Below are 53,551 nucleotides of genomic sequence, written 5' to 3' on the forward strand. Positions count from 1 at the left end.
GACCCGCTACGACAAGACCGCCGAGTCCTACCAGGCAGCTGTCACGCTCGCCTCGCTCCTGATGTGGGCGTGACATTTGAAGACAACTCCTAGCGCGGCGTCGGTCGTCCACAGCACCGTCGGGGCCATCGCATCGCAAGACCTCGCGAAGGCGATCGCCCCCGGAACTCACGGTCACCGGCCCGTCGTCGGTCGATCTCGCACCCTTCACCTGTCGGCGGCACACCAGCCAGAACAGCACTCACCATCCGTCCGGCACTCACCGTTCCACCAGGTCCGTCATGCGCCGCGCAGCGCCCGGAGTCCTGGCGGTACGACCGCTCGCCGGATCAGTACTCATCACGAGGAGCCGAAGAACCGATGCACGATGGCGAACTTCTCCCCGGCCACATCTCCCTCGACGAGATCGGCAACGGAGGGCCTTACATCCTCAGAGCCGGCGAGGGCGACCACATCGCCGTCCGGAGCAGCCTGCGGTCTCTGCTGACCCGCGCGCAGGACACCGAGGGGCACATGGGTGTGACCTATTGCGAAGGCGACACCTCCGGCGCGACCCCGCCCCACTTCCACCACCACACCACCGAGGCGGTCTTCGTCCTCAGCGGTGTCCTGCGTGTGTGGCAGGACGACCGGAAGGGCACGCGGATCGAGAGCGAACTCCACGCCGGTGACTTCGGGTTGCTCCCGACCGGCTGGATGCACTCGTGGGCCTTCGGGGCCCCGGACACCCGCTTCCTCGCCGTCTACGCACCGGGCGGCTTCGAAGGAACCCTCCACTATCTCGACCCGCGCACGGCTCCCACTGCGGAGCAGCTGCGCAGGACGGAGGAGCTCTTCGACGTGGTCTGGCGACCCGACTACCCCATGTTCGACCACTCCGAAGAGCCCGGCGCGCAGCGGCACTGAAGCGTGTGCGCAGCCGCACGGGCCGCGCCGTTCACCGAGAGGCACGGCATCGGCGCGGGCAACCAGTCGTACATCACCCCCGGCGGTCCCGGGTGCGGCACCCATTTCATGTCGTCAGCTCGCCCCGGCAGGCCGTCGCTTCGCACCATCCGACCGGCCCCAGGAACCCGCCAGGGCGCAACGTCCCACAGCGAATCGCGATGACAGCCGCCGAATGCGCGGACTCACAACCCGGCGTCCGCTGCGAGCCGCCTGTACCAGGCCCGTTTGCGGCAGTTGGGAGAGCAGTACGTTGCCGAGACAGGATGTTCGACCCCGACTGTCCACGACGCGTCGCACTCCGGGCAACTGGCCGTCACACCGGCCTTCACCGCGTCGGTCCGAGCCCGCGCCCGGCGCATCCGCCGCCAATGCCTCGACCGACAGGAGGAGGAACAGAACACCGCCGTCGCCCTCACCGGTGGCATCAGCGGAGCACCGCACCCGCGGCACAGACGCGGCCCTGAGTCGTCGTCCGTGGCCGCGACCAGCCGCAGTCGAGGAACACCGTCCCTGCTCATACGGTCACTGTACGAAGCAGAAGCTGCTGCCGGGAGTTCCTCGGCCACTGGGCAACGTCCGATGCCGGGAGTTCCTCGGCCACTGGGCAACGTCCGATGCCGGGCGTGGAAAGTGCCCAAGTTCCGCCAGCGGTACGGTTCGTCGGCGCAAGGCCGCGAGGAGCTCTCAGCCGGCTTGACCGATGGTCACGGTGCGGGATCCGGGAGCGAAGCCGTCGAAGGACTGTTCCCAGGACTCGCCCGGCCAGTAGTAGGTCACACGGCCCTCGGACGGCCGGTAATGGGCGGTGTAGACCGTTCCCAATCCCTCGTCGTACGCGGATTGATACAGCGGCGGCTTCAGCATCGCCGCCACGTCCGTACCCGCTGCGCGAATGGCCCTCAGCCGCTCTTGGGTCCGGGAGGACTGCTCCTGCTCGTCAGGCACCGGCAAGTGCTGGTGGTTGGCAGCGCAGGCGTCCGCTGCCTCAGTCATGGAAATATCCGGTCCCACGAACACCGTCACTGCCTGCTGGGAGTCGACAAGGGTGACGTTCTGTGGGATCGCAATCGGTATGGACCGCAGCCTGCCGACTGCCTCGTCAACGGTGTTACACGTCTCCAGCAGGTAGCGCAGGACGATAAGAATGGCGAAGCCGGGGCCATGGACGAATCGGCCACCGAAGGTGAGTGACACCGCGAGCCCTGCGTCGTTCATCCCGTCCAGCAAACCCCAGGCGGCATCCTGCATTCCGATCACCGGTCGGAGAAAGTGGGAGGAGACAAGGGTGCCCTCACACTCGTCGGGGCTGAAGTCGTAGTTGCGCAGCAGGGTGCCACCGCCGCCGATCTGGGTACAGCCCGAGAAGAACGGTCGCAAGGCCGCGAGGGTGAGGAAGGTCTCCCCTTCCGGCCGGTCCAGCTGACCGGCGAGGCGGTCGAGAACTGGAACCAGCTCCGGCATGTGTGCCTCGAACAGCTTCCGAGCACGTAACGCGCCCTCTGAAGTCCGGCTCTCCTCAGTCATCCACCCCTCCGCGAGTGGCCACAGAGCCTGTGTGTGGGTGGCCCATCGCCCGTCGCTTCCGTCGCCAACCTCGATAGCACGGAAGGTCTTCTGCTGTTGACTCATGGCTGCCGCTCCCTTGTGGACGTCGGGTCAGGTGACGGCAACCTAGCTAATTCCACCGGCAATTCACCAGATCAGGCTTGGTCGCGGAAGGCGGCCGAGGCGCTCGGAGACCCTGTCGGACGCCGAGGCCGACCAGCACCGCCCCGTACACTGCGCCAATCGCGGACAGGCGACGGGGCGATCCGCGGAACCAGCCACGAGCCGTCCCGGCGAGGAGCCCCCAGGCCGAGTCGGAAAGCAGAGCGACAGCGGCGCAGACGATGCCGAGGATCAGGAGTTGCAGCGTCACGTGCCCCGCCGAGCGGTTGGTCCCTGTAGACGTATCTGGCCTAGGCCTGCTGGACGGCTTCGTACGGCAGTCCGGCGTCGTCCAGGTCCGCGCGGGCGGCGCGCTCGGCCATGACGGAACAGCTCTCGCCGGCTCCGGGTTTGCGGAACGGGATCATGCCGATCCCGACCCCGGCCACGCGCACCGTGGCAGCCATATCAGCCATATCAGCCATGTCGGTTCTGCGCGTTCCCGAGCAGGTGCGATCGCACTTCGTTCTTGAGGACCTTGCCCACCTTGGAGCGGGGGAGGTCGGGCCAGACTTCGACCTGCTTGGGGGCCTTGACGCTCCCGATCCGGGCCTTGACGAAGTCGCGTATGGCGGAGCCGGTGACGTTCGCCGTGCTCGCTCCGGCGTGGAGCTGGACGACAGCGGTCACACGTTCGCCCCACTTGTCGTCGGGCAGCCCGACGACCGCACAGTCCTGGACGGCGGGGTGCTCCATCACCGCCTGTTCGACTTCGGCGGAGTAGACGTTGAATCCACCGCTGATGATCATGTCCTTGGCGCGGTCCACGATGAACAGGTAGTTCTCTGCGTCGAGATAGCCGATGTCCCCGGTGTGGTGCCAGCCGTGCCGGGACGCTTCCTCGGTGGCGGAGGGGTTCTTGTAGTATCCCGCCATCACCAGCGAGCCGCGCACGACGATCTCGCCGCGCTCGCCGGGCGGCAGCAGTTTCCCTTCGGCGTCCATGATGGCGACGGTCACCAGCGGCGAGGGGCGGCCGGCGGAGGCGAAACGCTCGACGGCGAGTGAGCCGTCTGGGCGGAAGTGATCCTCCGGGGCCATCGTCGAGATCATCATGGGTGCCTCGGACTGACCGAAGAGCTGTGCCATGACCGGGCCGATCCGTTCGATGGCCTCCTCCAGCCGGGCCGCCGACATGGGGGCGGCGCCGTACCAGAGGCAGCGCAGCGATGTCAGGTCCGTGGCGGGTAGATCGGCGTGGGCCAGGACCATGTAGATGAGCGTCGGCGGCAGGAAGGTGTGGGTGACCCGGTGCCGTTCGACGAGCGCGAGGAACTCGGTGAGGTCCGGCGCCGGCATGATGACGATCTCGCCGCCCAGCGTCATGACGGGGAAGCACAGCACCCCGGCGGCGTGGGTCAGCGGGGCCAGCGCCAGGTAGACCGGGCGGGTGTCGAAGGGGTAACTCATCAGCGTCAGCGCTGACATGGTCTCGATGTTCCGGTCGGTCAGCATCACGCCCTTGGGCCGGCCCGTGGTGCCGCCCGTGCCGACGAGCATGACCGTGCTGTCGGCCGGTGCCGCTTCCCAGGGCTCGACGGGCAGGCCGTCCAGCCACGCATCGAGGGAGGCCGCGAACGACAGGGAGCCGTCGAGGCAGACCAGCGTGGTCAGCTTCGGCAGGTCGGGAAGAATCTTCGCGACCAGCGGGGCGTACGCCTCCTGGAAGATCAGGCATACGCAGTCGAAGAGATCCAGCAACTCCCTGTTCTCAACAGCCTCGTTGCGCGGGTTGACAGGGCACCACACAGCGCCCGCCCGGGAGATGCCGAAGACGCAGGAGAACGCGGTGGGGTCATTGGCGGACAGCACCGCCACCTTGTCCCCGGGGCGCACGCCTGACCGGTCCAATGCCCGGGCCACCCGCCAGGACAGGTCCTGCACCTCGCCATAGGTGCGGGTGTGTCCCCCCGTGGTGAGGCATGGGGCGTCGAGCCCCAGGGAGGCGCCCTTGTCGAGATAGTCGGTCAGACGCACGGCGTCATCCTCGTTTCTCCGGGTTCTCGGGGTTCTCGGGTTCTCGGGGTTTGTCCGGGACTCAGCTGTGGACGGTGAGGACCGGGTCGAGTACGAGTCCGAAGGCCTTGAGCACACCGAGCAGTTCGCGGTGGCCGAACGCCTGGCAGGCCGAGGCGAGGCCGACCCGCCGGGGAGGCTGCTGGATCAGGCTGTACGCGGCGTACGCCTGCAGCAGTCCGGTCTGCTTGTAGTTGCTGTTGCCGTGGATCACGCAGTGCGCACGCCCCAGCGGGCCCGAGGCGTGGACGGAGTCCACCGAGGTGTTGATGCGCGGGTTCTCCCGGGGCGGCATGCCGGCCTGCACCGAGGCGGCCACCTCGGCGAGGGCGGCGTCCTGCTGGTCGGCGGGGAGAGTCTTGATCTGCGACTCGACCATCTTGACCGTCTCCACCACGCCTTGCATGACGGCGCGGTCCGTGACCCCGCCGAGGACCTTGCAGGTCGCCACCCTGGGGTCGTTCTTGAACCACACGGGGTGGAGGGTGCCGCCCCACGGCAGGGCGAGAGCCGTCTCGTGCTGTCCGGGGACGGTGACCTCGACGGCGGTGAGCGGGTCCCACCTGCGGTACTGGTTCTCCTCCAGGTAGTGCCAGTCGGCCTTGAGGATGGTGAAGATCGTCTGGGTCGACGCGTAGGTGGGGAAGCCCTTCCACAGCACCAGGATGTCGAGGGTGTCCAGGCCGGGGGTCTCCAGGCAGATGTTGGCGGCGATCTCGCCGGTGGTGTACATCTGCGCGACGCCGGGGGAGAGGAGCAGCCCCTTCTCGGCGTAGGCGTCGCCCCAGCGGGCCTGGGCGTCCAGGACCCAGTCCTGCTCGCCGGTCGTGTCGAGATAGTGGCAGCCGGCGGCGAGGGCGGCCTCGGCGACCTCCGGCCCGTACTTGATGAACGGGCCGACCATGTTGCTCACCACCTTGGCGCCGCGGAAGAGCTCGGTCAGCGGTCCGACCGCGTGCTCTACCTCGACGACCTCGTGCTCCACGGTGTCGATCCCGGGGACCTTGTCGAGGACTTCCTGGATACGGGCCTTGTCGCGTCCGGCGGCGATGAAGGGGATGTTGTACTCGCGGAGGTATTCGCAGACGAGGCGGCCGGTGTAGCCGGAGGCCCCGTAGACGACGACGGGCTTGGCGTTGCTCATGATCGATCGGCCTTTCGTACGTGGAGGTGCTGGAGGAAGCCCGTCACATGCCCATGCCGCCGTCGACCGGCAGGCCGGCCCCGGTGATGAAGCGGGCGCCGTCGGAGGCGAGGAAGACCACGGCGTCGGCCATGTCGGCCACCTCTCCGAGCCGGCCGAGCGGGGTCTGACCGATCACTTCGCCGACCGCCGCCTCGGCGCTGGGGAAGAGCCCGAGGGTCTCCATGTCCGAGGCGAGTCGGGCGCCCATCTCGGTCGGTACCAGGCCGGGATAGACGCAGTTCACGCGCACGCCGTAGCCGAGCTTGCCCGACTCCAGCGCGGCGACCCGGGTCAGCCGGTCCACCGCAGACTTTGTGGCGGAGTAGCCCGAGATGCCGGGGAAGGCGATGGTCGCCGCGACCGACGAGATGTTGACGACCGCCCCGCCGCCGCCGGCCGGCCCACCGGGGCGCATCGCCCGGAACGCGTGCTTGATGCCGAGTGCCGTCCCGAGGACGTTCACCTCCAGCATGCGGCGGACATCGGCCGGGTCGAGATCCACGACCAGACCGGAGATCTCGATCCCGGCGTTGTTGACGACGATGTCCAGGCCGCCGAGTTCGTCGATCGTCTGTGATATCGCCGATTCCCAGCTCGCGTCCTCGGTCACGTCGAGGTGGACGAACCCGGCCGTGGCACCGGACGCGCGGAGGGAATCGGCCGTCGCCTTGCCCGTCTCCTCCTGGATGTCGCCGATGGCGACGGCGGCGCCGGCCCGGGCCAGCGCCTCAGCCATCCCCGCGCCCAGTCCTCGGGCTCCGCCCGTCACCAGCGCCTTGCGCCCGGTCAGGTCGTACACAGTCATGGAACATCTCCTCGTCGAGATGGCTGCGAGCCGGCTGTGCGCCGTGCAACGCCAGCGTAGGCAGTTCTTGACAGTCGTCAAGACTTTCCTGGACGACTGCCCAAACTTTCTTGGACGACTGTCAAGAAAAATGCTGGGTGCGGGCCGTGGGTCGCGATAGCCTGGGGCCGAGCCCGCGGGGTGCGGGCCACCGGAAAGGCGGATGGAAGGCTTGCCGTGACCCAGACCGTGGGCAAGAACCAGGACCGGATCTCCCGGCGGCAGGTCGACAAGTTCGCCGAGCGGCGGGCGCAGTTGGCGGCATCCGCGCTGCGGACCCTGTCAGAGCTCGGCTATTCCCGCACGAGCCTGCGCGAGATAGCGCAGAACTCCGAGTTTTCCCACGGCGTCCTGCACTACTACTTCCGCGACAAGGTGGAGCTGATCACCTACTGCGTGCGGCAGTACAAGGCCGAGTGCGTCACCCGCTACGACCAGATCGTCGTCACCGCCGGCTCGGCCGAGGAGGTCAGGGAGGGTTTCGCCGAGGCGATGGCCGGCACCCTGCGCGACGACGCGGCGATGCACAGGCTCTGGTATGACCTACGGAATCAGAGCCTGTTCGAGGAGGCGTTCCGGGGCGATGTCCTCGCCATCGATCAGAGCCTGGAGCGCATGATCTGGCGCATCGTCAGTCTTTTCGCGGAGCTCGCCGGCTCGCCGCCGGCGGTGTCATCTTCAATGGCGTACGCCCTCTTTGACGGACTGTTCCAACAGGCGCTGCTGAGGCATCTGAGCGGCCGAGAGAGCGCGGCGGCCGACCTGAAGACGAGCGTGGCACAGCTTATGGATCAGCTGGTGGCGGCGGTCTGAGTGTCGGTGTAGCCAGGCCGCACCACCCACCTGGCTCGCCACCACAGGTACCGACGAAACGGTGCGGATCTGGCCGCAATGTCGATGTGTCCGCGAGGACCCCCACATGGAGCCTCCCGGCCGGCGATGGTGCCGCGCCATGACCTGGAGCCGGGCGGAGGGTCCGGCCCGTGCCGGAGGGCAGCCCTCCGGCGTGATGGTTCAGTCGACGGTGGAGGGCTGCACTCGAACCACGCTCCAGTCGACTTCCGGTGCCCGCACCGCTGCTCGTTCCGCCTCTGCCCTCTCGCCACGGCTGCGCCGGCACGAGCGCGGTCAGCTACGGCCTGGCCTGCATGGAGTTGGAGGCCGCCGACTCCGGCTTCCGCAGCTTCGTGTCCGTGCAGGGCTCGCTGTCGATGTTCTCCATCTGGAAGTGGGGCTCGGAGGATCAGAAGCGGGAGTGGCTGCCCCGGCTGGCGGCGGGTGAGGCGATCGGCTGCTTCGGGCTGACCGAGCCGGACTTCGGCAGCAACCCCGCCGGGATGCGCACCCGCGCCGTCCGCGACGGCGACGACTGGATCCTCAACGGCTCCAAGATGTGGATCACCAACGGCGGCATCGCCGACGTGGCCACCGTCTGGGCGCAGACCGAGGACGGCGTCCGCGGCTTCCTCGTGCCGCGCGGCACACCGGGTTTCACCACGCAGGACATCAAGCAGAAGATGTCGCTGCGCGCCTCGATCACCTCGGAGCTGTACTTCGACAACGTGCGCCTGCCCGATGCGGCGCGGCTGCCGCACGCGGAGGGCCTGCGCGGACCGCTGTCCTGCCTGAACGAGGCCCGCTTCGGCATCCTGTTCGGCGCGGTCGGCGCGGGGCGCGATGCGCTCCAGGCGGCCATCGACTACGCCGATTCCCGGGTGCAGTTCGGCAGGCCCGATCAGCGGCTTCCAGCTCACCCAGAAAAAGCTCGCCGACATGGCGGTGGCCCTGGGCGGCTCCGCCCTGCTCGCCGTCCACCTGGGCCGCCTGAAAGACCAGGGCCGCATCCGTCCGGAGCAGGTCAGCGTCGGCAAGCTGAACAACGTCCGCGAGGCGCTCACCATCGCACGCGAGTGCCGCACCGTGCTCGGCGCCAACGGCATCTCCCTGGAGTACTCGCCGCTGCGCCACGCCAACAACCTGGAATCCGTCCTCACCTACGAGGGCACGAGCGAGATCCACACCCTGGTCGTCGGCCAGGCCCTGACCGGCCAGGCGGCCTACCGCTGACACCGCGAGCCGCCCCGAGGCGCGCGGGGTCCGGTGGGCCCTTTTCAGGGCCGGCAACGAGCGCTAGCCGGACCCGGTTCCGGTGCCGGGCTGTGGGGGCACATCCGTGTTCGTGGCTGACATGAAAGTGCCTTCTTTCGCCCTGCCCGACAGTGACTGATGATGTGGTTACGCACAAGACGTAACTATGGAAAGCGAGCCACGATCATGTCCGCTGAGAACAAGAAGATCGTCACCCGTTTCTACGACGAGCTGTTCAGCCACGGGAACAAGGAGGTGATCGACGAGCTCGTCGGCGCCACGTACAAGAACCACAACCCGCAGGGGGTCGACGGGCCCGAGGGGATCAAGAACTTCATCACCTTCTTCAGGAAGACCTTCCCGGAGCGGACGAAGACCACCCACCGGGTTCTGGCCGAAGGCGACCTGGTCCTGCTGCACAGCGAGTCCGCGCCGGCACCCGGCGCCACCCCCAGTGTGGTCGTCGACATCTACCGGGTCGAGGACGGCAAGATCGTCGAGCACTGGGACGTCATCCAGGAGGTCCCGGAGACCATCGTGGGCGGCCACGACCTGTTCACCACGATCAGCGAGCCGGCCGTCGCCCTGCCCGACCCGAACGCGGACACCGCGGGGAACAAGAAGCTCGTGACGGCGCTGTTCCACGAGCTCGCCGTCGAGAAGGACCCGACCGTGTTCGAGCGGTACGCCGTCGACGCCTTCTACGAGCACAACCCGCAGCACGCCGACGGCGCCGCCGCCGCCACGGAACTGTTCACCGGGCTGTTCGCCGGGAACCCGGAGGTGACCATCGACGTCAAGCGGGTCATCGCCGAGGGCGACTACGTCGCCGTCCACCACCACCTCAAGCTCAACCCGGCCGACCGCGGCTTTTCCTGCATCGAGTTCTTCCGTGTCCGCGACGGCAAGATCGTCGAGCACTGGGACGCCGTCCAGCCGGTCCCGGAGACCTCCCGCAACGACAACACCATGTTCTGACCGCACAACGGCGGTTCCCAGGCACGGGCGCTGTCCCCAGCCGCTTCGAGCGGGGACGGCGCCCGCCGCTGTGTGGACCGGCGCCCTCACCTGCCGTCGGTCATCCGCTCGCCAGTGAGTCCAGCAGCCGGTCACGCTGTACGCACTGCTCCAGCGCGAAGGAGTCGGCCAGGGCGATGACGTCGTCGTCGCCGAGACCGTGGAAGAGTCCGGCGTACTCCTGGACCAGGGGCTGGCTCAGCAGGATGTGCCGCAGGAGGACGTCGATCCACTGGCGCGTGTTGAACGGCCGGCCCGAGAAGCCCGGGAACTCGTCATTGACCAGTTGCTCAAGCGGCTTGGCCAGTTCGCGGATCACGCCCTCCGGGGAGCCCCACGCCTCCGCGCCCAGGCGGTGCTTCTTCGCCATGAACTCGGCGAAGTGCTGGTGGTAGGCGCTGTCCGGTGAGATGTGGACGAGTCCTTGCAGGCCGACGTCCTTGTAGGTCCACACGGACCAGCTGGCCTCGTGCCGCCGGTAGATGTCCAGCTGGTCGGCGAGCAGTTGGGCGCACTGCTCGTCGCGCGCCGGGTCGCCGGTGTAGACGGGGCCGAACTCGCCGACCCAGACGGGGGTGTTGGTCTTGCGCATGTAGGCGGTGCGGCGCAGGAAGGCCTCTTCGACCCAGTCCTTGTCTATCCGGACGCCGTCCACGTCGCCGGGGTAGCCGCCGCTGCGGGCGAAGCCGGCGCGTGCGTAGTCGTGGCAGGTGTAGACGGCGTTGTCGACGGGGTCGCCGAAGATGTCGAAGTCGGTGGAGTACTGGTTGCCGTCGAGGAAGAGGATGTGGTGCGGGTCGACCGCGCGGATCGCGCCTGCGAGGCGGTCGTAGAAGGCGGGCAACACCCGACCGGAGTCGTCGGCGGGCTCGTTGACCGGGTTGTAGCCCGCCACCCAGGGGTTGTCCTTGTAGCGTTCCGCGATGACCTCCCACAGCCGTACCACCCGGTCCTGGAAGTGCGGGTGGTCCCAGAAGAACGGGAGATGGGTGGGGTTGTCGGAGTGCCATTGGTGGTTCTGGCCGCCGGGCAGGGAGTGCAGGTCGATGACGGTGTAGATGCCGTGCCGCGCGCACAGGTCCACCACGCGGTCGAGGTGGGCGAAGCCCTCCTCGCGGATCTCGAAGGGGCGGGCATCGTCCTCGAAGTGCCGGTAGTTCACCGGAAGACGCAGACAGTTGACGCCCTTGGCGGCGAGCAGCGCGGCGTCGGCCTCGTCGAAGAAGGCCGTCAGGAACCGGTCGAAGAACAGCTCGTAGCGGCGCTCACCGAGCACCTCCCGAACCGCGGAGCGCATCGCGGCCTCGTTGCCCGGATAGCCGGTGATGAAGTTCTCCATGTTCATCCAGCCGCCGAGACCGGCGCCCCGGAGCCGGACGGGCGTGCCGTCGGACGTCTCCAGCCGGGTGCCGGACACCCTCAGCAGTGGGTTCGGGGGAGTGGCGGGCCGGGAGGGGGCGGAGGACGGTGTCGTGGCCAAGGCAGGCGGTTCCTTCGTGGTGGGGTGACGGATGGTGTTCGGTACTGCCCCGCCCTCAGGGGCGGGTGGATTCGTCCGCGGTGACGAGGACCCGTACGTCCCAGGGCCCCAGGCGCAGTTCTGTGCCGGCGGGCACGGCGGTGCCGTCGAGTACGTCGGTGAGCGCCGTCGGCGCGGTGACGTGCGCGGGGTCCCAGTTCCAGTTGTGGACGACGTGGACGCGGCGTCCGTCGGGGGAGGTGCCGGTGGCGGCCGTGACCGACGGCGGCAGGTCCCGCCAGCCGCCGCGCGGGACGGGCGCGAGCCAGTCGGCCAGCGACCTGGCCAGCTCGCGGCCCGGGACCGTGCCGACACAGGTGACGCGGCCCGCGCCGTGGCGCCGCGTGGTGACGGCGGACCAGCGGCCGAAGTGCGGGTGGTCGTAGGTGGCGAGGACCTCCGCATCGAGGGCGGTCAGACCCTCGATCCAGCGCGTGGCCGCGGCCTGTTCCGGTAGTTCCAGCGGACTGCCGGGGGCCGCGCGCAGCGGGATGTCGGCCGTCAGGTTGCTGAACTCCTCGTAACTGGCGCCGGCGGCCTCGACGAGCCGCCCCGGTGCCGGTTCCTGACGGGCCCGGGCCTCGTGGTCGGCGTAACCGGTCCGCGGACCGAGCACCAGGTGGCCACCCGCCTCCGCGTAGGCGGCGAACCAGTCCAGCGTCGTGTCCGCGGCCAGGTACAGGGCCGGGACGACGAGGACGGGGTGGCGGTGTGCCGCCTCCTCGGGGCTCGGGCCGGGGCGTTCGCCGCTGGGGTCGTGCAGTTGGCGGGCGTGCACGATGCGGACCTGGCGGCCCGCCTCGAAGGCGCCCCGGTAGAAGGGGTCGAAGATCCCGTCGTACGCGTTCGGGTCGGGGCCGCCGCCGGGGCCGGCCAGGGGCGGGTACTTCTGCATCAGCCACTTGCTCGGCGTCGAGTAGACCAGCGTGAGGTCCGCGTCCGGTTCGAGGCCGGCGACCAAGGGGCTAGCGGTGTCGAACTCGGCGCCGAGCCGGGCCAGTTCGTCGTAGGCGCGGCCCGGCCTGCCGCTGTGCGGGAGGATGCCGCCCACGTAGGTCTCGGCCCCGAAGTGCAGGGTGTGCCAGTGCCAGTACTCGATCATGCGCGCCCCGCGCGAGACCAGTGCCCAGGCGGCCTGTCGCCACTGGCCGTCGTAGGCGGGGCGGTTGTCCCAGGGCGGGCCGATGGTGCCGGCGTTGGTCTCGGTGACCAGGAACGGGGCCTGCCGGGAGGAGTACATCCGGTCCCCGATCAGGGAGACGGCCCAGGCGCGTTCACTGTGCAGCAAAGTGTCCTGCATGCCGTAATAGGGATTGCCCGCGGCGATGTCCAGGGCCTCGTTCAGCTCGTGGTCCTCGATACCCGGGCGGGGATAGGACACGCACGTGGTGACGAACTGCTCGGGGCGGGCGAACTCGCGCACGATCTCCGCCTGCCAGGCGACGAAGTCGGTGGTCAGTTTGGCCTGGAACTCCCGCCAGGCGACGTCGTACTGCGGCTGGGTGTTGCCGTCCGGCTTCCACAGGTCGGCCCAGGTCGTCAGCCGGTGCGACCAGTAGACCAGGCCCCACTCGCGGTTGAGGGTCTCCACATCGCCGTACTTGTGCCGGAGGTGGTCGGTGAAGCGCTGGAAGACGCCGTGGTTGTGGAAGAGCTCCAGGCCGGGCTCGTTGTCCACCTGGAAACCGATCACCGCCGGATGACGGGCGTAGCGGTCGAGGATGCGGCGAATGACCCGCTCGGCGTGGAAGAGGAAGGCGGGGTGGGTGTAGTCGACCTCCTGGCGGGCGCCCCATGCGATGCGCTCGCCGGTGCGCCGTTCGCCCGCGATCTCCGGGTACTGGCGTGCCAGCCAGGGCGGGACCGCGTAGGTCGGGGTACCGAGGATGACGGTGATGCCGCGTTCGTGGGCGCCGTCGAGGACCGGCTGGAGCCAGTCGAGGTCGAAGACGTCGTTCTCCGGCTCCCAGGTCGACCAGACCGACTCGCCGACCCGGATGACGGTGAAGTGCGCCTCGACCATCAGGTCGAGGTCGGTCTTGAGCTGGTCCTCGGCGCGTTCCGTGCCGTAGGGGGGCCGGTACTCGTGGTAGTACGCGGCGCCGAACAGGACGTGGGCGGGCAGGTCCGCCATGAAGTGGGCCTCCTGAAGGCAGAGTTGGTGGAGAGGGGGGGGCGGCGGCGGGGAGGACGCCGCCCCCCTGGATCAGGTGCCGTTGACCGGCTGGGTGTAGGTGGTTCCGTCGATGGTCGTGGTGAGCGTGCCGACGGCCTGGAAGTTGTTCCCGAGCATCACGGACGGGCCGAGGGTGAAGCCGCCGGGGCCGGTCAGCTTGGTGCCGGTGTGCCGGCCGGACAGCGTCAGGTCCTCGGTCCAGGTGACGCAGGCGAGGGCCGAAGCGGTGCCCGGCGTGCAGCCGAGCGCCGTGCTGGAGACGCGCTCCACCTTCTCGGTGCCATTGATGACGTTCGTGCCGTCGTCGCTGTAGTTGTGGTAATCGACGCCGATGCTGAGAGTCTGGGTACCGGTGCTGGTGATCCGTACGGTGGCCGAGCCGCTGTCCGTGCCTCGCAGGGTGTACGTGCCGGTCGGCACCGGTGCGGCGTGCGGCGGGTTCTCGCCCTGCTTGTACGGGACGCCCCAGGTCTTGTCGGAAACCGGCGCGGGAGCCACCGGTGCACTGGGCTTGAGGTCCGGGAAACGGGCGATCATCAGGCGGCTGTTACGGCCTCCGGGTTCTGCCGAGTCGGCGCAGCGGTGTGGTGTGGGGTTGGCGCCGCAGGCCAGGTTCTCGGTGTAGACGACAGCGGTGCTGTCGGCGAGCCACGCCGGGTCGGCGGCGATGTTCCAGTTCGGGTCGGATCCGGCGTTGATCTGGAAGCCGCGGCCGGTCCTTGAGTCGACGAGCCAGGGGGAGAAGTAGCGGCGGTTGCCGTTGTTGCGGATCCCCGAGATGTACGGGGCGGTGGACAGCTGGGCGGTGAGCGGAGGCACACCGGGCAGGCCGGAGATGAAGTCGAGGCGTCCGGAGCCGTTGACCTCCTCGGCGAGCAACCACCTGCCGTCGGGGGACATCGCCATCGGGTCGGTGTAGTGGGCCTGCCGGGTCAGCGGCCGGGAGCTGCCGGTGGCCAGGTCGGTGGCCCAGGCGTCCATGCTGTCGGAGTTGAGGCTCTGGATGCCGAGGGTGGCCCGTCCATCGGCGGTGAAGCCGCGCGGTTCGCCGACCATGCCGGCGTGGTTGAACCGCAGCTGGTTGCCCTCCTCGACGACCATCGGCTGGTAGGCGGGCAAGGAGTTGCCCAGGACGGAGACGTCGGTGAGGTGGTAGCGCCGGTTCTGCTTGTCGTAGGCGAGGCGGTCGACGTACGGGATTTCCGTGAGGGCCCGGAAGTCGACGACGTTGAACACCATGTGCACCCCGTCGGGGCTCAGCCGCCACTCCCGGCCGTTGTTGGCGCCGTTCGCGTCACGGGTGAACAGCGGCTTGTCGTTCCAGTAGATGGGGGTGATACGGGTGCGGGCGGGGGTGCAGCGCGGGTCGGTGACCGCGTAGTCGGCTCCGTCGGGGCCGCATTCCAGGATGCCGTTGCTCACCAGGACGCGCCTGCGGTCGGGCAGTTCGTTCGCGGGCGGGTAGATCAGCTGGCTGGTGTCGATGTCCGATCCGTACGACACCCCGCAGGTGATGCACTTCCACGCCTCGCCGTTCGGGAAGGTGGCGCCGTCGGTGCGGACGACCAGGACCTGATTGCCGGTGTAGACGCTCGCGGGCCCGGTCGCCGGTGCTCCGGCGTAGGCGATCCCGAGGAACACGTACCTCGGGTTCCTGGCGGGGCCGGGTGTTCCGATGCCGCTCCAGTCGGCCGAGACGCAGCCGGTGGGGTGGGTGCACACCCCGTCCGCCGGGACGGTCGGCGGCACCGGCAGTTCCCTGATGGCGACCCGCGGCGGGTTCGTCGCGGGCGACGCGTCGGCGGCCTGGACCTGGGTGCTGGACATGGTGGCGGCCAGCAGCAACGCCGCTGCGGCCGCGGCTGCTCTCGCGAGGGTGGAACGAATTCTCCGTACTCGCATGATCATTTGCAGCTCCCTCACGGGTCGTTGCCTTCTCACTTGAGCGCTCCCGCCGAAAGCCCGCTGATGATGTGCCGCTGCGCGATCGCGTAGAAGACGACGATCGGCAGCACCGCGATGAGGGAGGCGGCGAGCAGGATCTGCTGTTGCGGGGAGTCCGCGGAGACGAAGTTGGTGAGCCCGCGTTGCACCGGCATCAATGAGCTGTCGTTGAACAGCACCAGGCCCATGAGGTACTCGTTCCAGACCGCCATGGCCTGGATGACGGCCACCGCGACCAGGCCCGGTTTGGCGAGCGGGAGGATGATCCGCCAGAAGGTGCCGAGCAGGGAGGCGCCGTCGATGGCGGCGGCCTCCTCGAGCTCCTTGGGCTGGCTGGCGAAGAACCCGCGCATGATCAGGATGGAGATCGGCAGCCCGCCGGCGATGAGCACGAGGATGTAGCCGATGCGGGTGTTGGCGAGCCCGAGCTCGATCAGCAGCTTGTACTGGGCGATGAACGAGGCCGGCATCGGGATGATCATGATGACGAGGAGGGCGGACACGACGGCGCCCCGGCCGGGGAACTCGATGCGCGCCAGGGCGTACCCGGCCAGGCTCGCGATGACCAGGATCCCGAGGACCGCGGCCGCGGTGTAGAGGAGGCTGTTGGGCAGGTACTGGCTGAAGCCGCCCTCGTTCCACGCGGTGGCGAAGTTGCCCCATTCGAAGGGGTGGGGGATGGGGTCGGTTCCCTTGTACAGCTGCTCGGCGCTCTGCAGGGATCCGCTCAGCACCCACAGCACCGGCACCAGAGCCTCGAGCGCGCCCGCGATCAGCAGCGCGTACAGGGCCATGCGGGGTCCGCTCAGGCGCCTGCCGCGGCGCCGCGGGTTCGGCGTCGGCGGCGGCCCCGCCGTCTTGGGCTCCCGTGCCCGGTCGAGAAGCGTGTTCACTGTCAACGTCCCTTCCCCGTCCGGGAGTCGGTGCTTCCGCCGAGCCTGCGGGAGACCCACAGCTGGACGCAGGCCAGGGCGATCAGGCACGCCCCGAAGATGACGGACATCGCGGCGGCCCGGCCGTACTCGTAGTACTGGAAGGCCTGTTGGTAGATGTGCAGGGTGGGGACCTCGGTGTGGCCGGCGGGGCCGCCGTTGGTGAGCACCTGGACCGTGCCGAAGATCTGCAGGCCGCTGAGCAGGGTCAGCACGCTGACGATGCCGGTGACGTGAGACATGCCGGGCCAGGTGACGTGGCGGAACTGGGCCAGTCCGCGGGCCCCGTCCAGTGACGAGGCCTCGTACAGCTCCTTGGGCACGTCCTGCCGGCCGGCCAGGAAGAGGATGAAGCCGAAACCCCAGTGGTACCAGACGAACACGGCGGCGACCGCGATCACGGCCGTCTTGGGGTCGCCCAGCCAGTTGTGCTGAAGACCGTCGAGGCCGACGGCCTTCAGCATCTGGTTGACGACCCCGATGTTCGGGTCGAGGAACCACGAGAACATCACACCCACCACCACGGTGGAGAAGACCCCGGGCAGGTAGTACACGGTGCGGAAGAACGCGGACCCTCGGCGGGCGCGGTGCACGGCAAGGGCCATGACCATCGACACCGCGTTGGCGACGATCAGACCGACCACGCCGTAGAAGACGGCGTTCTTCATCGAGCCCCAGAACTGGGTGTCGTGCAGCACATAACGGTAGTTGTCGAGCCCGACGTACGGCGTGTCCAGGCTCACCCCGTCCCAGGACTGGAAGCTCAGCAGGATGCCCTGCACGAACGGGACCACCGTGAACATGGCGATCATGGCCAGCGCCGGCGCCAGGAAGAGCCAGGCCGCCAGCACGCGACTGCTGCGCCGCATTACGCGCTCTTCTGCGCCGCGTCGAGGTCGCCGAGGACCTGGTCGACCGTGCGCTCCTTGAGGACGAGCGCCTGAGTGCCCTTCTGCAGGGCGGTGTTGACCTGCTCCAGAATCTGGTTCGGGACGAGCTGGTAGTCGGAGATCTTCGCGGCGATACCGGCCAGCTGCGGCGGGATGTCCTTGTCCGACACGGCGCGCGCGGAGGGGATCAGCGGGACCCCCTTGGACCAGGCCTGCTGCTGCTTGGCATCGGTCAGCCACTTGAGGAACTTCAGCGCCTCGGCCGCGTTCTTGCTGCGAGGGTTGACCGCCGCGCCCTTGGCGGCGCCGCCGACCAGACGCGGGGTCTGGGTGCCGTCGTCGGCCTTGGGCAGTGGGAAGGAGCGGAAGTCCGTGAAGTCCGGGGCCGTCGCACGCGCCACGCCGACGGCCGAGGTGCCGTCGAAGATGGCCGCGACACCCTGGGTGTTGAAGAAGGCCTTCTCCACGTTGGGGTTGTCGGTGTTGCCGCTCGGCAGCGAGCCGGTGGCGATCACGCCGGCGTCCCGCAGGTCGACCACGAGCTGCAGGGTCTTGCGCCAGCCCTCGCTCTTCCAGCTGTTCTCGCCCACGAAGGTCGCGTTCAGCTCCTCGTCGGACATGTAGTTGGACGCGTACGACTGGATCACCTGGTTGGAGAGGCTGGTCGCGAACCAGAAGGGGCCCTTCCCGGACTTCTTGATCTTCCGCATCTGCTCGATGAACTCGCTCATGGAGGCGGGCGCCTGGTCTGGATCGAGCCCCGCGGCCTTGTACATCGCGGCGTTGACGAAGATCCCGAGAGCCGGGGTCTCCCAGTGGGCGCTGTAGATGCCCGGCTTCACATGCTGCGAGTTGTCCGCCACGAACGTCGTGGTCTTGAGCGTGGCGGGCCGGAAGCTGTCGCCCCAGCCGCCCTTCATCTCGGCGGTCAGGTCCATGGCCCAGCCGGCCTTGTAGTAGGGGGCCATGGAGTGGCCGTCCACCGCCGAGTACATGTCCGGCATGTTGCGGGACTGCGAGCTCGACTGGAGCTTGGTCAGGAAGTCCGTCGGGCCGACGTCGTCGATCCTGATCTTCACACCGGTCTGCTTGGTGTACTGCGTGGCCAGCGCCTTCAGCGTCGCGGCCTGGCCCCGGGACTGGTTCATGAAGACGACCTCGGAGCCGCCGCCCGACGAGCTGCTCCCGCCCGACCCGCAGGCGGCCAGCGTGGTGGCGGCCAGTCCGCCGCCGACGGCGCCGAGGAAGCCGCGCCGGGACAGGAATGTGGCGGCGGCCGGCGAAGCCGCCTCCGCGGTGTGGTCTCGCCTCATCGCGAGTCCTCCTCCATGGGTCGGTGACGATGTTGTCGTGGGGCGCCGGGTGCCGGACGGAAAACAGACCGAGGCGGCGCGGGAGGGTGGCCGGGACTCAACGACGTCCTGAGCGGCGCACCGAAAATGTATGGCGCAGATGAGCGAAACTGATTTCTCTGCGAACTGCTGACGGTGAACGTTAGGTACGCCCAAGACTGTCGTCAACCCTCTGGGCGCCGCTCATTTCAGCAGTCTTTTCCCGCGAGTTGAATCCGATAACTCACCGAAAAATGTTTCGGTGCTACTGTGCTCCCCGCGGAGAAGTATTCTGTCCGGCACGCTCGTCAAAGGGGGAGTCATGGCATCCACTTCCAGCCGCGTGACGCTGGCGCAGATCGCCGAGCACGCCGGTGTCTCGGTGGCCACCGTCTCCAAGGTCATCAACGGGCGTCCCGACGTCGCCCAGCAGACCCGCGACCTGGTGCTGGACCTGATGCGCCAGCACAACTACGGCGGCAACCGCGACGACCTGCGCGCGCACCCCACCGTGGAGCTGTTCTTCGGCTTCGAGCGGCTGAGTATCTACCACACCGAGATCATCCAGAGCGTGGTGGACGCCGGGGCCCGTGAGGGCGTCGCCGTGGTGGTCAGCAGGCGCGGCGAGCACGATCCGGCGGCCGACCCCGCCGCCTGGGCCCGAGGCCTGGCCGCCGCCGGCCGTCGCGCGGTCATCACGGTCACGGCGAACACCCTGTCGGGCCCGATCCTCGAAGCCCTCAACCGGGTCCGGCTGCCAGTGGTGCTGCTCGACCCCGAGGCCCTGCCCGACGGCTCGATCGTCAGCGTCGGCGCGACCAACTTCGCCGGCGGCAACGCCGCCGCCACCCATCTGCTCTCCCTCGGCCACCGCCGGATCGCCTACCTGGGCGGCACCGAGCACGCCTGGTCCAACCAGGCCCGGCTGCACGGGTTCCGCAGCGCGATGGAGGCGGCCGGCGTGCCAGTGTCGGGTGAACTGATCCGCCACGCCGGCACCTTCCACGCCGCCGAGGGCGTCGAGCACGGCGGGCGGCTGCTGGCCGTGGACCCCGCGCCCACCGCAGTGTTCGCCGCCTCCGACGAACTGGCCGCCGGTCTCATTGAAGCCGCCCGCCTGCGTGGCCTGCGCGTACCGGACGACCTCAGCGTCGTCGGTTTCGACAACACCCCGCTGGCCCGGGTGATCTCACCCCCGCTGACCACCATCCACGGTCCCGTCCTGGAGATGGGAACCGTGGCCCTGCGTACCGCGCTGCGCCTGGCCGCCGCGGAGGAGATCGACTCCCATCACGTCGAGCTGGCCACCCGCCTGGTGGTCCGCGACTCGACCCGGGCGCTCCACTCCTGAACCGATCGGCCACCCACCCGGAAATGGAGGCGATGGCACTCATGGCCACGCCCGCTCCGTACGACCTCGCGATCGACTTCGGCGGTGACCTCTTCCCGGTCTCCGGCAGCCGACCCCGTCTGTCGTGGAAGCCCCCCACCGGCATACCGGCCCACGCCGCCCACGAGCTGGAGATCCATGTCGAGGGCCGGCCGCCGCTGACGACCCCCGCCCACGACCATCTGTACGTCGACTGGCCGGCCCCGCCGCTGCGCAGCGGCGAGCGCGTCCGCTGGCGTGTCCGCTCCCGCGGCGAAGCGCAGATCTCGCCGTGCAGCGCCTGGCACGAATTCGAGGCAGGTCTCCTCGACGAGGACTGCACGGCACACTGGATCACCCCCGCCGCCGATCCGGAGAACGCACGCCTGGCCCCCGGAACCCGCCCCACGTATATCCTGCGCACCACCTTCACCACCACCGAGCCGGTCCGCGCACGTCTCTACTCGACGGCCCTGGGCGTGTACGAGGCCTTCGTCAACGGCGAGCGGGCGGGCACCGTCGAACTCGCGCCGGGCTCGACGTCGTACGACCGCACCCTGTACGCGCAGACCTCCGACGTCACCTCGTCTGTCCGCCCGGACTCCAACACCATCGAGATCGTGCTGTCCGACGGCTGGTACCGAGGCCAGGTGGGCGCCTTCCGCAAGCCGGCCGGCTGGGGCGAACTCCTCGCCGCCCGCCTGGAGTTGCATCTGGAACTCGCCGACGGGACGCGTCAGGTCGTACGCACCGACGAGCACTGGACCTCGGCCCCCAGCCCCATCACCCGGGCCGACCTGATGGACGGCCAGATCACTGACTTCCTCGCAGCCCGCGGCCCCGAACGGCCGGTCCTCGTCGACGCCGTCACCGCGCCCCCGATCGACTGGTCCCCGGCCCCGCCGGTACGCGTCATCGAGGACCGCCCCGCCACCTCACTCACCCGGCTGCCCGACGGCGCCTGGATCGCCGACTTCGGCCAGAACGCCTCCGGCTGGCTCGTCCTGAGCGACCTCGGCCCGGCCGGCACCCGCACCGTGATCGACCACGGCGAGCACCTCGACCCCGCAACCGGCGGCCTGACCACCACCCACCTCGACATCCAGCGCCCGGGCGACCCGGTGACCGTCTTCGTCCAGCACGACGAAGTCATCTCCTCCGGCGCCGCGGGCGAGGTCTTCGAACCCCGCCACACCGTGCACGGATTCCGCTACGCCCGCCTGGAGCGCGGCGAAGTCCCGCTGGAAGCCTCCAGCCTGACCATGCGGGTGGTCCACACCGACCTGCGCCCCGCCGGCACCTTCGCCTGCTCCCACCCGGACCTCAACCATCTGCACGAGGTCGCCCGCTGGAGCTTTAGAGGCAACGCCGTCGACGTGCCCACCGACTGCCCCACCCGCGAGCGCATCGGCTGGACCGGCGACTACCAGGTCTTCCTCCCCAGCGCCACACGCCTCTACGACGTGTCCGGGTTCAGCCGCAAGTGGCTGCGCTCGGTCCGCGACGACCAGCTCGACGACGGACGCATCGCCAACTTCTCCCCCGACGGACGGCGCGCCAAGCTCCGCGGCGACCAGCGGCTGGACATGATGGCCGGTTCCGCCGGCTGGGGCGACGCCGTCGTGCTCGTGCCGTGGCATCTGTACGAGACCTACGGCGACCACCAGGTCCTCGCGGAGAACTGGGACGCGATGGTCCGCTGGGTCGAGTGGGCACTGAACACGGCCCGCACCGCCCGCCACCCCTCCCGGGTGGCCCGCTCGGCCGAACCCCTGCCCCACGAGGAGTTCATCTGGGACGGCTCCTTCCACTGGGGCGAATGGAGCGAGCCGGCACCCCGCGCCGCGGACGGCACGCCCATCGAACCGGCCCAGGACGAGCCCGAGGCCTGGATGAAGACCGACAAGGGCGAGGTCGGCACCGCGTTCCTGCACCTCTCGGCCCGCACCCTCGCCAGGATCGCCCGGGTCCTGGGCCGCGAGGCCGATGCCGCCCGCTACACCCGGCTGGCGGAGCGGATCAAGGAGGCATGGCGGACGGAGTTCCTCGACGACACCGGCCGCACCACCGTCGACACCCAGGCCGGCTACGTCCGCGCCCTCGCCTACGGCCTGGCGCCCGAGGAACTGCGCGACGCCGTCGCCGCGCGGCTGACCGAGCTCATCGAGGCGGCCGGCACCCACCTGGGCACCGGTTTCCTCTCCACCGCCCACCTGCTGCCCGTCCTCGCCGACACCGGCAACACCGACCTCGCCTACCGGCTGCTCCTCCAGCGCAGCTCACCCTCCTGGCTCGGCATGCTCGACCGCGGTGCCACGACGATCTGGGAGGAGTGGGACGGCGTCGACGAGAACGGCGACGCACACGCCTCCCTCAATCACTACAGCAAGGGCGCCGTCATCGGCTTCCTGCACACTCACACCCTCGGACTGCGGCAGGCCGAGAACTCGGTGGCCTGGGAGCGGTTCGTCGTCGCCCCCGTACCTCACGCCTCCCTCGACTGGGCGCGCGGCACCTTCGACAGCCCCCGCGGCACCATCGCGGTCGAATGGCGTACCGACGGCGACACCCTGCACCTCACCGTCGACGTGCCGCCCACCAGCACAGCCACCGTCGTCCTCCCCGACGGGAAGGAGCTGACGGCGGGCCCGGGCCGGTTCCAGTACCCGCCGGTCACGAGCTGACGGGAGCGCCAGCGCCGTTCGGTCTCGTCCAGGACCGCGGGCGCAATGCCGCCGTATGAGACCTGGCCGGCGTCGAAGCACCGAGACGCCGGCGCCACCGGCAACGGGCGACGAAGAATCCGGGGGACTGCGGGGCCCCACCATTCGCTCTTTCCGTACCCGTCCACGACCCCCAGGAGCCAGCATGCCCTACGGCCCAGAGCCCGTCCTCGGTGCGATCCTGCGCGACACGCAGGCCGAAGCCGTGCTCCGCAAACATGTGCCCCGTCTCGACGACGAGTTGACGACGGTCCAGTTCGGGCATGGAACGCTGCGGCAGGTGCTGAGCTTCATCGAGAGGCTGCGGACCGACCCCGAGGCCCAGGCCGCCCTCTTCGACGAACTGGCCACCGTCCCCGAGACGGTCAGCGAGCCGTTGTCTTCCCCCCGCCGAAGCGGTCGTCCTCCCGTCCCCCGACTACGAATCGGCCGATGTGCCCGTCGGCAGCGCCCAGTGCGTGCAGCGGGAAACCGCCACGCGCTGGCGGACATACGAGCTGGAGCTGCACGGTCCCGGACACGGCAACCCTTTCACGGACGTCGTGCTCCGGGCGGAATTCCGCCACGGAGACCGGACGCTGACCGCTCACGGCTTCCACGACGGCGAGAGGACCTACCGCATCCGGTTCCTGCCGGACGAGGAGGGAACCTGGACCTTCCGCACTGCGAGCAACGCCCGGTCCCTGGACTCGGTCACCGGTGCCTTCCACTGCGGCCCGGCGCACCCGGACGACCACGGGCCCGTGCGGGTCCACGAGCGGTTCCACTTCCGCCACGCCGACGGCACCCGCTACTTCCCGGTCGGGACCACCGCCTACGCCTGGACCCACCAGGGTGACGAACTGGAGGAACCTCAGTAACGGTCACAAGCACCACCGCCACGGTCACGGACCACCCTCGATTTCCAAGATCCCCGACAGCGTGAGGCACTCACCAGCTCGCCGACGCGTCCCGGCTGCGCGCGGTGCTGGATCCGTCTCCGAAGCCGCCGCACAGTTCGGCCACCGTCTGCGGCGAGGCTGCCATGGCGGGCGCCCACCCGGCTTCGACGCGGAGGCCTACAAGCAGCGCAACACCGTCGAGCGGTGCATCAACCGCCTCAAGCAGTGGCGCGGTCTGGCCACACGAACCGACAAACTCACCATCGCCTACCAGGCCGCACTCCACCTCGCCGCCATCCTCATCTGGGCAGGACGCTGACCAAAGAGGCAGAATCTAGTGGCCACTACAATTGGCGGCAATGTCTTCCAATTGCACCTGGAGTTGGGCTTCGTCGAGCTTTATTCTATCTTCCAGTTCTTCAATTTCCTCCCTCAACTGTTGAGCCTTTATTGGATCCGTTTCATGCTTGAGCTTGAGTGCGGAGAGCTTTTTTCTCTCGTCCCTTAGTTCCTTTTTGCTTAGCTCGGCATCGTGCCTCATCTGGGCGCAGATGTCAGTGCTAGAGCCGGCGTGAGGTGTCGTTGCCATGTCGGCCTCTCTCCCACATAGGGGCGGATGGCAGGCAGTGCGGTCCGCTCTTTCTAGCGTCGCACCGCCGTGCAGTCCACGCATCTGGGGGAGTTGGGATGGACCTCCACCAGCCGGGCCCGCCGCAACCGAAACGGCGAGGCTATTGTGGCCCAGGATGCCGGCGAACTCGGGCGTTGGCACCGGGCGGCATTGGCCCTAACCCGACTGGATTGGAGGATTCCCGAACTATGCCTCAGCTGCACCGCTTCGACAACGACAGTAAGATCGGCGACGTCTCCAACGAGCAGCTCCGGTTCCTCATCTACCAGCTCGCGAATGACGAGGACACGGAGTTCTACGTCGACTACACCATCCTCAAATCCCTCGCCGACATCGGGGCCGACCGGATGCTCATCGGCATGCTGGAGAATTCCCTCGGCCACCACTCCTGGATGAAGTTCACCTGGATGCACGGCCCACCTACGCCGTGGATCCAGATGGTGCCTGTCAGACCCGGCCGCAGGGGCGGCCGGGTCTGACAGGGGTTCGTGAGTTCATCCATCACCCCGCACCGGACTCGGCATCGCAGTTTGAGCTGCCGCTTACAACGGCTAACACAATGAGCCGAGTTGTCGGTGGGTGATCAGGCAGGAGGCGAGTTTGAGGAATGCTTCGTGGATGTCGGCCCGTCGTCCCCAGCGGATCCGCAGTAGTCGGAAGCCGTGCAGCCAGGCGAAGCTGCGCTTGACCACGCATCGGTAGGTACCCAGTCCGGTGCCATGTCGTGTGCCGCACCGGGCGATCGCGGGCACGATGCCTCGGTCGCGGACCTGGTCGCGGTAGATGTCGTGGTCGTAGCCCCGGTCGGCGAACAGCGCGTCGGGCTTGCGGCGCGGACGGCCAACCCGGCCGCGGACCGGCGGAATCTCATCGAGCAGGGGCAGCAGCTGGGTGACATCGTTGCGGTTGCCGCCGGTCAACAGGACCGCGAGCGGTGTGCCATGCCCGTCGGTGATCAAGTGGTGCTTCGAGCCGGCCCGCCCGCGGTCGACCGGCGAAGGGCCCGTGTGCTGCCCCCTTTTAGGTCCCTGACGTGGGAGGAGTCGACCACGCAGCGGGACCGGTCCAGCCGCGAGGCCGCGTTCAGCTCTGCGAGCAGAACTTCGTGGAGTCGCTGCCAGACGCCGGCCTCGTTCCAGTCCCGCAGCCGCCGCCAGCAGGTCATGCCAGAGCCGAAGCCCAGCTCCCTGGGCAGGTACTCTCACTGGATGCCGGTGTGCAGCACGTACAAGATCCCGCACAGCACCTCCCGGTCCGGCAGCGGCTTGCGGCCCGGGTACCGAAAGCGCCGCTCACGCTGCGGCAGCAGCGGCTCCAAGCGGTTCCACAGCTCATCCGACACGATCCACGGCGATGTCCCCACAACGGGGCGAACCCGCAACTCCTGCCCTGGACACGGCAAGCAGCAGCGATCCACCTCGTTGTGTTAGCCGTTGTTAGCCGTTGTTAGCGGGCATTGCTTGGTCACTTGAGCGCGCCGGCGGACAGTCCGCTGACGATGTTTCGCTGCGCGATGGCGTAGAAGATGACGATCGGCAGCACGGCGATGACTGAGGCGGCGAGCAGGATCTGCTGCTGTGGGGTTTCTGCGGAGACGAAGTTGGTGAGCCCGCGTTGCACCGGCATCAGGGAACTGTCGTTGAACAGCACCAGGGCCATGAGGTACTCGTTCCACACGTGCATGGCCTGGATGACGGCCACCGCGACAAGACCTGGCTTGGCGAGCGGGAGGATGATCCGCCAGAAGGTGCCGAGCAGGGAGGCGGCCTCGATGGCGGCGGCCTCCTCGAGCTCCTTGGGCTGGCTGGCGAAGAACCCGCGCATGATCAGGATGGAGATCGGCAGCCCGCCGGCGATGAGTATGAGGATGTAGCCCATCCAGGTGTTGGCCAGGCCGAGCGCGATCATGAGCTTGTACTGGGCGATGAACGAGGCCGGCAGGATGATCATGATGACAGGACGGCTGCCACGATCGCCCCTCGCCCCGGGAACTCGATGCGGGCCAGCGCGTAGCCGACGAGACTGGAGATGATGAGGATCCCGAGGACCGCGACCGCCGTGTAGAGCAGGCTGTTGGGCAGGTACTGGCTGAAGCCACCCTCGTTCCACGCGGTGGCGAAGTTGCCCCATTCGAAGGGGTGCGGGATCGGGTTCGTTCCCTTGTACAGCTGCTCGGAGCTCTGCAGGGAACCGCTCAGCACCCAGAGCACCGGCACCAGTGCTTCCAGGGTGTCGGCGATCAGCAGGGCGTACAGCGCGATCCGCGGTCCGCGCAGGCGGCTTCGGCGGCGCTGACCGCCCGCCCTGCGTCGGCTTCGGCGCGGTCTTGGTCGTCGAGCACTGGGAGGTGATGCAGCAGGTCCCGGTCCGAACGCCCTCATCGGCACCGCGCGCTCTACGACGGTGACGGGACCGACGGTAGGGAGCGGCAGGCGGCTGCGGTAATACGCGAATGACCGGATCCTGGCGGAGATTCGTCCCGTCCCGTCTACGTCATCTGTCGCGAGTGTCCTTGATCAGGCGGGCGCAGCCACGGAATCGACCCCTGCGGCCATGGCGCCGTCGTGGTCGACACGCGCCTGGCGGATGTCGTCACGATGGGCCACGGCCCATTCGTGCAGTGCGGTGATCGGGGCGAGCAAGGTGCGGCCCAGTTCGGTGAGTTCGTAGTCGACGCGCGGCGGCACGGTGGCGTAGGCCGTGCGGCTGACCAAGCCGTCGCGGACCAGTTGGCGCAGGTTCAGGGTCAGCATCCGCTGGCTGATCCCGTCGATCTCGCGATGCAGTTCGTTGAAACGGTGGGTGCGCTGCCCGAGCCGCACGACGATCAGGCTGCTCCACTTGTCGCCGACCCGGTCGAGCACCTCGCGGATCGGGCAGTCCTTGTCGAGAGGGTCGGGCACGGGCACAACGCTGTTCGTGGCTGACATGAAAGTGCCTCCTTACGTCTTTCTCGATAGTCACCCATCATGGGGTTACGCACAAGAGGTAACTCTGCGGCCCTTGCCCGGCCCGGCTTCGCCGATGCGCCGCCCCAGGGATTTCTTCACGAAAGTGAGTCTCGGCCATGCTCATTCCAGCGAGCCATGCCCGAAGCGCCGGACGGGTTCTGGTCGCCATGACCACGATCGGCGTGCTGTCGGGCGGGCTCGTGACCGCCGCGGCGGCCTCGCCCCGACCGGTCCCCGCCGCCTCGGCGCTTGCCGGCGACCGTGAGGCCACGGCGAACAAGGCCATGGTGGTCCACTTCTTCGACCAGCTGTTCAACCACGGCAACCTCGCCGTGATCGACCGGTTCGTCCGGCCGGACTACATCCAGCACCACCCGAACTCCCCTGACGGCCGCGACGCTCTGCGTCAGTACGTGACCGGCCTGCGGGCCGCTCACCCGGAGCTGCATGTCACCGTTGAGCGGGCTCTCGCCGAGGGCGACCTGGTCCTGCTGCACTCCAACTCCGTGTCGGAGCCGGGCACCAAGGGCCAGGCGGTCGTCGACGTCTTCCGGGTCCAGGACGGGAAGATCGCCGAACACTGGGACGTGACCCAGCCGGTCCCGGACACCTCCGTCAGCGGCAACGACATGTTCTCCACGCTGAGCGCCCCACAGCGACAGTGGCCGGACCCGCGCGTGTCCACCGCCGAGAGCAAGCGGATCGCGACGACCATGTTCAACGAGGTGACCGCCGGCCGGGACGTCACCGCCTTCGACCGGTACGCCGTGGACCCCTTCTACCAGCACAATCCGCAGTCGCCCAACGGCATCGCGGCCGCCAAGGGCTTCTTCGCGTCCGTCCTTGAGAACCCCGGCTTCAGCGTCAGCGTCAAGCAGGTCATCGCCCAGGGCGACTACGTCGCCATCCACGCCCTCTACAAGTTCGCCCCCGACGACCCCGGTACCCCCGTCCTCGACCTGTACCGGGTCCGCGACGGCAAGGTCGTCGAGCACTGGGACGTCATCCAGTCGGTCCCGGCCGTCTCGGCCGTCTCGGCCAACGACAACACCATGTTCTGACTCCGGGCCCCGCCGCGGCGTGGCGGCCGACCCCGCGCGGCCGGTGCCGCCACGCCCCGCACGCCCGAGAAAAGCGAGAGAAGGAGCGCCCTTCCCGGCGGCATCCTCGGCGACCAGGACCGGGACGACCCGTCCTGGGGCCTGCTGGGCGGCCGGCCCGCCGACCTGCCCGACCTCGCCCGCGAGGCCAGCCCCGTCCACCAGGTCGGTCCCGGTGCCCCGCCGGTCCTGCTGCTCCACGGCGACGCCGACCTGGTCATCGGCCCGGCACAGGCCCGCAGACTGTTCGACGCCCTGGTGGCGGCCGATGCCGAGGCGCATCTGCTCCTGGTCCACGACGTAGACCACGGCTTCCTCAACACGGCGGCCTGGGAGAACCCCGAATCGCCGTACCGCGCCACGCTGCGCTCGTCGCGGGACGCGGCCGGCACCGGAGAACGGGACGTCGTCCTCACGCCCGGCCTGATCGAGCGGTTCTTCGACCGGCACCTGCCCAAGGAACCCTGGGGCGGCTGAGAAACAGCCCAGGCCACCGCACAGCGCGGAACCACCGGGCCGGGGCGACCAGAGGACCAAGGACTGCAAGGAGACCAGAGCCGGCGCCGCACTGTGCCGGTCGCCGTACTTCTCGGCGAGTCCGCGGTAGCCCCAGACGGCGGCAGCAGACAGCCATGAGGCCGCGAAGATGGCGACGACGATGTAGCCGAGCAGTTCGAAGTGGTCGGCCAGGGAGGCGTAGGCGGCCAGGATTCCCCCGGCCCCGATGGTGTCTGCCACGAGGCCCGCGACGTAGACACTGGCGATGAACGCGGCCACGGCCACGGTCATGACGGCCGACCCGCCGGGGGGCCGCCGAGCCACCGTTCGAAACACACCAGCTGCTGCTGCCCGGAGAGAGTCTGCTGGTCCTGTGCACGGACGGGCTCGTCGAATCCCCGGAACAGGGTCTCGACCAGGGTCTGCTCCGGTTGGAACAGACCCTCGCCCGGCACGCGGCGCCCGTCTTCACGGCGCGGGACGAGGCCGAGACCATCCGGCGCCTCGACGACCTGTGTGACCGAGTGGTCTCGGCTCTGCTGCCCGAGCATGCCCAGACGAACGATGACGCCGTGCTGCTGATCGCTCGCACAAGGTCCATCAACGCCAGTGATGTCGCCACATGCGACCTTCCGGAGGATCCCCGTGCAGTCGGCCAGGCTCGCGCATTCGTCCGTGAGCGACTGGACGTCTGGGGGCTCGACGAACTGGTGATGACCACCGAGTTGCTCGCCAGCGAGCTGGTCGGCAACGTGATCCGGCACGCCGAGGGCCCCGTCCGCCTGCGCCTGCTGACAGCCGCTCACTGACCTGCGAGGTCTATGACGGCAGCCTCAGCACTCCGCGGATCCGGCACGCCGCCTACACCGATGAGGGCGGCCGAGGCCTGCAACTTGTCTCCGCGTTGTCCAGACGCTGGGGCGCCCGCTACCTGCGCGACGGCAAATGCATCTGGACCGAGCAGGACATTCCACAGCGCACCGCGTGAGCGTCGGCGAGCGCCCCGTGGAGCGCTCGGTGGCCGGTATGCGAAAAGGACGACCAGGGCGTTGGCCACCACGCCTACCGGACCACTGAGCGGCGCGGTACGCCACCGACGGCGGCGGTCTGCTTTCGCCCGCGACATCGTGGCGATCCACGCTTTGCCCCAGCCCTGGTACGCCCGCCACGGGCAGAGACGGTCAGCCCAGCTTGGTGACGATGTCGGCCACCTGGCCGGGCATCGACAGGAACGGCGAGTGGGAGGAGTCGAGCGCCACCACGGACGTCGGGTTGTCCGGGAAGGCGGCGTCGGCGTCGCGGATGAACTTCTGCTGCAGGGCCGGGCGGATCACCATGTCCTGGGCGGAGGTGACGTAGGTGCGGGGGACCGAGCCCCAGCCGTCGCGGGTGAGGGTGGTGGCGCCGAGCGCGATGCCGGCCGGAGCGTCGGGGGTCAGCAGTGCGAGGGCGGCGTCGGCGGCGGCGGGGTCGACGTCGCCGTAGAACGCGTCCCGCAGCTGCCGGCGGTAGTCGGCGTCGTCGGAGGCGAGGTCGAGCCGCAGGGCGCCGATGGCGGCGGGGTCGGCCCGGAAGGCCGGTGCGACCAGATCGCCCGCGTTCTCGGGCATCTGCGCGCAGGCGATGGCCAGCACGTCGGAGGCGGGCATGAACGCGGCCAGATACACCGCGTGCGCCACGAGGTCGGGCGCCCGCTGGGCCGCCCTTGTCAGTACGGTGCCGCCCATGCTGTGGGCGACTACCGTGACCGGGCGGCCGCGGCCGACCTCCTTGATCTGCGCGACGAGGAGGTCGCCCGCCTGGTCGAGGTCCACCGCTGCCACCGGCGAGACCTCGGTGGCCACCGCCGCGGGGTCGAACGGGCGTCTGGTGAGACATTGCGGCCGTCTGGCCCGCAGCCCGTGGCCCGCCATGTCCACCGCGACGGCCGGGCGGCCCGCGCCCGCCACGCGGGCGATGACCTCGCTCCAGCACCAGGATCCGTGCCAGTAGCCGTGCAGAAAGATCAGCGGGGTCGAACTCTCGGACATGGATGACTCCCTGTACTCGTCGACAACAGGTGAGGAGGATTGGAGCGGATCCGCGATAGCGCGATCCAGTCGAGTTCCGTCCGACGGAAGGATTTGCGGAACGCGAATCCGGGCCGGTTCATCCAGTTCGTCCGGTGCGGGGCCCCGTCACACCCCCAACGCGAGATTGATGCTCTGGCGGACCTCGTCAAGATCCCCGGTGCCGTCCAAGCGGTGCAGTAGGCCGCGGTCGGCGTAGGTGCGAAGCAGGGGGGCTGTCTGCTCGGCGTAGACGGCCAGCCGGCGCCGTACGACTTCGTCCGTGTCGTCGAGCCGACCGCTCTCGGCCGAACGTCGGTGGATGCGGGCGACGAGCTGCTCGTCGGGAACCACGAGCTCGATGACGGCGTCGACTGATGCGCCACGCGCATCCAGGAGATCGTCGAGCGTCGCCACCTGCTGTTCTGTGCGCGGGTAGCCGTCCAGCACGAACGCCGACGTCGCGTCGGGCTCCGCAAGACGGTCCCGGACCATGGCATCGGTCACCCCGTCGGGCACGTACTCGCCTGCCGCGATGTATTTCTCGGCGAGCGTCCCCAGCTCGGTTCGGCGTCCGATGTTGTCCCGGAAGATGTCCCCGGTCGAGATGTGGGGACCGTCCACCCGTCGGGCCAGCGCGACCGCCTGCGTACCCTTGCCGGCTCCGGGAGGTCCCATGATCAGTAGACGCATCAGTCCTCCTCCGTCGTCGTGGACGCCGTCATTCCTGCCGCGATGAGGTCCATCACCGAGCTGTCGGCAAGCGTGGTGGCATCGCCGACCGCGCGGTTCTCGGCGACGTCGCGGAGCAGCCGCCGCATGATCTTGCCCGAGCGGGTCTTGGGGAGCTCGGGGACGACCATGACCCTCCGAGGCTTGGCGATGGGGCCGATCTCCTTGGCCACGTGATCGCGGAGCTCGGCGACGACGTCGTCGCCCCCGTCGCCCGCCGACTCGCGCAGGATGACGAATGCGACGACGGCCTGGCCGGTGGTGTCGTCGGTGGCGCCGACCACGGCGGCTTCGGCGACCTTGGGATGGGACACGAGGGCGGACTCGATCTCGGTGGTCGAAAGTCGGTGGCCGGAGACGTTCATGACGTCGTCGACGCGGCCGAGAAGCCAGATGGCGCCGTCCTCGTCGCGCTTGGCGCCGTCGCCGGCGAAGTACATTCCCTCCCAGCGCGACCAGTACGTGTCCTTGTAGCGTTCGTCGTCGCCCCAGACCGTGCGCAGCATCGAGGGCCACGGGTCACGGATGACGAGATAGCCGCTCTCGCCGTTGCCGACACTGCGGCCCGCGTCGTCGACGACGTCGGCGGTGACGCCGGGGATCGGCGTCATGGCGGAGCCGGGCTTGGACACGGTGACACCGGGCAGCGGGCTGATCATGTGGCCGCCGGTCTCCGTCTGCCACCAGGTGTCGACGACGGGGGTCCGCCCGCCGCCGATGTTCTCGCGGTACCAGACATAGGCCTCGGGGTTGATGGACTCTCCGACCGAACCGAGGATCCGCAGCGTCGACAGGTCGTACTGCGCCGGGATCTGCTCGCCCCACTTCATGCAGGTGCGGATCGCGGTGGGCGCGGTGTAGAAGAGCGTGACGCCCTTGTCCTGGATGATCTCCCACCAGCGCCCGTTGTGCGGGGTGTCGGGGGTGCCTTCGTAGAGCACCTGGGTGGCGCCGTTGGCCAGTGGTCCGTAGACGAGGTACGAGTGACCGGTGACCCAGCCGATGTCGGCGGTGCACCAGTAGACGTCGTCCGGCTTGTGGTCGAAGACGCCCCAGAACGTGTACGCGGTCTGCACCAGGTAGCCGCCCGTGGTGTGCAGGATGCCCTTGGGCGTGCCGGTGGTGCCCGACGTGTACATCACGTACAGCGGGTGCTCGGAGTCGAACGCCTCGGGCGTGTGCTCGACGGACGCCCTGCCGACGGTCTCGTGCCACCACACGTCCCTGACGTCGTCGAACGGTACGTCCTGACCCGTGCGGCGCACGACGACGACATGGTCGACGGGACTGTCCGGGCCCAGCTTGGCGATGGCTTCATCGACGGCCGGCTTCAACGATGACGCCGCGCCTCGTCGGTAGCCCCCGTCCGCCGTGATCACGATCTTCGCGTCGCAGTCCAGAACCCGGCTCGCCAGAGCGTCGGAGCTGAACCCACCGAACACCACGGTGTGCGGGGCGCCCAGGCGGGCGCACGCGAGCATCGCGATGACGGCCTCTGGGATCATCGGCAGGTAGACGGCCACCCGGTCACCGGGCCGCACGCCGAGCCGGGTCAGAGCGTTGGCCGCCTGGGACACCTCGTCCTTGAGCTGAGCGTAGGTGATGTCGCGGGTATCGCCGGGCTCGCCGACGAAGTGCAGAGCCACGCGGTCGCCGTGGCCGGCCTCGACGTGGCGATCGACGCAGTTGTACGCTGCGTTGAGTTTGCCTCCGGTGAACCACTTGGCGAACGGTGGATTGGTCCAGTCGAGGACCTCGGTGAACGGCTCGATCCACGAGATGCGTTCTGCCTGATCGGCCCAGAACGCCAGCCTGTCCTGCGCGGCACGCTCGTACGCGTCCGCTGTGAGGTTCGCCTCCGCCGCGACATCGGCCGGTGGGGCGAACGTACGGTTCTCGTGTGCCAGGTTGCTGATCCGATCAGGCATTCGACCCTGCCTCCGAGGTAGGTGCCGGCGAGGATGACGCGGCTGCCGTAGATGACGCGGCTGCCGTCGAGGTGTGGCCACATGCTCAGGCGACCCGCACGTCCGCGACACGTCCGAAAGTAGGTACTGGATGTCCGTCGATCTCATGCGACCCGACGACATCGCCTTGCTGAAGCAGACGAGTCGCGAGGTCCGCCGGGTGATACGCGGTGCGGTGGCGTTCGGCGGCCTGAACGAGAACGGGAAAGTCCGCATCACGGCGGTTTCCGGGGCGGAGCACAGGACGCTGACATCGATCGTGCTCGCGCCGTCCCGCGGCCTCGGCGGTCGCAGTTGGCAGATCGGGAAGCCGCTGTCGGTCGAGGACTACGCCACCGCCGACGAGATCACCCACGACTTCGACTCTCAGATCCTCGGAGAAGGCATCGTCAGCCTGGCGGTAGCACCCATCATCGTGCGTCAAAGGATGCGGGGGCTCCTGTACCTGGGCACCCGCTCGCCGTCGCGGTCTCCGGACGCCGCTGGGTTCCTGGAGAGTCAGGCGAGGCGCATCGCTCACGAACTGAACATCAGAGACCAGGTGGACGACCGACTGCGCCTCCTGCGCGCGGCCGAGTCGGCCGAACGTACGGCGCCCGCCGACCTCGGGCAGATCCACGCGCGCCTTCGCGAGATCGCACACCGCGTGCCGGATCCCCTGATCGCCGCCGAGCTCAGAGAACTCGCCGCACCCGCGAAGCCGACCGACGGCCACGGGGCCGCCGACGGCCTCACCGCCCGGCAGGTCGACACGCTGGCACTCGTGGGCCTGGGCCTCAAGAACGCCGAGATCGCGGCGCGGCTGGGCCTTTCCGTCCCCACGGTCAAGGGTTATCTCCGTCAGGCGATGGCGCGGATGCACGCACCCACCAGACAGGCCGCGGTGGTGGAGGCGCGTCGGCGCGGCCTGCTGCCCTGACCACGCCCCGGCCGGCACGGCGCCGGCCGCCGCCGACCGTCATCCGGTGCGGTTCCCGGCCCGGCTTGGCGCGGTTGCGGGCACCAGGTCGGAGTGCCGCTGTGCGGCGACCGGATCTCAGGCCCGGCGGACCCGGCGTGCAGCAGACCGTGACCAGAGTGTCGCGTGCGGACCATCGCCCCAACGGCTGAGGCATCAAGTGCCGCAGACGGCATGCCAGTTCGGGATGTGCCGTTCCTGGCAAAAGTCTCGACTTCACCCGGAGCCGTCAAGAGCAGGGGTCAGGAGGGCTGACTGTGACTGAGCGACGGCCAGGACGAAACGCAACTCGCCCTGGCCCGTGTGCCGATAGGCGTGTGCGCGGTCGGCCGCGAAGACTGCCGAGTCGCCCGCGTGCAGTACGACTGGTTCGTCAGCCACTTGGATCTCCAGGGAGCCGCGCAGGACGCTTACCGTCTCCTTGGTGCCCGCGACGTGTGCGTCGCCTTCGTAGCTGTCGCCTTCGTGCATCGTCCAGTCCCACATCTCCAGTGACGACGGCGGCTCGGATCCCACCAGGAGAACGCCTCGGCCGGGACTGTGCTCACTGCGCCACAGACACACCCCGCACCCTGCCCGGACCACACGGGCCGGCGGCGTCTCCGAGGTCTCGACCAGCCTGGCCAGGGTCGTTCCCAGGGCGTCCGCGAGTCGGCACAGTGTGCCGATGCTGGGGTTCGTGCGGTCCTGCTCGATGAGCACCAGCATGCCCTTACTCACCCCGGAGCGAGAGGCCAGGGCATCCAAGGACCATCCCCGGGTCGTCCGCGCCGCGCGCACGCCGTGCGCGACCGCACGGGTCACTGCCGCCGCCGGATCTGCCACACCACACCCCGGATCGATGTCTTGCTCGTACTGACGTGTTCCTGCGCGGCACGGACGGTCCGACCCTCACTGCTCCGCGTGCTCGGCCCATGCTGCCGCCGGACGATGCCCTGGCCGCACCGGGCTGTCCGGTCGGCACCCCCGCCGCGAGCTGACCGGCATGAACGGGACGCCGTCGAGGGTCAGGCCTGAGAACCAGCGAGGGCTCAGGCCGTGGCCTCGGGCTGTGCGGCGCTGAGGTAGTGGATCGTGGTCTGCTCGGTGTGCGCGGCGAGCAGGTCCCTCAGTTCGACGGCGGCGGTCTTGAGAAGGTGGCCGTCGCGGGTGGCGTGGAGGGTTTCGAGGACGAAGGCGACGCGCGTGGAGTCCTTGGTGACGCAGGTCTGGTGGGCGTCGCGGTGGTTCCAGTGGCGGGTCAGCACGATGTCGGCATCGGCGTAGATGATCTCGCCGGGCTTGGGGTTCTCGACCGTGTCGGGCTCGCCGAGCGGGGTGAAGGACTCGGTGCCGTCCGCGGGCCGGATGTCGACCTCGCCGGTGACGTGGTCGAGGTCGAAGGCGCCGGCGGGCAGGCCGTGACGGACGGAGACGGAGTTGTAGGAGTCGACGGCCGGGTTGATGCGCGGCAGGGTGCCCTTCTTGGCGAAGCGGCGGCCGAGCGCGTCGACGCTGGGGCGGATGCGGCGGGGGTTGGTGCCGAAGGAACGGTAGGCGGTGTGCCAGGCCTCGATGCGCGGGTCGGTCTCGTCGGCGGGCTGCCAGGCGCCGTCGGCGAGTTGATGCTCCAGGTCGTCCATGGCGGCGGCGGTGTCGGGCCACGCCTCGTGGCCGCGCAGGCCGGTGGCGGTGACCAGGGCGATGAGGGTGTCGGGGAAGGCCTCCGCTACGGCGGGGGCGAGGCGGAAGACGGTCATGTGCGGGGTTTCCGTTCTGTTCGTGCGTCCGGGGGGAGGGAGGAGGTTCAGGGCTTCCACGGGCCGATGCGGTCCAGGCGGCGGCGCTGCTGGTGCGCGGTGGACAGGTCGAGACCGTTGCCGCGTGCGGTGAGCCGGTCGGCGACCGCGCTGCGGTGCTCGACGGACTTGTGGTCGTCGTACTTGAACTTGGCCCGTACGTCGGTGACTTCGAGGCGCAGGCCACGGATGCCGGAGAGCATCCGGCCGTAGGGCGGCTGGTCGACGGCGACGGGACCGTGGTCGCCTTCGGGTTGGAAGTGGGCCATCTGGCGGCGCAGCAGCTCGGCCTTGGCCTCGGGGTCGTCGACGATCTGTGCCTGGCCGGTGAACTGCACCGCTGCGTAGTAGCTGGTGGGAACGCCGTCGGTGGGGTTCGTGCCGGGCTTGGCGCGCCAGGGGCCGGGGATGAAGGCGTAGTCGCCGATGACCGTGAAGGTGACGTTAGGGTCGTACTCGATGGTGGCCCATACCGGGTTGGGGCGCGCGAGGAGGCTGACGGCGACGGCGGCTGTGTCCAGGCCGACGAGCTGGCCGCGGTGGATGCGCTCGGAGAGCACGCCGCGGGCGAGGAGAACCGTGCCCGCCGGATACAGAGCGGTGACCACGGCGACCACCGCGAGGTCGCCGCTGCGGGCGGCGAGCAGGAACAGCACGTTCGCCACCGCGTCCAGTACGCCCGCCGTGGCCGACATCGCGTACGCGGGCTTTTCCGGGCCGAGCTTGCGGCGCATCAGTCCGACCGCGGCCAGGGTCACCGCCGAGGAGACGGCGCGGCCGATGATCAGCGGTGCCACACCGCTGTCGGCGGGCGCCTGGTGCAGGAAGATCAGCTGCAGGGCGATCGGGGCGCCCGCTCCCACGGCCAGTAGCAAGGCGGTCCGCGAGGGGCGCGCCGACCCCGCGCCGTGGCCGGCGCTGACCAGGACGACCGCGGCCAGCGCGAGCGGTAGGCCCACGGCCCTGGTCAGGCCCAAGTGCTCACCTTGGAGCAGCCCCACGCTCACCGGCAGCATGGCGGAGACCAAGGCGGTGACGGGCAAGAGCACGTTCATCGGGCCGATCGCCAGCGTGCGGTACAGCAGAGTGAACGCGGCGGCCGAGGCCACTCCGGACGCGGCGCCCCACGCGAGAGCGCCGCTGCTGAACGAAGCACCGAGAAACGGCCACAGCATCAGCTCGACCGCTAGCGAGGCAGGGGCCGCGACCATCACGGTGCGCAGCACGTGCGCCCTACGGGCTCCGAGACCGCCGAGGAAGTCGGCGCATCCGTAGGCGGGGGAGCTGCCCAGGGCCAGCAGCAGAGCGATCACGTACGTACATCCCTTACCATTTCAGTGGAACGACCAAACTGTACAACGGATCGACCGCCGTTTGTCAACCAAACGACCGGACGATGTAATGGAATGACCACTGGTGAGGATGGTGATCGGATGGCCGAGACAGAGGCGGCCCTGCGCGCACTCGCGCGCAACGTGAGGGCGGCCCGCACCCGCGCTGGTCTGTCCCTGGACGAGCTCGGCCAGCGCGCCAAGGTCAGCAAGGGTGCCTTGGTCGGCCTGGAGAAGGCTCAGGGCAATCCGAACTTCGCCACTCTGGTCAGATTGGCCGACACCCTCGGCGTCTCCGTCTCGGCCCTGATGGAGGGCCCGAGTGAAGCCCGGGTCCGCGTCGTGACCGCCGACGCCGTGATGCCGCTGTGGAAGGGTGAGCGCGGCAGTGAGGCAAGGCTCATGCTGACGACTTCGGGCCCCGCCCCGGTCGAGGTCTGGCGCTGGCGGCTGGAGCCCGGCGAGGAATACCCGAGCCACCCCCACCAGGCCGGAGTCGTGGAAACCGTCAGCGTCACCGCGGGCCGCATGGTACTTGTCGTCGATGGCGCCGAGCACACCGTCGAAGCAGGCCAGACCGCCACCTTCGACGGCGACGCCGCTCACGTCTACCGCGGTGTCGGCGCCGAAGCGTGCCACCTGATCATGACGGTGCACCTGCCACCCGGACCCGCGGCGACCTGACCCGTACGGCGCACACGGCTCCGCCTACTGGCCGTGGCTCTCCATGATGCGCACACCCTCCTCCGTCACCACGCCGTCCGTGATGAGGAGCTCCCGTCGCCGCCATGGTCGCCGCCGCCCGGGACCTGCTGGCGGCCCTGGACGAGGACGGCCGCGCCAAGCTGAACCACCCCGTGGACGCGGTCGAGTGGCAGACCTGGGCCAACCCGGAGTTCCTGCGGTTCGACACCGGCATCCGTCTGGAGTTCCTGACCCCCGGGGTCCGCGAGAAGGCCCTCGCGCTGGTCGAGGCGTCGCTCAGCCCCGGGGGCTTCCGCCTGGTGCACGACATGATGCTGATCAACGTCTTCCTCGGCGAGGTCGTGGGCCTGGATGCCATCCTCAACGAGTTCAGCTACAACATCGCGCTCTACGGCGACCCCCACCCCACAGCGCCCTGGGGCTGGCAGTTGTTCGGCCATCACTGCGCCGTCAACTGCCTGGTCGTGGAAGGGCGCATGGTCCTCGGTCCCGTGTTCCTCGGCGCCGAACCCAACGAGATCGACGACGGCCCGCGCGCCGGCACGATGGCGTTCACCGACCGGATCCGGCTGGGTACGGACCTGATGGCCTCGCTCTCTGCGGACCAGCGATCCACCGCCACTGTTTACCAGCGCATGGTCGATCCCGAAATGCCGCCCGGCCGCGTCCACCCCGGAGACGAACGCCACCTCGCCGGTGCCTTCCAGGACAACCGGGTGATCCCGTCCGAAGGCCTCCGGGCCACGGCCATGCCCGAGAAGGCCGGGGAGATCCTCCTGGAGATCGCCGATTCGTGTCCTTGCTGCCCGAGGGCCCCCGCGCGGCCCGGATGCGCGAGATCCGCGAGCACCTCGATGAGACATGGTTCAGCTGGATCGGCGGGCACGAGGTGGGCGACGTCTTCTACTACCGCGTCCAGTCACCCGTACTCATCGCCGAACTCGACCGCCATTGCGGCGTGTTCCTCGACTACGACACCCCGCAGCCGTTCCACATCCACACCGTGCTGCGCACTCCGCACGGGAACGACTACGGCCGCGCCTACGTGCACGCCCGGCAGGCACGGAAGGCGGCCAACTAGCCTGCTGAGGTGGCATTGCGTCCGGCGGCGGGGGTCGTCTGGCTGTCCTCCTCGTCGGCCGCCGCCGATGGGTCCGTCCCTCGCCATGCGGCTCGCAGCAGCTGCCGCAGAGTGTGGGCGGTCACCCGGGGATCGTCGAAGCCGTGGTCGCGCAGCGCGCGGTGCGTCCACTGCGTGGCGCAGGTGTTGCAGGCCTTCGACGGCCGACGCGGCGCCGAATGCCCGCGCGATGCGGCATTCGGCCTCCGGTGCGGCGGGTGCGTGGAACGCCAGCAGCGCCCTGTCGTGGAGAGGGCCCCGGACCGACGCCCGATCGCCGACGTGGCGCGCCGGCGCACTGGCCTGCGTCATGGGGGCCGCGGCCCACTGCGGTCTCAGCGACTGTGGTTGTGCATCACGTGCTTGGTCCGGGAGTAGTCGTCCAACGCGTAGACCGACAGGTCGCGACCGTAGCCCGAGCCCTTGAACCCGCCCCAGGGAACCTCGTTGGCGAGGACGAGATGCGAGTTCACCCAGACCGTGCCGGAGTCCAGGCGCGCGGCGACGGAATGGCTGCGGCGCGCGCTCTCGGTCCACACGGAGGCCGCGAGCCCGACGGGGACACCGTTGGCGCGGCGGACCGCTTCGTCCTCGTCGGTGAATGTCTCGACGGTGACGACAGGTCCGAAGACCTCCTCACGGGTGATCTCCGATCCTTCGGCCACGTCGACCAGAACGGTCGGAGCCACGTAATAGCCCGTGCCTTCCAACGCGCCCCCGCCGATCACGGCCCGCGCTCCGGCGCTCTGCGCCCGGTCCAGGTAGCCGAGGACGCGGTCGAAGTGCGCCTTGGAGACAAGCGGGCCGACCTCCACGTCCTCGCCTGACTGCGGATCACCGACGACCAGCTCGCCCACCTCGCGCACGAGTTCCTCGACGAACCGGTCCGCGACGGAGGCGTGGACGAGGATCCGGCACGCGGCTCCGCACTCCTGGCCGGAGTTCCAGAAGCTCGCGACGCGCAGCGCGGCTGCCGCGGCCTTGAGGTCGGCGTCCTCGAAGATGACGACCGGCGCCTTGCCTCCGAGTTCGAGGTGGACGCGCTTGAGGGACTCGGCGGCCGTGCGGGCGACCGCGCGGCCGCTGTTGACCGACCCGGTCAGCGCGATCATGGCCACATCGGGGTGCTCCGCCAGCCGGGCCCCGACCACGGGGCCCGTGCCCGTCACCACGTTCAGCACCCCCGGCGGCAACAGGTCGGCGACCAGCTCGGCAAGCTTCAACGTGGTCAACGGCGTCTGCTCGGACGGCTTGAGCACCAGGGTGTTGCCCGCGGCGAGGATCGGCGCCAGCTTCCAGGCGGCCATCAGGAGGGGATAGTTCCACGGCGTCACGACGCCGACTACGCCCAGGGGCTCGCGCAGGATGACGGAGAGGTGGTCCTCGGCGTAGTCACCGGCGGCCAGGCTGGTGGTCGCGCGCAGGGCACCCGCCATGAAGCGGAACGTGTCGATCGTGCTGGAGACGTCGTCCTGAGCCACTGACATGGGCTTGCCGGTGTTGGCCGCCTCCAGGCGGACCAGCAGGTCGGCGTGGTCGGCGAGCCGGTCGGCGATCGCGTGCAGCACTTCGGAGCGTTCCTTGGGCACCAGCCGCGCCCACTCCTCCTTGACGGCGAGGGCGGCCGCGACCGCTTCGTCGACCTCCTCGACGGTCCCGTCGGGGATACGGGCGATCAGACGCTCCGTACACGGATCGATCACGTCGGTGTACTGCTCGGAGGAGGAGTCGAGGAACTTGCCGCCCACGAAGAGGCGGGCCGGGGGCAGGTCGCCCTCGTGGACCAGGGGAGCCGCGTCGACAGCGCGGCGGACGTTCGTGGTCATGCCGGGACTTCCTTACGTCGAGGACCAGTTCAGGGTGTGGCCGATGTTCAGCCGCTCGGCGCGCTGGTGGACGGTCCAGGCAGCCGCCGCGTCCTGGATGCCGAGGCCGGAGCTGAAGTAGGTGATGATGTCGTCGTCGCTGTCACGGCCGGTCGCGGTGTCCGCGAGGACGTGCCCGAGTTCGACGACGTCCGGGTGCCCGGCGGTGATCAGCGGGCCGCAGTTCCGCAGAGCTGTGGGCGCGTGGTCGACGACGGCACGACGGCTGGCCGCGAGGACGTCGGGGCCGATCTCGTGCCGGTGCGGTGCGAAGGAGCCGACCACGATGACTGTGGTGCCGGCGGTGAGGTCGGCCGCGTTGAACAGCGGTTCGGTGGCCAGTGTTGCGCAGACGACGACGTCCGCCGTGGCGAGCGCCGCCTCCGGGGTCGTGACCGCTTCGACCTTGTACCCCTCATCACGCAACTCCGTCACGGCCGCCGCGAGGTTCGCCGGATTCGGCGACCACAGACGTACGTCCTCGAAGCTGCCGTCGTGGCACAGAGCCCGTACGTGGGCGCGGGCCTGCACACCCGACCCCAGTACGAGGAGCCGGTGGGCGTCCTCAGCGGCAAGAGCCCGCACCGCGACCGCGCAGGCCGCCGCCGTGCGCAGCGTCGTCAGGGTCGTCCCGTCCATGAGAGCGAGCGGTACCCCGGTCTCCGGATCGAGGACGGTGACGACGGCGTGGATCGTCGGCAGGCCGCGTTCCGCGTTGCCGGGATTCACGCTGCCGAACTTGCAGACGGCGCCGGAGACGCCGGCCAGGCGGGCGGCGTAGCAGAAGACGGTGTCAGGGTCGCCGTCCCGCCCACCCATGATCTTTCCGGGCTGCCACGCATCGCCCCGGGCAAGGGCGAGGAAGGCCGCACGCTGTGAGGCCTTTGCCGTGTCCAGGTCGAACACGGCGCGTACGGCGTCGTCGTCCAGGATTCTCATCGCGGCGCCTGCACCTCACTGCGCCACTGAGAGCCGGGGCAGTGAGGCGACGGCGGCGGCGATACGTGCCCGGGTCGCGTCGTCCACCGGGAGCAGCGGCTCTCGCGGGGCGCCGACCGGGAGGCCGATCTCCTCCAGGGCGGCCTTGACGGCAGGTATGAAGGGGGCGGACATGATCGTGTCCATCAGCGGGTAGATGCGCGCCCATTCGGTTCGTGCGCGGTCCAGTTCGCCGGCCGCCAACGCGCGGTGGACGGAGACGAGTTCGGCAGGCATGACGTTCGCCGTCCCCGCCATGACACCGGCGGCGCCCTCGGAGATCGCGGTCAGCAGGAGGCTGTCCCAGCCGATGAAGGTGGAGATGACGTCGCCGTGGCGGTGGATGAGCTGCCCGGCCTGGGCCATGTCGGCGCTGGTGTCCTTGATGTAGCGGATGTTCTGGTGGCGGCGGGCCAACTCGCCGACCGTCTCGGGATCGAGGTTCACGCCGGTGGCGCCCGGGAGGTTGTAGAGCATGATCGGGATCTGTACGGAGTCGGCGACGGTACCCAGGTAGCGCAGCGTCTCTTCCATGGTCAGCGGCTCGTAGTACGGCGCGACGACCATGAGCACGGAGGCTCCGGCGGACTCGGCGTGCCGGGAGAGGGCGATGGCCTCGCGGGTGCTGACGGCGCCGGTCTGGGCGACGACCGGGATGCGTCCGGCCGTCTGGTCGACGACGGTCTCGACGAGCAGGCGCCGTTCGGCGCCGGTCATCGCGGCGAACTCGCCGGTCGAGCCGCAGGCGACGACGCCGTCGACCCCTCCGTCGATGCTGCGGTCGACCAGATGGCGCAGCAGCTTCTCGTCGATGGCGTCGTCGGGCGTGAAGGGGGTGGCGAGCGCGGTGAGGATGCCGCTGAGGCCTGATGTCATGAGGGGGCTCCAGGGTTCTGGGGGAGTCGGGCGGGTTTCAGGCGACCGGGGCATAGGGCGTGCGTGTGGTCTGCCGGTGGGTGGCGAGCAGGCTGCGGGCCTCGTGTGCGGCGGACAGGCCGGTCTGGATGGCGGTCTCGGTGTAGAGGGTGCCGAGGTAGTCGCCGGCCAGGAGGACGCGTCCGGTGCGGCGGGTCAGGGTCTGCTGGAGCTTGCCGCGGCCGGGGAAGCAGTACGGGGCGCCGGTGGGCCAGCGCTGGATCTCGGCTTCGACGACGTGGTCGGGGAAGCCGGGCAGGACCTGGTCGAGGTCGTCGAGGTAGATCCGGCGGATCTTGTCGTCGTCGTGTTCGAGGAGCTCGCGGGCCAGGCTGCCTGGGGAGAAGGTCATGATGCTGCTGCCGGGCCGGCGCTCGGCGGAGTAGCCGTGCACGACGTTCGACATGTTCAGCGCGACGTTGAAGGACCGCTTCGGGGTGGCGATGCCGTAGGCGTCGTCCCAGACCTGGCGGCCGCACTCGTTGCTGAGGAACGCGGCGCTGACATACGGGCCGTAGACGATCTTCGAGAGGGCCTCACGGACATCAGGGTCGAGGTCGACGGCGACCCGGTGCGCCACCGTCGCCGGCGTCGCCAGCACTACGCAGCGCGCTTCGACCTCGCGGGACACGTCGCCTTCCTGGTAACGCACGACGACGGAGTCCTTTTTCTCGACGATCTCCTCGACGCAGGCGTTCAGCCGTATCCGCTCGCCCAGCGCCGCGGCGATGGACTCGGTCAGCGTGGAAGGTCCGCCCAGGATGCTCTGGGAGAGCCCGGCGCCGATGTTCCACACCAGGCTGAAGTAGCCCACCCCGGCGCCCGCGGAGAGCTGGTCGATGTCCGCCGCCGAACGCGTCACCGTCGGCTTGAAGAGGGCCTCGGCGTCCTCGGGCAGGTCGCCGATGAAGTCCTTGAAGGAGCGGTCGTTCATGAAGTCGTAGACCCGCTGCTGGCGCTGGGCCTCGGTCTCCCCGGCGCGGCGTTGCACGATCCGGGCGTAGCGGGCCACGTGCAGGGCGACCTTGGCGCCCGCCTTGACCATGCCGACCCGCGCCGACATCGGCATCGGGATCCGGAACGGATACGTCTCCACCCGGCCCTTGAGCAGCAGCTTGCCGTTCATCGACAGGCCGGCCAGCGAGCCGGGCACCGGGACCGAGTCGACGCCGGTGTCGTTCAGCAGCCACGAGGTCGCGGACGTGCCGCCGGCGTAGACATGTCCGCCCCAGTTCAGCCAGTACGGCCCACGCCGCTCCGAACGGATACGGCCACCGACCCGGGACTCGGACTCCAGCAGCAAAGTGTCCCAATGCCGCAATCGCCAGCTCGCGGCGAGACCGGCGATGCCGCCGCCGACGATGACCACGTCCTTCATGGGTGCCTCTTCTCGATGCTGTGTTCAGGGATCCTCAGACGCCGGGGAGGGGTGAGCCTGTCTGCCTGCGGGCGGGTCGACTGGGCGCGGGAGAACGTCGCGCGAAGACCGAAGGAGTTCCGGTCTCGTCAGGACTGCCCGCAGCCTAGGATGTGATCACACATCACACAATGCCTGAGAGAAGTTCACGGGGAAGTTTCCGTCGCGGCGGATCGGCCGCCGGGGTCTGCGGATGAGTGCGTTCGCCCAACCCTTGCCGCCGACCAGGCTGTTTATGATTCAGTCGTGCGTATGTCCAAACGTGTCGAGCCGTCGCCCTCGCTGACCGACAAGGTGTACACGGTGCTGCATGAGGCGATCATGAGCGGCGAGTATCCGGCCGGCTACCGCCTGCGCATCCGCGATCTCGCCGCCGAGGTCGGCACCAGCGTGATGCCGGTGCGCGAAGCGATCCGGCGTCTGGAGGAAGCCGGCTTCGCCGAACGCGTTCCGCACAAGGGTTCGGTGGTGAAGGGCCAGCACCCCGCCGACCTGCTCCACGTCTACGACACCCGGCGGATCCTGGAGGTGGAGGCCGCGCGCCGAGGCGCCGCGCTCATCGGTGAGCCGGACATCGCTCGGATGCGTGAGGAGTTCGAGCTGATGCGGCAAGCGATCATCGACGGTGACGTCACCCCGTACCTCGACCACGACGAGGCCCTGCTCACGATCCTGTATGAGGCCGCCGGCAACCCCGTCCTGGTGAACACCATCCGCACCTTGTGGCAGCACTGCCGCGCGTACAAGATCGTCGGCGCCCGAGCGGCGCTCGGCATTCCCGGCGACGATGCGTTGTGGCGCCACCAGGAGCGTCTGCTCGAGGCCGCCCATGAGCGCGATGCCGAGGCCGCGGCCATCATCAACAACGAGTCGTTGGAAGAGGCGACCGACCGGATCAAGGCGCAGCTGGTTCAGCGGTAGACGGCTCGCAGGGCCGTACGCGGCCGTAGTCACTGAGTCGTGCACCCGGCAGAGCCGCTGCCTTGCCTTTCTCTCTCACGGCTGGGGTTGGCCGACATCCGCCCGGCTGATTACGGATCGACTGCGTGCTCGCCACGTATCGCGTCGACCCGTGCGGCCGGGCCGAGGAGCGGGCTTCGTGGCCGCCGAGCCGTCCTTGCGATCGTCGTGATCGCCTCGGCGTACGCTCGCCAATTCGTTACCAGGATGGTTTCCCCAGGTCAGAGGCGTTATCGCGGATGGTAGCGAAAAAAAGATCTGTGATCACATCTTGTCAGGCCTGAGTGAAGGTGCGAAGTTACCTGCCATCAGCGAGCCCTGCGCAGTCGAAATCAGGGCCCATGCCGGAATCGATCCCCGGGAATTCCAGCCATAGGAGAGTCATGAAGCGTCTTCGCGAGTCACGTCCGCTTCGCCTCGGGGCGATCATCGGATCCATTGCTCTGCTCGGATCGACCGCCGCCTGCGGTTCGTCCGCCGATACGACCTCGTCCACCGCCGCGGCTGGCAGCAGCACGAAGAAGGTCGACTCGATCGCCGCCTTGGTCCCCAAGTCCATTGCCGACAAGGGCACTTTGACGATCGCCGCCGCCACCTACCCGCCCGCGGTGATCGAGTCCGCCACCGGCGGAGACCCCACCGGCTGGGACATCTCGAACGTCCAGCAGATCGCCGCGGTCATGGGCCTGAAGGTCAAGATAAAGATCGTCCCGTTCAACGGCATCATCGCCGGTCTGCAGGCGGCCCGTTACGACGGCGCGACCGGGGAGATCTACGCGACGGACGAGCGCACGGAGACCGTCACCTTCGTCACCAACCACGAGTCCAGCGACGCCCTCATGGTCCCCGCCGGCAGCAAGATCACCAGCGCCGGCAGCGAGACGGACCTCTGCGGTCACACGGTGGCCGCGCTGCTCGGTTCCGCCGAGGCGAAGCTCGCCTCGGGCCTGGTGGGCAAGTGCAAGAGCGCGGGCAAGGACCCGATCACCGTCAAGACCTTCGACTCGCAGGCCAGCGTCAACCTCGCCCTGCGCGGCGGACGCGTCGAGGCGGCGGTGAGCAGCGCCAGCCAGATCGCCTATGTGATGAGCCAGGCCAAGAACCAGTTCTCCCTGATCGACCTGCCCTGGGCCCCCAGCTACAAGACCGGTCTGGTGCTGGGGCGCAACGCCGACACGGCGAAGTTCGCGAAGGCGATTCAGGCGGCCACCGACCATCTGATCGAGAACGGTGAACTGCAGAAGACCCTTGACGAGTTCAACGCCGGCAAGGGCCTGATCAAGAAGGCCGAGATCCTCCCGGCCTCTGCCGGCTGACCGAGGGGAGACCACCGATGAAAACAGCCACCGCCACGGACTCCACCCGTGTGGACCCGTCAGCCACCCCGCCCACCGACCTCGTGCCGATGCGCTACCCCGGTCGCCGGCTGGCCGCCCTGTTCGTACTCCTCGTCGCGGCGAGTCTCGGCTACTCCGTGTTCACCAACGACAACTTCGAATGGCCGGTCGTCCGGGAGTACTTGTTCAACGAAGAGATCATGAAGGGTCTCGGCACCACGCTGCTCCTCACCGCGGTCGCCATGACGCTGGGCATCGTCCTCGGCATCGTCCTGGCCGCCTGCCGGATGTCGGAGAACCGGGTGCTGTCGTACCTCTCGGGCGCTTATCTGTGGTTCTTCCGCGGGACCCCGCTCCTGGTGCAGCTGATCTTCTGGTTCAACCTCTCGGCCCTGTACCCCCGGCTGTCGCTGAGCGTGCCGTTCGGTGGTCCGGAGATCGCCGGTGCGGCCACCAACAGCGTGCTCAGTCTGTGGGCCGTCGCCATTATCGGACTGACCCTCAACGAGTCGGCCTATATGGCCGAGATCGTCCGCGGCGGCCTGCTCTCGGTGCCCAAGCACCAGCAGGAGGCGGCCGTCGCGCTCGGCATGAACCGCTGGCTGACCTTCCGCAGGGTCATCCTGCCCCAGGCGCTGAGGGTCATCGTCCCGCCCACCGGCAACCAGGTCATCGGCATGCTGAAGCACACCTCGCTGGTGAGCATCATCGCGCTCGCCGACCTGCTGTACTCGGCGCAGCTGATCTACTCGCAGAACTTCCGCACGATCCCGCTGCTCGTCGTGATCTCGTTCTGGTACCTGCTGTGCACGACGGTCCTCTCCTACGCCCAGAGCCACATCGAGCGGCACTACGGCCGCGGCATCCAGGTCGGCGCGAGCCGGCCCGGCGGACTCGCCAAGCTCCGGTCGCTCGGCTCCCGGGTCTCGCAGCGGTCCCAGTCCCACGACAACCCGACCCCGGCGTGACGAAAGGACTGTGAAGACCCCATGAGCGCACCAGCATCCGCGCCCGGTACCCCTGTCACCTCGACGACCGACCCCATCGTCCGGATCATCGACCTCCACAAGAACTTCGGCCCGGTCGAGGTCCTCAAGGGCGTCGACCTGGAGGTGCGCCGCGGCCAAGTGGTCGTGATCCTCGGACGATCCGGTTCCGGCAAGAGCACCATGCTGCGATGTGTCAACCACCTCGAACGCCCCTCCAGCGGCACCGTCGTCGTGGAGGGCGAGGTGATGGGCTACCGCGTCAAGGGCGACAAGCTCCACGAGCTGCCGACGTCCGCCGTGGCGAAACAGCGCACCAAGACCGGCATGGTCTTCCAGTCGTACAACCTCTTCCCGCACATGACGGTGATGGAGAACCTCATCGAGGCCCCGCGCCGGGTCAAGGGCGTGGACAAGGCCGAGGCCATGAGGGACGCGCTGCAGGCGCTGGAGGAGGTGGGCATGGCGCACAAGGCCGACGTCTACCCGAGCACCCTGTCCGGCGGTCAGCAGCAGCGCGTGGCCATCGCCCGTGCCCTGGTGATGAAGCCCAGCGTCATGCTCTTCGACGAGCCGACTTCGGCCCTGGACCCCGAGCTGGTCGGTGAGGTGCTCAACGTGATGAAGCGCCTGGCGACCAGCGGCATGACGATGATCGTGGTCACGCATGAGATCGGCTTCGCCCGCGGTGTCGCCGACGAGGTGGTCTTCATGTCCGAGGGCAAGCTCGTGGAGAAGGGCCCGCCGTCCCAGGTCATCGACGCGCCCGTGCACGAGTCCACGCGCACGTTCATCGACAGCATCCTGTGACGCCGCACGCCGGCTCTGCCCGGGGCAGAGCCGGCGTGAGTTGATATACCTCCCGCATACCAACTCCCGCATACCAAACCGACTTCCTGGCGGCCAAAAGATCACTGAAGGGCCCGTGATGGGTGCCGACGTCTCAGACGACGTACGGACCGTGGCGGTCGGACAGGGCGGCGGCGCCTCCGCGACGGCCGACGGCGCAGGCGACGACCTGTCCGTGTTCGGCTACGAGCAACAGCTGCACCGGCGCCTCAACTGATCGCGGTGGCCTCGTTCGTCGGCCTGTGAGTGATGTTCGGCTTCGACACCGCCTCCACCCTCGCCGAGGAGTCGGTCGATCCCCGCCGCAACGCGCCCCGCTCGGTCATCGCCTCGCTCGTCGCGGCCTTCGTCGGCGGCGCGATCTTCATCGCCGCCATGCCGGCGGCCATCCCCGGACCGATATCCCGGGCCGTGTCCTCCGGCGGACTGCCCTCGGTCGACATCATCTCCGCGAACTTCTCCAACACCGGGGTCGATGTCAGGCCTGGTCGGCGAAGCGAAGCCGCGCTGGCGTTCTGTTCGCAGGAACAGCCGTCGCCGCCCAGGCGCTGGCGTAGATGATCCCGGCCATGAAGCCCTGCCGCTGGGCCGGGCTCAGGCTTCACGGAATCGCGGTCAGAACATGATCGCTTCGAATGGAGGCCGATGGCGAGGTGTCAGCCGGCCAGGTTGTTGAACTTGCGGATCTGCTGGTCGAAGACTCGGGCGGGGACCATGCGGCGTAGCAGGCTGATGCGTCGGGCGAACGGGCCGGCTGTGGAGCGCAGCCGCGGCTTGTGTGCGGTGGCCGCCGTGATGATGGTCTGGGCGACGACGGTGCGGCGACGCCGCCCGTGACCGCTTCGGCGATCACTTGGTCGACGATGCGCCGCTGTTTCGCGTAGACCGGCAGCGGCGTGTCGGGCTGTACGAGGTTGCCCTCGAACGCGGTGTTGGTCCCGCCGGGCTCGACGAGCAGAACCCGCACGCCGAACTCATCGATCGGTTCGGCCGGGTCGACGTGCTGGTCAACAACGCCGGCATCGGCTCGTCGGGCGCCACCGAGGAGCCCTTGGCCCAGCACCAGAATGTGTTCGACATCAACGTCTTCGGCGTCATCCCGAGCATTCCCGACCGCCGCCGCGCTGACGGCCGGGGCTGCCGCCGTTGATGTGATGCGGTGCCGGATGCTCAAGGATTACCCGGCACCAGGATCGTGAGGTGGCGATCACACGGAGGACGGGGACTCCAGGCTCAGTGCCGCCCAGATGGTCTTGCCTGTGCCGGTCTGGCGCGTGCCCCAGCTGCGGCTGAGCTGTGCCACGAGGAGTATGCCGCGCCCGCCCTCGTCGTACGTACGAGCGCGGCGCAGGTGCGGGGCGGTGCTGCTGGTGTCCGAAACCTCGCAGATCAGTTGACGGTCCCGGAGAAGGCGCAGTCGGATGGGTGGTGAGGCGTGCCGGATCGCGTTGGTGACCAGTTCGCTCACCACCAGCTCGGCGGCGAAGGACACCTCTTGCAGGTTCCAGGCATCCAGCTGACCGGTGGCGAGCTTTCGGGCTCGGGCTACCACGGAAGGATCCGCCGGCAGATCCCACGTGGCTACGAGCCGTGGGTCGAAGGCCCGGGTGCGGGCGACGAGAAGAGCGATGTCGTCGGCGGGGCGTTCAGGCGGCACGGTGGCGAGTACGGTGTCGCAGATGTCTTCCAGCGACGTCGACGGGCGGGCGAGAGCCCTCCGGAGCCGTTCGGTGCCCTGATCCAAGTCCTGCTCGGCGGACTCGACGAGTCCGTCTGTGTACAGGGCGATCAGGCTGCCTGCTGGAAGGACGACTTCGCTGGTCTCGAAAGGGAGCCCGCCCAGACCCAGTGGCGGGCCGGGCAGTATTTCCACGAAGTCCACATCTCCCAGAGGGCCGACCACGGCGGGTGCCGGGTGGCCGGCGCTGGCGAGGGTGAACGTACACGAGACCGGGTCGTAGACGGCGTACAGGCATGTGGCGCCGAGGCCGCCTGCCATTTCGGTGACCTGGTCGGGAGGTGCGGCGCCGTCGGGGACCGCTTCCTCGGAGAGTCGGATGACCAGATCGTCCAGATGGGTGAGGAGTTCGTCCGGGGGAAGGTCGATGTCGGCGAGTGTGCGGACTGCCGTCCTCAGCCGCCCCATGATCGCCGATGCTTGGACACCGTGGCCTACGACGTCTCCGACGACCAGAGCGACTCGGGCGCCGGACAGCGGGATCAAATCGAACCAGTCGCCGCCCACACCGGCCACGGTGTCCGACGGCAGGTACCGGTAAGTGGCCTCGACCCCTACCTGGCTCGGCAGACTCCGGGGGAGCAGGGTGCGCTGGAGGGTCAGGGCTGTGTCCCGCTCACGTGTGTACCGGCGTGCGTTGTCGATGCACACCGCGGCCCGGGCGGTGATCTCCTCCGCGAGGAGCAGGTCGCCCTCGGCGAAAGACTCCGGCCGTTGATGACGGAGGAAGACCGCCACGCCCAGGGTGTGGCCGCGAGCCTGCAACGGTACGGCCATGGCGGAGTGAATACCGTAGGTCCGGATCGTGGCCTTTCGGTCGGGGTGTCCGACCGCCCAGCCGGACGACTGCGGATCGAGTTCGGCATGCAGTACGGCCTGTCCAGTGGCCAGGCACTGCGCCGTCGGAGAACCCACACCCCAGATGTCCACGTCGCCGGGCCGGAGCACTGCCTCGATCACCCCCGGCAGGACCGACTGCTGCGCGATGCGCCGGAGGCGGAATCCTCCTACCGCAGCGGGCCCCGACACGGTCTCCTCGATCGGCGCCGCCTCGGCACGCTCGACGTCGGGGAGCAGATCGACTGTGGCGAAGTCGGCGAAATCGGGAACAGCCACGTCAACGAGCTCCTGGGCCGTGCGCACGACGTCCAACGTGCTTCCGATGCGTGCACTCGCGTCGTTGAGCAGCTGCAGCCGTTTGTGAGCCCAGTACTGTTCGGTCCTGTCGTGCGCGGACAGTCCCACTCCTCGAAGGACGCCATGGTCATCCTTGAGCGGGTAGAGGGACAGTGACCAGGCCTGCTTGCGAAGCTCGCCGGCGACTTGGACCTGGACGTCGACATCCTGCGGCTGACCGGACTCCAGTACCTGCGCCATGCACCGCTCGACCCGGACGAACTCGTCGTGAGGCACGATCTCCGAGTGCAGGAGCCCACGCATCTCCTCCTCGGAGAGGTTCATGGCGCGCTCGGAGAAATGGTTGGCGTGGACCAGACGGAGGCGGGTGTCGTATGTCTCCATCGAACAGCACGACGCCTGGTAGAAGCTCCATTCCGCCAGTTCGTCCGTCTCGGGAGCGAAGGCGCCGACGGTGAGTGTGGACAGGAGCAGCCAGTAAGCATCGCTGCCGTCGTCCGTCTGGTGGTGAGCGAGCAGACGGACGTTCTCCACGTGGCCGTCCCGGTGACGCAGCCGGACGGTCCCGGTCCACCTCCGGAGGGACGACAGCTGGCGCAGTGTCTCGTCGGGTATCGGCAGGTCGACCAGGTCGGCGGCCGGTGTGCCGACGACCTCCGCGGTCGCATAGCCAAGCAGCCGGCGGGCGCCCTCGCTCCATTCGGCGATCACGCCGTGTTCGTCGACGACGGCGAGGGCTGTCTGGGCTCCCTCGGACTCCTTGAGCGGTCCGCTCGGCGGTCGGGCTCCGCCGACGTGCTGGTGTTCCACGACCGCCTCGCCTCCACACCTGCGAGTTCCTTTTCCTCTCCCTATACTGCGGGGCTGGTGCTTACGGGCGCGAGGCCAGGCATCGTAGCGGGCGCGATCGACGGTGTGAACACTCGTCGTCCCCGGCTACCTGCGGACTACGCGATGGGCGACGGCTTCGAGCAGTGTTCGGGTCGGACCGTGGTCAAGCTGAGACGACCGACGCGTCGGTCGGGTGGGCCGTAGGAGGTGTCATCCCGATCGGTGGGGTACCGCTCCTGATGGTGACCACCGTGTCGACCCCGCGCGGTGCCGCGGGCGGTCCCATGCCGACCGGTGACCCGCTCGCTGATGGCGGCTCCGAAGATTGCCGACACCCTCGAACCTCCCGCGCCACGGTCAAGTCAACGGCCGGCCGGGCCCTGGACGCTCTCGACAGACAACCGGAGATTCCTCGATACCGAGCACCCCCTCTCAGCCGCACCCCCGTCCTCCCCACCGCCACCGCCAGCGGCTTGCGGAGATCCGGCGATGAGTCGCAGCCAGGTCCGCCACGAGGCGATCGAACAACGACTGCGTCACGCCCTTCACGCCCGGGCCGACAGCACCGGCCCGGGACACCTGCGGCCCGCCGCCCTTCCCGCCAGGCCCAGGCGGTCCTTCCGCCCGTCTCGCCGGACCGTCATCGTGTTGATCGTCCTGGCCGCGGCTGCTGCCTGCGTACTGCTCGCTGTCACGAGCAGTTGAGACAGCCCGGCCCGGCCCGGCCCGTCCCGCCGGCACCGGCCCTTGACCGCAACCTCAGCCGGCACGAGCTGCGCAGGTAGGCCTTGACGGTCTGGGCTGGAGTGAAAGCCGCTCACCGGCTTTTGCATTGCTGCATCCGAGCGCGACCTGAGCCAGTACGACGAGGTCGTCTTCACTCCGGCCTCTGCACGCTCGACCGGGTCGGATTGTCCGCCGAGGAGACAGCCTGATCGGCCGCCGCCCCGTCAAGGCGATCGCAGCGGTTCGGTGGATTCACCGCGGTCCGTCTGTGCAGCCATGGCGCTTCTCGAAGTGCGCGGGACGGCGCGCCGCTCGCGATCAGCGGGAGCTAGGAGTTGTCTTCAAATGTCACGCCCACATCAGGAGCGAGGCGAGCGTGACAGCTGCCTGGTAGGACTCGGCGGTCTTGTCGTAGCGGGTCG

At 68.9% G+C, this 53,551-nt stretch carries 45 protein-coding genes and 6 pseudogenes; 22 read left to right on the forward strand and 29 right to left on the reverse strand.

From position 1 onward, the window contains the following. Positions 1-360: 360 nt before the first annotated feature. Entirely contained in the window at positions 361-906 is a 546-nt protein-coding gene (locus tag ACIBAF_RS42390; RefSeq protein WP_399470951.1) for a quercetin 2,3-dioxygenase, read from the forward strand. Between the two features lie 726 nt (positions 907-1,632). Here ACIBAF_RS42390 and ACIBAF_RS42395 read toward each other — a convergent pair. From ACIBAF_RS42395 to ACIBAF_RS42415, 5 genes are all read right to left on the reverse strand, one after another. After that, complete coding sequence (locus ACIBAF_RS42395) at positions 1,633-2,472, reverse strand: C45 family autoproteolytic acyltransferase/hydolase (protein ID WP_399470953.1); 840 nt, start codon at positions 2,470-2,472, stop codon at positions 1,633-1,635. 434 nt (positions 2,473-2,906) lie between these two features. Further along, positions 2,907-3,071, reverse strand: a complete 165-nt coding sequence (locus ACIBAF_RS42400) for a hypothetical protein (protein WP_399470955.1) — start codon at positions 3,069-3,071, stop codon at positions 2,907-2,909. 1 nt (position 3,072) lies between these two features. Further along, positions 3,073-4,632: a long-chain fatty acid--CoA ligase gene (locus tag ACIBAF_RS42405; protein WP_399470957.1), complete on the reverse strand. Its 1,560-nt coding sequence runs from the start codon at positions 4,630-4,632 to the stop codon at positions 3,073-3,075. A gap of 61 nt (positions 4,633-4,693) precedes the next feature. Then, positions 4,694-5,815, reverse strand: a complete 1,122-nt coding sequence (locus ACIBAF_RS42410; protein ID WP_399470959.1) for a DUF5938 domain-containing protein — start codon at positions 5,813-5,815, stop codon at positions 4,694-4,696. Positions 5,816-5,858: 43 nt separating this feature from the next. Then, positions 5,859-6,662, reverse strand: coding sequence for an SDR family NAD(P)-dependent oxidoreductase (locus ACIBAF_RS42415; RefSeq protein WP_399470961.1), 804 nt, complete (start codon positions 6,660-6,662; stop codon positions 5,859-5,861). A 216-nt stretch (positions 6,663-6,878) separates the two neighbouring features. Between ACIBAF_RS42415 and ACIBAF_RS42420 the strand changes: the two genes are divergently transcribed. The 3 genes and pseudogenes from ACIBAF_RS42420 to ACIBAF_RS42430 all read left to right on the forward strand — a co-directional run bounded on the left by ACIBAF_RS42420 (position 6,879) and on the right by ACIBAF_RS42430 (position 9,767). Beyond that, on the forward strand, positions 6,879-7,514 hold the full coding sequence (locus ACIBAF_RS42420; protein ID WP_399470963.1) for a TetR/AcrR family transcriptional regulator: 636 nt from the start codon (positions 6,879-6,881) through the stop codon (positions 7,512-7,514). A 290-nt stretch (positions 7,515-7,804) separates the two neighbouring features. After that, a pseudogene (locus tag ACIBAF_RS42425) lies at positions 7,805-8,768 on the forward strand (acyl-CoA dehydrogenase family protein); the annotation flags it as partial. 207 nt (positions 8,769-8,975) lie between these two features. Further along, on the forward strand, positions 8,976-9,767 hold the full coding sequence (locus ACIBAF_RS42430; RefSeq protein WP_399470965.1) for a nuclear transport factor 2 family protein: 792 nt from the start codon (positions 8,976-8,978) through the stop codon (positions 9,765-9,767). 100 nt (positions 9,768-9,867) lie between these two features. Here ACIBAF_RS42430 and ACIBAF_RS42435 read toward each other — a convergent pair whose 3' ends face one another. The 6 genes from ACIBAF_RS42435 to ACIBAF_RS42460 form a co-directional block, all read right to left on the reverse strand. Next, positions 9,868-11,286, reverse strand: a complete 1,419-nt coding sequence (locus ACIBAF_RS42435; protein WP_399470967.1) for a glycoside hydrolase family 5 protein — start codon at positions 11,284-11,286, stop codon at positions 9,868-9,870. A 55-nt stretch (positions 11,287-11,341) separates the two neighbouring features. Further along, the gene (locus ACIBAF_RS42440) at positions 11,342-13,459 is read right to left on the reverse strand and encodes a beta-galactosidase (protein ID WP_399470969.1); all 2,118 of its coding nucleotides are present in this window, start codon (positions 13,457-13,459) and stop codon (positions 11,342-11,344) included. A 72-nt stretch (positions 13,460-13,531) separates the two neighbouring features. Further along, positions 13,532-15,409 carry a hypothetical protein gene (locus tag ACIBAF_RS42445; RefSeq protein WP_399470972.1) on the reverse strand — a complete coding sequence of 626 codons (1,878 nt, stop codon included), beginning with the start codon at positions 15,407-15,409 and terminating at the stop codon, positions 13,532-13,534. Between the two features lie 29 nt (positions 15,410-15,438). Then, entirely contained in the window at positions 15,439-16,338 is a 900-nt protein-coding gene (locus ACIBAF_RS42450; RefSeq protein ID WP_399470974.1) for a carbohydrate ABC transporter permease, read from the reverse strand. A gap of 2 nt (positions 16,339-16,340) precedes the next feature. Then, complete coding sequence (locus tag ACIBAF_RS42455) at positions 16,341-17,246, reverse strand: carbohydrate ABC transporter permease (RefSeq protein WP_399470976.1); 906 nt, start codon at positions 17,244-17,246, stop codon at positions 16,341-16,343. Then, complete coding sequence (locus ACIBAF_RS42460; RefSeq protein WP_399470978.1) at positions 17,246-18,580, reverse strand: extracellular solute-binding protein; 1,335 nt, start codon at positions 18,578-18,580, stop codon at positions 17,246-17,248. The genes ACIBAF_RS42455 and ACIBAF_RS42460 overlap by 1 nt, the downstream gene beginning before the upstream one ends. A gap of 340 nt (positions 18,581-18,920) precedes the next feature. Here ACIBAF_RS42460 and ACIBAF_RS42465 point away from each other — a divergent pair, with 340 nt between their 5' ends. The 4 genes and pseudogenes from ACIBAF_RS42465 to ACIBAF_RS42480 form a co-directional block, all read left to right on the forward strand. Then, a complete protein-coding gene (locus ACIBAF_RS42465; protein WP_399470980.1) occupies positions 18,921-19,949 on the forward strand; it encodes a LacI family DNA-binding transcriptional regulator in 1,029 nt (342 codons plus the stop codon). Between the two features lie 41 nt (positions 19,950-19,990). Beyond that, positions 19,991-22,651 (forward strand): family 78 glycoside hydrolase catalytic domain, encoded by a 2,661-nt coding sequence (locus tag ACIBAF_RS42470; protein WP_399470982.1) that lies wholly within the window; start codon positions 19,991-19,993, stop codon positions 22,649-22,651. 473 nt (positions 22,652-23,124) lie between these two features. Beyond that, positions 23,125-23,550, forward strand: coding sequence for a DUF5060 domain-containing protein (locus ACIBAF_RS42475; RefSeq protein WP_399470985.1), 426 nt, complete (start codon positions 23,125-23,127; stop codon positions 23,548-23,550). Between the two features lie 157 nt (positions 23,551-23,707). After that, positions 23,708-23,890: pseudogene (locus ACIBAF_RS42480) on the forward strand (IS5/IS1182 family transposase); the annotation flags it as partial. A gap of 15 nt (positions 23,891-23,905) precedes the next feature. On the opposite strand, the gene ACIBAF_RS42485 reads toward ACIBAF_RS42480, so the two are convergent. After that, the gene (locus ACIBAF_RS42485) at positions 23,906-24,160 is read right to left on the reverse strand and encodes a hypothetical protein (RefSeq protein WP_399470987.1); all 255 of its coding nucleotides are present in this window, start codon (positions 24,158-24,160) and stop codon (positions 23,906-23,908) included. A gap of 230 nt (positions 24,161-24,390) precedes the next feature. Here ACIBAF_RS42485 and ACIBAF_RS42490 point away from each other — a divergent pair, with 230 nt between their 5' ends. Next, positions 24,391-24,681, forward strand: coding sequence for a hypothetical protein (locus tag ACIBAF_RS42490; protein WP_399470989.1), 291 nt, complete (start codon positions 24,391-24,393; stop codon positions 24,679-24,681). Positions 24,682-24,753: 72 nt separating this feature from the next. On the opposite strand, the pseudogene ACIBAF_RS42495 reads toward ACIBAF_RS42490, so the two are convergent. The 4 genes and pseudogenes from ACIBAF_RS42495 to ACIBAF_RS42510 all read right to left on the reverse strand — a co-directional run bounded on the left by ACIBAF_RS42495 (position 24,754) and on the right by ACIBAF_RS42510 (position 27,132). Continuing rightward, a pseudogene (locus tag ACIBAF_RS42495) lies at positions 24,754-25,604 on the reverse strand (IS5 family transposase). A 62-nt stretch (positions 25,605-25,666) separates the two neighbouring features. After that, positions 25,667-26,152: a carbohydrate ABC transporter permease gene (locus tag ACIBAF_RS42500; RefSeq protein ID WP_399470991.1), complete on the reverse strand. Its 486-nt coding sequence runs from the start codon at positions 26,150-26,152 to the stop codon at positions 25,667-25,669. Then, positions 26,149-26,418: a hypothetical protein gene (locus tag ACIBAF_RS42505; RefSeq protein ID WP_399470993.1), complete on the reverse strand. Its 270-nt coding sequence runs from the start codon at positions 26,416-26,418 to the stop codon at positions 26,149-26,151. Before ACIBAF_RS42505 ends, ACIBAF_RS42500 begins: the two co-directional genes overlap by 4 nt. A gap of 300 nt (positions 26,419-26,718) precedes the next feature. Further along, a complete protein-coding gene (locus tag ACIBAF_RS42510) occupies positions 26,719-27,132 on the reverse strand; it encodes a winged helix-turn-helix transcriptional regulator (protein ID WP_399470995.1) in 414 nt (137 codons plus the stop codon). 188 nt (positions 27,133-27,320) lie between these two features. Between ACIBAF_RS42510 and ACIBAF_RS42515 the strand changes: the two genes are divergently transcribed. The 3 genes from ACIBAF_RS42515 to ACIBAF_RS42525 all read left to right on the forward strand — a co-directional run bounded on the left by ACIBAF_RS42515 (position 27,321) and on the right by ACIBAF_RS42525 (position 29,560). Beyond that, the gene (locus ACIBAF_RS42515; protein ID WP_399470997.1) at positions 27,321-28,214 is read left to right on the forward strand and encodes an ester cyclase; all 894 of its coding nucleotides are present in this window, start codon (positions 27,321-27,323) and stop codon (positions 28,212-28,214) included. A gap of 102 nt (positions 28,215-28,316) precedes the next feature. Further along, a complete protein-coding gene (locus ACIBAF_RS42520; RefSeq protein WP_399471040.1) occupies positions 28,317-28,730 on the forward strand; it encodes an alpha/beta hydrolase family protein in 414 nt (137 codons plus the stop codon). 392 nt (positions 28,731-29,122) lie between these two features. After that, on the forward strand, positions 29,123-29,560 hold the full coding sequence (locus ACIBAF_RS42525) for a hypothetical protein (RefSeq protein WP_399471042.1): 438 nt from the start codon (positions 29,123-29,125) through the stop codon (positions 29,558-29,560). A gap of 372 nt (positions 29,561-29,932) precedes the next feature. Here the strand turns inward: ACIBAF_RS42525 and ACIBAF_RS42530 are convergent, their stop codons facing one another. The 3 genes from ACIBAF_RS42530 to acs form a co-directional block, all read right to left on the reverse strand. Beyond that, entirely contained in the window at positions 29,933-30,781 is an 849-nt protein-coding gene (locus tag ACIBAF_RS42530; protein WP_399470999.1) for an alpha/beta fold hydrolase, read from the reverse strand. Between the two features lie 147 nt (positions 30,782-30,928). Then, positions 30,929-31,492, reverse strand: coding sequence for an adenylate kinase (locus ACIBAF_RS42535; protein WP_399471001.1), 564 nt, complete (start codon positions 31,490-31,492; stop codon positions 30,929-30,931). Beyond that, entirely contained in the window at positions 31,492-33,459 is a 1,968-nt protein-coding gene (acs, locus tag ACIBAF_RS42540; RefSeq protein ID WP_399471003.1) for an acetate--CoA ligase, read from the reverse strand. Before acs ends, ACIBAF_RS42535 begins: the two co-directional genes overlap by 1 nt. 130 nt (positions 33,460-33,589) lie before the next feature. On the opposite strand from acs, the gene ACIBAF_RS42545 reads away from it, so the two are divergent. Continuing rightward, the gene (locus tag ACIBAF_RS42545) at positions 33,590-34,417 is read left to right on the forward strand and encodes a LuxR C-terminal-related transcriptional regulator (protein WP_399471005.1); all 828 of its coding nucleotides are present in this window, start codon (positions 33,590-33,592) and stop codon (positions 34,415-34,417) included. Positions 34,418-34,672: 255 nt separating this feature from the next. Here ACIBAF_RS42545 and ACIBAF_RS42550 read toward each other — a convergent pair whose 3' ends face one another. From ACIBAF_RS42550 to ACIBAF_RS42565, 4 genes and pseudogenes are all read right to left on the reverse strand, one after another. After that, positions 34,673-35,281 (reverse strand): helix-turn-helix domain-containing protein, encoded by a 609-nt coding sequence (locus tag ACIBAF_RS42550; protein WP_399471007.1) that lies wholly within the window; start codon positions 35,279-35,281, stop codon positions 34,673-34,675. A 206-nt stretch (positions 35,282-35,487) separates the two neighbouring features. Next, positions 35,488-36,195 carry a B3/4 domain-containing protein gene (locus tag ACIBAF_RS42555; protein WP_399471009.1) on the reverse strand — a complete coding sequence of 236 codons (708 nt, stop codon included), beginning with the start codon at positions 36,193-36,195 and terminating at the stop codon, positions 35,488-35,490. A gap of 47 nt (positions 36,196-36,242) precedes the next feature. Further along, positions 36,243-36,713: pseudogene (locus ACIBAF_RS42560) on the reverse strand (FMN-binding negative transcriptional regulator); the annotation flags it as partial. Positions 36,714-36,719: 6 nt separating this feature from the next. Then, positions 36,720-37,547, reverse strand: a pseudogene (locus ACIBAF_RS42565) (EamA family transporter); the annotation flags it as partial. A 120-nt stretch (positions 37,548-37,667) separates the two neighbouring features. Here ACIBAF_RS42565 and ACIBAF_RS42570 point away from each other — a divergent pair. Together ACIBAF_RS42570 and ACIBAF_RS42575 are read left to right on the forward strand one after the other, a co-directional pair. Continuing rightward, positions 37,668-38,249: a helix-turn-helix domain-containing protein gene (locus tag ACIBAF_RS42570; RefSeq protein ID WP_399471011.1), complete on the forward strand. Its 582-nt coding sequence runs from the start codon at positions 37,668-37,670 to the stop codon at positions 38,247-38,249. 104 nt (positions 38,250-38,353) lie between these two features. Next, positions 38,354-39,351 (forward strand): annotated as a pseudogene (locus ACIBAF_RS42575) (DUF3500 domain-containing protein). On the opposite strand, the gene ACIBAF_RS42580 reads toward ACIBAF_RS42575, so the two are convergent. The 5 genes from ACIBAF_RS42580 to ACIBAF_RS42600 form a co-directional block, all read right to left on the reverse strand. Further along, complete coding sequence (locus ACIBAF_RS42580; protein WP_399471013.1) at positions 39,348-39,476, reverse strand: hypothetical protein; 129 nt, start codon at positions 39,474-39,476, stop codon at positions 39,348-39,350. The pseudogene ACIBAF_RS42575 and the gene ACIBAF_RS42580 overlap by 4 nt on opposite strands. Positions 39,477-39,725: 249 nt before the next feature. Continuing rightward, complete coding sequence (locus ACIBAF_RS42585; RefSeq protein ID WP_399471015.1) at positions 39,726-41,216, reverse strand: aminobutyraldehyde dehydrogenase; 1,491 nt, start codon at positions 41,214-41,216, stop codon at positions 39,726-39,728. Between the two features lie 12 nt (positions 41,217-41,228). Further along, complete coding sequence (locus tag ACIBAF_RS42590) at positions 41,229-42,194, reverse strand: ornithine cyclodeaminase family protein (protein WP_399471017.1); 966 nt, start codon at positions 42,192-42,194, stop codon at positions 41,229-41,231. 15 nt (positions 42,195-42,209) lie between these two features. Further along, the gene (gene dapA / locus ACIBAF_RS42595) at positions 42,210-43,109 is read right to left on the reverse strand and encodes a 4-hydroxy-tetrahydrodipicolinate synthase (protein ID WP_399471019.1); all 900 of its coding nucleotides are present in this window, start codon (positions 43,107-43,109) and stop codon (positions 42,210-42,212) included. Between the two features lie 37 nt (positions 43,110-43,146). Then, a complete protein-coding gene (locus ACIBAF_RS42600; RefSeq protein WP_399471021.1) occupies positions 43,147-44,526 on the reverse strand; it encodes a protoporphyrinogen/coproporphyrinogen oxidase in 1,380 nt (459 codons plus the stop codon). 291 nt (positions 44,527-44,817) lie between these two features. Here ACIBAF_RS42600 and ACIBAF_RS42605 point away from each other — a divergent pair, with 291 nt between their 5' ends. The 7 genes from ACIBAF_RS42605 (at position 44,818) to ACIBAF_RS42635 (ending at position 49,847) form a co-directional block, all read left to right on the forward strand. Beyond that, complete coding sequence (locus tag ACIBAF_RS42605) at positions 44,818-45,486, forward strand: GntR family transcriptional regulator (protein WP_399471023.1); 669 nt, start codon at positions 44,818-44,820, stop codon at positions 45,484-45,486. Between the two features lie 422 nt (positions 45,487-45,908). Next, positions 45,909-46,841, forward strand: a complete 933-nt coding sequence (locus ACIBAF_RS42610) for a transporter substrate-binding domain-containing protein (RefSeq protein WP_399471025.1) — start codon at positions 45,909-45,911, stop codon at positions 46,839-46,841. Between the two features lie 17 nt (positions 46,842-46,858). Next, positions 46,859-47,830, forward strand: coding sequence for an amino acid ABC transporter permease (locus tag ACIBAF_RS42615; protein ID WP_399471027.1), 972 nt, complete (start codon positions 46,859-46,861; stop codon positions 47,828-47,830). A 21-nt stretch (positions 47,831-47,851) separates the two neighbouring features. After that, positions 47,852-48,658, forward strand: coding sequence for an amino acid ABC transporter ATP-binding protein (locus ACIBAF_RS42620; protein ID WP_399471029.1), 807 nt, complete (start codon positions 47,852-47,854; stop codon positions 48,656-48,658). 118 nt (positions 48,659-48,776) lie between these two features. Then, on the forward strand, positions 48,777-48,914 hold the full coding sequence (locus ACIBAF_RS42625; RefSeq protein ID WP_399471031.1) for a hypothetical protein: 138 nt from the start codon (positions 48,777-48,779) through the stop codon (positions 48,912-48,914). Between the two features lie 32 nt (positions 48,915-48,946). Next, complete coding sequence (locus tag ACIBAF_RS42630) at positions 48,947-49,258, forward strand: hypothetical protein (protein WP_399471033.1); 312 nt, start codon at positions 48,947-48,949, stop codon at positions 49,256-49,258. Between the two features lie 292 nt (positions 49,259-49,550). Next, complete coding sequence (locus ACIBAF_RS42635) at positions 49,551-49,847, forward strand: SDR family NAD(P)-dependent oxidoreductase (protein ID WP_399471035.1); 297 nt, start codon at positions 49,551-49,553, stop codon at positions 49,845-49,847. 57 nt (positions 49,848-49,904) lie between these two features. Here the strand turns inward: ACIBAF_RS42635 and ACIBAF_RS42640 are convergent, their stop codons facing one another. Continuing rightward, positions 49,905-52,382, reverse strand: a complete 2,478-nt coding sequence (locus ACIBAF_RS42640; RefSeq protein WP_399471037.1) for a SpoIIE family protein phosphatase — start codon at positions 52,380-52,382, stop codon at positions 49,905-49,907. Positions 52,383-53,551: the final 1,169 nt, after the last annotated feature.

Source organism: Streptomyces sp. NPDC051677 (assembly GCF_044453465.1).
Taxonomy (GTDB): domain Bacteria; phylum Actinomycetota; class Actinomycetes; order Streptomycetales; family Streptomycetaceae; genus Streptomyces.

Excerpts from the sequence above, each read along its gene's own strand:
- ACIBAF_RS42390 (WP_399470951.1), top strand. The coding sequence starts at position 361 with ATGCACGATGGCGAACTTCTCCCCGGCCACATCTCCCTCGACGAGATC.
- ACIBAF_RS42395 (WP_399470953.1), bottom strand. The coding sequence starts at position 2,472 with ATGACTGAGGAGAGCCGGACTTCAGAGGGCGCGTTACGTGCTCGGAAG.
- ACIBAF_RS42400 (WP_399470955.1), bottom strand. The coding sequence starts at position 3,071 with ATGGCTGATATGGCTGCCACGGTGCGCGTGGCCGGGGTCGGGATCGGC.
- ACIBAF_RS42410 (WP_399470959.1), bottom strand. The coding sequence starts at position 5,815 with ATGAGCAACGCCAAGCCCGTCGTCGTCTACGGGGCCTCCGGCTACACC.
- ACIBAF_RS42415 (WP_399470961.1), bottom strand. The coding sequence starts at position 6,662 with ATGACTGTGTACGACCTGACCGGGCGCAAGGCGCTGGTGACGGGCGGA.
- ACIBAF_RS42430 (WP_399470965.1), top strand. The coding sequence starts at position 8,976 with ATGTCCGCTGAGAACAAGAAGATCGTCACCCGTTTCTACGACGAGCTG.
- ACIBAF_RS42440 (WP_399470969.1), bottom strand. The coding sequence starts at position 13,459 with ATGGCGGACCTGCCCGCCCACGTCCTGTTCGGCGCCGCGTACTACCAC.
- ACIBAF_RS42445 (WP_399470972.1), bottom strand. The coding sequence starts at position 15,409 with ATGATCATGCGAGTACGGAGAATTCGTTCCACCCTCGCGAGAGCAGCC.
- ACIBAF_RS42455 (WP_399470976.1), bottom strand. The coding sequence starts at position 17,246 with ATGCGGCGCAGCAGTCGCGTGCTGGCGGCCTGGCTCTTCCTGGCGCCG.
- ACIBAF_RS42460 (WP_399470978.1), bottom strand. The coding sequence starts at position 18,580 with ATGAGGCGAGACCACACCGCGGAGGCGGCTTCGCCGGCCGCCGCCACA.
- ACIBAF_RS42465 (WP_399470980.1), top strand. The coding sequence starts at position 18,921 with ATGGCATCCACTTCCAGCCGCGTGACGCTGGCGCAGATCGCCGAGCAC.
- ACIBAF_RS42470 (WP_399470982.1), top strand. The coding sequence starts at position 19,991 with ATGGCCACGCCCGCTCCGTACGACCTCGCGATCGACTTCGGCGGTGAC.
- ACIBAF_RS42485 (WP_399470987.1), bottom strand. The coding sequence starts at position 24,160 with ATGGCAACGACACCTCACGCCGGCTCTAGCACTGACATCTGCGCCCAG.
- ACIBAF_RS42490 (WP_399470989.1), top strand. The coding sequence starts at position 24,391 with ATGCCTCAGCTGCACCGCTTCGACAACGACAGTAAGATCGGCGACGTC.
- ACIBAF_RS42500 (WP_399470991.1), bottom strand. The coding sequence starts at position 26,152 with ATGATCATCCTGCCGGCCTCGTTCATCGCCCAGTACAAGCTCATGATC.
- ACIBAF_RS42510 (WP_399470995.1), bottom strand. The coding sequence starts at position 27,132 with ATGTCAGCCACGAACAGCGTTGTGCCCGTGCCCGACCCTCTCGACAAG.
- ACIBAF_RS42515 (WP_399470997.1), top strand. The coding sequence starts at position 27,321 with ATGACCACGATCGGCGTGCTGTCGGGCGGGCTCGTGACCGCCGCGGCG.
- ACIBAF_RS42530 (WP_399470999.1), bottom strand. The coding sequence starts at position 30,781 with ATGTCCGAGAGTTCGACCCCGCTGATCTTTCTGCACGGCTACTGGCAC.
- ACIBAF_RS42535 (WP_399471001.1), bottom strand. The coding sequence starts at position 31,492 with ATGCGTCTACTGATCATGGGACCTCCCGGAGCCGGCAAGGGTACGCAG.
- acs (WP_399471003.1), bottom strand. The coding sequence starts at position 33,459 with ATGCCTGATCGGATCAGCAACCTGGCACACGAGAACCGTACGTTCGCC.
- ACIBAF_RS42545 (WP_399471005.1), top strand. The coding sequence starts at position 33,590 with ATGTCCGTCGATCTCATGCGACCCGACGACATCGCCTTGCTGAAGCAG.
- ACIBAF_RS42555 (WP_399471009.1), bottom strand. The coding sequence starts at position 36,195 with ATGACCGTCTTCCGCCTCGCCCCCGCCGTAGCGGAGGCCTTCCCCGAC.
- ACIBAF_RS42570 (WP_399471011.1), top strand. The coding sequence starts at position 37,668 with ATGGCCGAGACAGAGGCGGCCCTGCGCGCACTCGCGCGCAACGTGAGG.
- ACIBAF_RS42585 (WP_399471015.1), bottom strand. The coding sequence starts at position 41,216 with ATGACCACGAACGTCCGCCGCGCTGTCGACGCGGCTCCCCTGGTCCAC.
- ACIBAF_RS42590 (WP_399471017.1), bottom strand. The coding sequence starts at position 42,194 with ATGAGAATCCTGGACGACGACGCCGTACGCGCCGTGTTCGACCTGGAC.
- dapA (WP_399471019.1), bottom strand. The coding sequence starts at position 43,109 with ATGACATCAGGCCTCAGCGGCATCCTCACCGCGCTCGCCACCCCCTTC.
- ACIBAF_RS42600 (WP_399471021.1), bottom strand. The coding sequence starts at position 44,526 with ATGAAGGACGTGGTCATCGTCGGCGGCGGCATCGCCGGTCTCGCCGCG.
- ACIBAF_RS42605 (WP_399471023.1), top strand. The coding sequence starts at position 44,818 with ATGTCCAAACGTGTCGAGCCGTCGCCCTCGCTGACCGACAAGGTGTAC.
- ACIBAF_RS42610 (WP_399471025.1), top strand. The coding sequence starts at position 45,909 with ATGAAGCGTCTTCGCGAGTCACGTCCGCTTCGCCTCGGGGCGATCATC.
- ACIBAF_RS42615 (WP_399471027.1), top strand. The coding sequence starts at position 46,859 with ATGAAAACAGCCACCGCCACGGACTCCACCCGTGTGGACCCGTCAGCC.
- ACIBAF_RS42620 (WP_399471029.1), top strand. The coding sequence starts at position 47,852 with ATGAGCGCACCAGCATCCGCGCCCGGTACCCCTGTCACCTCGACGACC.
- ACIBAF_RS42625 (WP_399471031.1), top strand. The coding sequence starts at position 48,777 with ATGGGTGCCGACGTCTCAGACGACGTACGGACCGTGGCGGTCGGACAG.
- ACIBAF_RS42630 (WP_399471033.1), top strand. The coding sequence starts at position 48,947 with ATGTTCGGCTTCGACACCGCCTCCACCCTCGCCGAGGAGTCGGTCGAT.